This is a genomic window from Brucella rhizosphaerae (assembly GCF_002252475.1).
In the GTDB taxonomy this organism is placed as follows: Bacteria; Pseudomonadota; Alphaproteobacteria; order Rhizobiales; family Rhizobiaceae; genus Brucella; species Brucella rhizosphaerae.
In genome coordinates, this window is record NZ_NNRK01000034.1 from 918,077 (window position 1) to 975,747 (window position 57,671).

Below are 57,671 nucleotides of genomic sequence, written 5' to 3' on the forward strand. Positions count from 1 at the left end.
TCCACTTGCAGCACTGGAAATAAATGATGTTCCGTTTTCGCAGAATGCAGGGTTGTTGACGCAGAGCTTGCCGATTTCCAATGCCGTTTTGCCATTTGCAAGTAACTGATCAACGGAGCCGGGCTCCGCCTTGGCCTGCACCGTGGACGCATTTTTTGTCGATGTGTTCTCTGATTCCGCAGGAAAGAAGTGCGGCATTACCATGAATGCCAACGAGAGCCAGATTGCGGACTTGATGAGAAAACGGATCATTACGCTCGGGGTTTGTTGGCCGGAATTGTTCGGCTTATTCTGCTCTCAATTTGAAAAGATTCCGTAACCAAGGGATTTGAGCCTGTTCGGGCTGGTTTTGACGGCTGCAAGCCAAACGCCAACGCGTCGATATCCACCTTCTGTTTACCATAGTGGGAAAACTCGGGCTTCGAACTGTCAGATTTTGCACTGATACGTTCAACGTGGCTTCGTTTTATCGTTTCTTTAAAGCCTCACCTGCAATTCTAGCGTCAACAGGCAATCCCTGATGGATAAGCCGAGCGAGTATTGAGTGAGTAAGGCAAGTTGAACGCCATTCTTTTGAAAGCAGCACAGACCGTAGGCACGCAGGTGCAGGCGCTTGCGCGTTTTCATGAACGTTTTTGCCAGCGCTGGACTGAGCAGTCGGATGTTTCGGCGATTCATGTTGTCGGCTCGTTCATGCTTGTTCCTGTCCTCCTGTTTGCAGCCGTACTCGCGTCCGAAGTGACAACTGGTTTTGTAGCACTTGCAGTGCTCGCCGCCAGCTTTGCCGGTGTTGCTATGATTTTCTGCGCTTTGAGCCTCATGGGCTTAAGCGCTACTGTTCTTGGAACGCTGAACTTCGCGATCTATGGCGCGGGTCTTGCTGCGATTGGGATGTTTGTACATTCCAGCAATATCGCGCTTTGTATGATGGCAGTATGCTTGCCGCTGGAGGTCTGGTTCGTAAGCCGCAAGCCTTTCGCAACGATCGCAGGTGTGGCGGTAGCAGTCTGTGTTCTGAGTGTTTTTGCACTGACAAGTGGCATTGCAGTTGCTGGCGGATCATTGGCGTCACTCCTCGTCACGATAGTTTATATGGCGAGCCTTCTTGCTCGTAGCTTCACGATCAAAAGTGTCGCTGCAGAGAAGCCACTTGCGAAGCAAAAACCCGTCGTCGCTAAGGGCGATGTCCAGCTTTCTATGGATATTGAAGGTGTCATCTCCGAAATTGACGCACAGTCGGCAACACTTCTGGGTGTAGAGCCCAGAATGTTTGAGGGCGCTGCTTTGATCGACCGCGTGCATGTGGCTGATCGGGTGGAGTATCTGTCGCTTCTCGCAGATTTGCGTTCGGGTCACACAGCACGCACGGCAGATATACGCCTGCGAACGCTGGAAAGCGGCAATCCGGTTTTTCTTGCTTTCCGCATGGAAGGCGCGGCTGCCAATGGCGTGATTACACTGGTTGGACGCTCGCTTGAGGGTGAGCAAAAGCTGATCGAAGAGATCAATGCGCTGAAAGCGCAACTTGAAGCCGAGCGCATCGGTAAAGGTCGTCTGCTCGCGACTGTAAGCCATGAATTGCGCACACCGCTGAATTCGATCATCGGCTTCTCGGATATGCTGTCTCATGAAATGGGTTGTCAGCTTCAGAATGAAAAGCAGCGCGAATATGCGGGTCTCATTCATAAGTCGGGCCATTATCTGTTGGAGCTCGTGAATTCTGTACTCGATAATTCCCGGCTTGAAACCGGCACTTATCGCATTGAGCCGCAAAGCTTTAATTTCCGCGACGCGGCCGAAATGTGCGCCGCAGTTATGCTCCCTCAGGCTGAGAAAAAGGGTCTCGCTCTGTGTCACCGTGTGAATGCGACTGCGGGAGAAGTGGTGGCGGACCGTCGGGCAGTGCAGCAGATTTTGATCAACCTCTCGGCCAATGCGGTGAAGTTTACGGAGCCTGGCGGTTGCGTCACTATTGATGCGGCTCGCGTTATGGTCGATGGCCGGCTTCAGTTGGAAATCATCGTTTCGGATACTGGTATTGGTATCGAACCGGAAGATATGCAGCGCATCGGATCGCCATTTGTGCGCGCCGACAATAACTACGCGCGCGCGCAAGAGGGGAGTGGTCTTGGCCTGTCCGTGGTCAAGGGCTTGGTGGAACTGCACCAAGGCACAATGCAAATCAAAAGCTGCGTGGGTGAAGGAACGGTCGTAACCATCCACTTGCCAGTGGCAGGTCCGCAAGAACTGTTCGAACAGGATGTTTTGGGAGCAGAAGATCAACAGCAGCTTGGCACGGTGATTGATATGCACCGTCACCAGGGAGAACGAAATAATGAGTGGCAGAAAGACGAAACCCGGGAACAAAGCCCAGAGCGGATCGATGCGCAAGCCCGCAAAACAGCATAGTCTCGGTCGCCGCCTGCTCAAATTCTTTTTCAGCTCGGCTTCCGCGCTGGCGATTTTTGCCGGCAATTTCATTGTACGTAATCCGGTCTTAACGGGTGGAGCAACGGCATTTGCCGTGGTGCTGGGCTTCGTTTCGGCCAATGCACTCTGGTATCAGCCCGAAGCGCACAATGCCGTCTTCTTTAAAACCAGGGCAGATTTTGTCTTCAAGGCGACGCCACGTTCGGTTCTGCCCGGAACGGCTGCAGCAAACAAATCCGAAGAGTCACCAACAAAAACTACAAGTGCAGAAATGCCTGAGGCGACACCTTTGCAACCGCAGTCGGAAGTCGCCGCACTGTCTCCGGATCGGCTACAAGTCACGGGTTCTGTTGACGAAATGCTGCCAGCACTTGCGCCTAACGCTGATATTGAAATCGCACGGCTGCAACAAAGACTGGTGACGCTCGGCATCTATCAAGGTGCGGTTGACGGCTTTACCGGCCCGCAGACGCGTGAGGCTATCGAACGCTGGCAGGCACTACAGAAGAAGGTCGGCGTTCCAGCGCAAAATAGTGCGGCGCAGCCGACAAATGAAGATGACGTGGCCAAGGTGATCGACTTGGCGGTTCCGTCTCCTCGCCCAGAACCTGCCGTACTGAAAGTTGACGCGACAGCAAAACGCGCGCCTGATCTTGCCTCGTTGGAAAGCAAGCCAGCACAGGAAAAGAAGCAGCTGGCGATCCAGCCAGCCGTACAGCAGCAAGCGAAGGTTTCCTCACAGGACATCGTGCGCGTACAGGCTGGCCTTAAAGCCTTTGGCAATGAGATGGTGAGCGTAGACGGTGTGCCGGGTAAATCCACGCAGGATGCTATTCGCGAGTTCCAGAAGTTGTTCAATCTCCGTGTGACCGGCGAAGTCGATGCGGCGCTGATTTCCAAAATGCGTGAAATCGGGCTGATCAGCTGAGGCAGGTTGAACCATGCGTCTGACATCGGATTTCTGGGTTTCTGCATTGATCCGCAGAATACAGGGCGAGGGCGGATTCGCGTATCTTGCTCGCCGTGGGTCTAAAGAAGCGGGTGCAATCTTCATCAAAGTCAGTTCGCGCTTTGGTACTTGCGATCTCTATTCACCGGCCCCACAAACTTTTTATGAAGACAGTACCGATGGGGAACGCATGTTTTTGTGCATCCTCCGCGAAGCGGATGATACCAAAGCAGGCGAGCGGATGGAGCGTGAAGTCCGCTTCGATCCCGATCTGTGGCTTATTGAGCTGGAAGATGTGGCTGATCCGGCGAGTTTTTTTTCAATTTCACCGGATAGTCTATAGGCTGGAGCGGATCGTTGCAGGGTTTTCATCTGAAGCGGTTGCCATCTCGCGTAGCTTGCTGCGCAGCAGTTTCGACATGTCGTCGGCTTTCCAGCGACGCACAAGCATCATGGCTTTCTCGCGGTCGATGGAACGATAAATCTGAATGAATTCGCGTAAACTATGGCGGTCCGCTGCAACAGGACCCAAAACTGCCGACATCGTCATGAAGCATTCAGAAGCTGATAGCCCAAGCGCTCGCAATGCAATCGGCAGATGCGATTCCGGCCATTGACCGATGATGCTATCAGAACGCTCAAACGATACGTCCAGCGAGTCAGCCAGTGCTGTTCGGAAAATCTGATCGTCGATCAAAAGTGCCGTATCGATAAGATGTTCGGGGCCGGAAAGTGCACTTGTGCCAAAAAATGACGTGCCTTGAGATGACGCATCATTCGGGTTTTCATTGCTGCTTAAATCTGCCGATGCTTTGGGCCTGTCGGTTTCAAGACCGGCAAGATTTTCCTGCAATGTTAATAAGCGATCAATCGCCGGATCGGTAAAACTGCGCAGGACGCTTTTTAACATCGGGTCATCAGATTGCCTGCGAGCAATTGCGCGGGCGTGCACAAGACCGTTCTTACCGATAATGTCGACAAGATCTTCTGACCGCAGGACAGGCGAGCGCAGAAGAATCGGTGCGGAAATTTCCACAGGTTCGTTTGCGAGTGACAGCACGAGACGGCGCGGTGCGTCTTCTATCTGAGCAAGCGCATGTGCGGCTTGTCGTTTGCCGCGAATGGTGGCGCGTTCAAGAAGAGGGAATGTCAGGTCTTCGAGCTGATGAGTTTCCTGGCGTCCAGGGCGTGTGATCGAGGCAAACGCAGCTATTGCAGCGACCAGGAGGTCGTCTGCCTTGCTGCCATCAGCTCTTGATTTTGATTGGCTCCGATTACCTGAAATTTCTTCCAGGACGCGGAACTGATCGTTTGTCACGCAAGGTACTCCGGTAGGCTAAAACTATTAACGCGGCCTGCCGCATGTCGGCAGATTGGATAATAGGTATGAAGCCTTAGCAACTCATTAACCGTGAGTAAGAAAGCGTCTATTTTGCAGGTAGTTAACTTGCTTCATATGGCACGCAGCTGGCTTGCGTGAAGAAGTTCTTCACTTGCTGCTGCCAGCTCAGGTCCGGAACAAAGCTACGCAGGACAATGGCCGCTTCGCTGACGTCCTGTTCGATGATGATGGAACGACCATCATTCTGCACTCCCTCGGCACGAAGGGCAGCTATACCAATCGAGTCTGCAATGATCAGATCAAGCTGGCGGTCGTTCGATACATTGTCATTGAGACTGTAGAGATTATCGCCATTGGGGGCGTAAACAGACAGCGACCAGAAAGGCAAATTACCTTTCGCCATGATATGCACTGGTCCATCTGTAAGATCAAAGCGGCACGCAGCCTGTTCCATCAATGGGTCTTGATCGCTCACGAGCCCAGACTTCCCGGAAAGGTAATGAAAGCGATAGGCATCGCCCAAAGCCTCCAAATGTGACCAGGCATTCTTGCTGGAATAAAGCGGGACAAGCAACAGCACCGCAATGTGGACGATTGCGGCGCCAACCAGACCGAGAAGCAGCAGGCGGACGATTTTAACCACGACATGCCTCCACGTTTGCAACGGGAACAATGCGTGGCATGACCAGATCAGCCAGTCCGGAAGAACTTGCGGCAGGCGTATCATAGAGTGTCATCACCAGCACAAAATTGCCGCTGCCTTCGACAGGAAGCCAGTTATCGGGGCTGGCATTCGGTCCCACAGTTATTTGTACGCTGCCGTCATTTTCATAAAGCACTTCACGTGAATGAAGGGCTGGTTGGAGGCCTGAGCGGGGTGTGATTGGTATCTGATTGGAGTTCGCCGGATATAGCGTCCAGAAACGTGCCGACGGCGTGAAGCCGCTCAGACGGTAGCTGCATCCGCGTTTAAGTTCGCGTCCGTTGCTGTCACGGCGCGCATAAAATGGCAGTCCTTCTGCCGTGCCCAGTGCGAGATAGGCTTTGCGTGCGGCACGCGCCTTGGAGTACGGGTCGGCATCGATTGTGCCCGCAGCAGGATAGGCATTCCACGCCCCCAGCTGTAATTCGCCAAAGCCGTCAAAGTGATCGAGTGTGTAGTCGGTTGCCCATATGCCGCCGCCAAGTGCAATAGTGAGTACTATCAGGACTTTGAGGATTGTTTTTAGCATTCTACGCTCAAAGTACCGATACTTTGGTGCGTCCCGCGAGAGCCGGAACGGGTGGGGAATGGTGGAATTTGTCGTTAAGCTCCTTGAGCGCTTTTGTGGCGACCGGCGAGAGCACACGCGGTGGCGCTACCATCATTTGGTCTGACTTGTCGGTTGCAGCAACTTTGGGTGCGTTCGTTTTTGCTGGAGCCGGGAAGGCTGGTGTAATACCCGGTATCGGCTTCAACTCGATATTCTGATGGGCATAGCTCATCATTCGCTGCCATGCCATGGCAGGCAGGACGCCGCCTGTCAGATCTTTCATCGGTGTGAAATTGTCATTGCCAAACCAGACAGCGGCAGTGAAATTTCCGGTGAAGCCAACAAACCATGCATCGCGATAATTCTGCGTTGTGCCTGTCTTGCCGCCCACGCGTGTCATCGGCAGTGCTGCGCGACGTGCCGTGCCCCGTTCAGGAACCTGCACCAGCATGGAATTCATTTCAAACGCAGCCTTTTCGGAAAGGGCGCGATGGGGTTTGGGTGCATCGCGTGTGAAATCCCACAAAACCTTGCCATCCGACGAAACAATTTGCGTAAACGCGTGACGATTGCCAGCCATGCCGCCGTTCGGGAACACATTAAAACCCGTTGCCTGGTCCATCACCGTCATTTCAGACGTACCAAGTACCATTGTCTTGTGCGAAGAAATCGGCGATTCCACACCCATGGCCTTGGTCAGCGCCACGATAGGAGCCGTGGTCAGATGATCACGCGCAAGCCTGACAGGCACAGAGTTCAGTGAACGCACAAGTGCTGTTGTCAAATCAACGCGACCGGCAAAACTACGACCGTAATTGCGGGGAGACCAGTTGCCCCAACTAATCGGTGCATCGGAAACAATTGTATTGGGCGTCATGCCCTTTTCCATTGCTGCCGCATAAACATAGGGCTTGAAGGATGATCCTGCCTGCCGTAACGCCCTGGTTGCGCGATTGAACTGACTTTCGCCGTAATCACGGCCGCCGACAAGTGCGCGTACCGACCCGTCATTGGCAATAACAACAGTTGCAGCTTCGGAAACGTTATATTCTTTGCCGTGTTGCCGAAGGTGAAACTCAAGCGATTCTTCTGCAGCTTTCTGAATGTTGCGGTCGAGTGTTGTGCGCACAGTCAGCGTGTGTTGCGGCAGCTTTCCTGCAACCTTTTTCACCTCTTCAAAGGCCCAGTCGAGGAAATAGTCGGGGCTTTCATTTTTGGCGCGGTCGATCACGCTGGCCGGATTGCGGCGCGCAACAGCGACCTGACCGTCGCTCATGAAACCACTCTCAACCATATTGGAAAGAACGACATTGGCGCGAGCCCGGGCTGCGGGAAGATTGACGTGCGGCGCGAATTTTGCAGGCGCTTTGAACAAACCCGCCAGCATCGCCGCTTCGGCAAGGTTCACATCTTTGACGTTCTTACCAAAATAAAACTCCGATGCCGCCGCTATCCCGAAGGTGCCGCCACCCATATAGGCGCGGTCAAGATAAAGCTGCAGGATTTCCTTTTTGCTCAGGTTGCTTTCGAGCCAAATGGCCAGGAACGCTTCCTTGATCTTGCGTTCGAGGGTGCGCTCATTGGAAAGAAACAGATTTTTTGCCAATTGCTGCGTAAGTGTCGAGCCGCCCTGAACGACGCCATTGGCGCGCAGATTTTGGCTTAGCGCACGGCTAAGCCCCCAAAAATCAATACCATAATGGTCAAAAAAACGTCGGTCTTCTGTGCCAAGTACGGCCTTGATGACGTGATCGGGAAGTTCATCGATGGGTACAGCTTGCCGATGCAGAATCCCGCGCTGACCAAGCTCGTTACCGTAACGGTCGAGGAATGTAACGGCATAGTCGTCCTGCGCGCGCCAGTCCTTTTTTGTTTCCTCGAATGCAGGCAAGGCAAGCGCCAGCATAACGACAGACCCGATGACGCCAAGCGTAAAGCCTTCATCCAGAACTTCCACGACAAGGCGCCGGAAGCCGCGTACACGAAAGCGTCGCGAGAAGATGGTGATATTCTCCCACCATTCACGGGCATGAAAACGAAGATTATAGAGACCGGAATCGATCCAGGCATCGAACCCAATCAAACGCGAAACCTGGAATGGTTTGCGTTTTTGCTCTTCAGAATCTTTTTTCGCCGTTTTACGCATGAACTCTACTTCGGCACCGTGAGGATTGGGAGATGAGCAAAACCTGCCCATCAATCATAACAGATTAATAAGCGATAACTCACGTTAATTAGTAAACAGACTTCATAAATCTTTTGGGAAAATAATCTTTAATAGGAAAATAGTCCTTGACGGCGTAACGGTCATTTGCTATCCATTAGATACAGTCAAGAAAGTGTGACTGTTGCCGATAACTGCCTCGATACCCCCGGCTTTATCGGCAATGCAAAACCCCGGAAGCAAATTGCTTTCGGGGTTTTGCGTAAAAGGGGCAGGGCTGACTGGGTAGAGCTTTTTTGAGAACGCGAAATGAGGACGAGCGCCGCGAGGCGCGGGTCAGGCTGGCTTTTCGCCTGCAAACGAAACACGATATAGCATGGGCGGAAGTTGCGCAGTTGATGGGGCTTTCCGAGAAAACCTATCGTGATCGCATCCGTCGTCTTGGTCTGAAAGATCCAGGCCTCAACAGACCGTCGGGAGCGGAAAGCGCTCTTCAACGCTTACAAACGGAATTGAATAAGCTGATCGATGGCGAAGATCTGCCGGATAAGAGCAAGGCTGAAGCGCTGATGGCGCTGGCTAAAGCTGTTAAGACTGTCGGTGATCTTGCTTCTGAAGCAGCGCCATCTGATCAGGATCACAACAACGGTCCGGTGTTGAGCCTGAGTGAAGTCAGACAGGCTGTAGCACGTATAGACAGGAGAATTGAGGAACTTGCACAAAGACGCGCGCGGGAAACCCTGGGCGGCGGGCTTGACGCAACAACAGATAATGGCGGCGGAACGCGAATGGCTGATCCAGGCGCGTGATGCGCAATTGCCCCCATCGGGTGACTGGCGGGTCTGGCTAATCCTTGGCGGACGCGGTTCCGGCAAGACAAGGGCCGGTGCCGAGTGGGTCTCTGGTATGGCTCTGGGGTTTGCGCCTTTTGCTGCGCGAGCGTGTGGTCATATAGCACTTGTCGGCGAGACCTACGCCGATGCACGCGAGGTGATGGTAGATGGTCCGTCGGGCATTCTGTCCGTCTCACGTGCCAGTCGGCCACGCTATGAAACAACACGGCGGCGGCTTCTCTGGGATAATGGTGCCGTGGCGTCGCTCTATTCTTCCGAAGACCCGGACGGGTTGCGGGGTCCTCAGTTCGATGCTGCATGGTGTGATGAACTGGCGAAATGGAAAAACCCGCAAGCCACGTGGGACATGTTGCAGTTTGGACTCAGACTGGGAGATTTTCCGCGTCAGGTCGTGACGACGACGCCCCGAGCGGTGCCGTTGCTGAAAACGCTGATGACTGACAATTCAGTTGCCATGACACACATGCGAACATCAGAAAATGCTGGAAATCTAGCCGATGGCTTCATGCAGACCATCAATCAGCGTTATGCCGGAACGCGGCTTGGACGGCAGGAACTTGATGGCGAACTGATAGAAGAACGCGCGGGTGCTTTGTGGTCGCGGGCGCGGATCGAGCAATGTTTTGAGCCGGTCGCACCTGAGCTGGTACGTATTCTGGTGGCGATTGATCCGCCTGCTTCGTCCGGCAAGTCGTCTGATGCCTGCGGAATCGTCGTTGCTGGCATTGATGAACATGGCATTGGTCATGTGCTTGCTGATGAAAGCATGTCCATGGCCAAGCCGCATCAATGGGCGCGTCGTGCAATTGCGCTCTATCACACCTATGAGGCGGATGCGATTTTGGCCGAGGTCAATCAGGGGGGCGAGATGGTCGCAGCTGTTCTTGCGGCCGAAGATGCGTCTGTACCGGTTCTGATGCGGAGGGCATCTCGTGGCAAGTGGTTGCGCGCTGAACCCGTCGCGGCGCTCTATGAGCAAGACCGAGTGCGGCATGCCGGGCGATTTCCAGCACTTGAGGATGAGATGTGCGACTTCGCGCCGGAAGGATTATCGAGCGGGCGCTCGCCGGATCGTCTCGATGCGCTGGTCTGGGCTTTGGGCGAATTGATGCACCATACAGACCGAAAGCCGCGCATTCGCCGCTTTGGTTGAAAATTCAGATAAATTGGAGAGCCGATATATGGCGTGGAACTGGCCGTGGCGCAGAAGTGCCGCGAATGCGCCCTCGCATTCTTATGACGGGCGACAGACGAAAATGGCGAGCGGCTTTGTGGCCTTGCATATGGAACGTGGGCCTTCATGGATCGCGCGGGATTATACATCGCTCGCTCGCGAGGGTTTTATGCGCAATCCCGTGGCACACCGTTGCGTAAGGTTGATCGCGGAAGCTGCAAGCAACGTGCCCTGGTTGCTTTATGAAGGCACCACGGAACATGAGATACATCCATTGCTGGATCTCATAGCAAAGCCGCAGGGAGGATTGGATGGCAGTAGTTTCTTCGAGAGGCTTTACGGCCATCTGCTGATCTCCGGCAATGCCTATGTAGAACGTGTCGATCTGCCAAGCGGCCGAATGGAGTTGCATCTGTTGCGTCCAGAGAGGGTAACGCTTGAAACGTCGAGCGATGGCTGGCCACAGTCGCTGGTTTATCGTTCCGCGAATTCGAGCAGAACCGTCTCTCTTTTAGGATCAGCTCCTTCCGGGCTGCACCTCAAATTGTTCCATCCGCTGGATGATCATTACGGTTTTCCGCCACTGGAAGCAGCCCTTATGGCGCTCGATATTCACAACGCGGCTGGTGCTTGGAACAAGGCCCTGCTGGATAATTCCGCTCGCCCTTCCGGCGCACTTGTCTATGCGCCGAAAGACGGCGGAAATCTGACAGAAGAGCAATTCGAGCGGCTGAAGGTTGAACTGGAGGAAGGCTATACGGGTGCATCAGGCGCAGGACGACCGTTACTTCTCGAAGGCGGGCTCGACTGGAAAGCCATGGGCTACAGTCCGCAGGATATGGATTTCATGGAAGCAAAAAATGGTGCCGCCCGTGACATCACGCTTGCTTTTGGCGTGCCACCAATGCTGCTCGGCATACCGGGCGACAATACCTATGCCAATTATGCCGAAGCCAATCGGGCCTTCTATCGCCTGACTGTGTTGCCACTGATCAACCGCACGGCGAAAGCACTGGGCTGCTGGCTTGGGCCGCTGTTTGGCGATGATCTCAGGCTTGAACATGATGCTGATCGGGTTGAGGGGCTGTCACTTGAACGCGAGTCCTTGTGGCGGCGCGTCTCAGAGGCTTCGTTCCTGAGCGATGATGAAAAACGTGATGCGGTTGGCTATCAGCCGCGTGCAGAAAGGAGAACGCCATGAGCAATCTGAGCGAAACCGTTCTGACTTCTGATGCGACATTGGTGTGGTTCGCAAAAATTGCAGGGGCGGTAGCTGGGTCTGCAGTTTCGCTGGCTTACATGCTGCCGAACGGCAAGCGTGAGGCTGCAATCCGTTTCGCGGTGGGCATCATATGCGGCATGGTTTTTGGCGGCGCGGCTGGCGTGAAAATCGCCGAGACATTGTCGCTCGAGGCTCTGCTTGGACGCGCGGAACTGATGTTGATGGGATCGACAGCGGCCAGCCTTGCTGCGTGGTCTGCGCTGGGTATTCTCAAGCGCTTCGCTGAGCGTGCCAAGCAGGCATCGCTTCCCGGAATTCCATTTTCTGAGAGGAACAGGAATGGCAAATCCTGAATTCAGGCTTGAAACCAAGCGCGCCTCTCTTGCGCTGGAAGAGGTTGAACTTGACGGCAGCTTCTCAGGCTATGCCAGTGTCTTTGGTCTGGCCGATCTGGGCAATGACGTCATCGAAAAGGGTGCTTTTGCGAAGTCGCTGTCATCCCGAAAGTCTTCCGGGGTGCGGATGCTCTGGCAACACGATGCTGCGGAGCCGATAGGCGTTTGGACGGCTATCAGTGAAGATGCACGTGGGCTTTATGTCGAGGGCAGGCTTGCCAAAGGTGTCGCGCGGGCTCGCGAAGCACTGGAGCTGATGCGCGCTGGCGGGCTTGATGGGCTGTCCATCGGTTTTCGCACAGTCAAGGCGCGCAAGGATGCACGCACCGGCTTGCGCCACATTGTTGAAGCGGATCTCTGGGAAATCTCGGTGGTTACGTTTCCGATGCTCCCACAGGCGCGCATTAATAATCTGAAGGCGGATTTGCCAACTGTCAGACAGTTTGAACGCTGGCTCACGCGGGATGCGGGGCTGAGCCGTTCCGCTGCACGCACGGTGATAGCAAAAGGCTATGCCGCGCTTGCAGCTTTTCACGACAGGGGCGGGCGGGAAGCCATCCAGTCAGACGACGCAGGTCTCGCACAGCGTATGCGCGCCGCCTGCAACATGATGTCTCTTAATTAAACAGGATCCAAAATGAGAAATATTCATACAATCCCGCTCGAAACCAAGAGCGTGGAAACGAAGGCGCTTGGCTCTAACCTTGGCAATGACGGTGATGTGTCGGAAGCTTTCGACGAGTTCATGACAGCATTCTCGGCTTTTCGTGATGCAAACGATGAGCGTCTGAAGAAGGTCGAAAAAAGTGCTGATGTTGATGTGCTTTTGCGCGAGAAGGTTGATCGTATCAACCGTTCGCTTGATGAGCAGAAGCAGGCGCTTGATCAATATGTGCTGAAAAGTGCTCGCCCTGCGATGGGCAAGAATATGCCTTTGGCCAATGTCGAACATAAGCAGGCTTTCGATGGGTATGTTCGTCGCGGCGATGAACAGACGCTGCGTGGCATTGAACTGAAAGCGCATTCTTATGCTTTGGGTCCTGATGGCGGCTATCTTGTTCCGGCGGAACTCGAAACAGAAATCGGTCGCAGACTGGCAGTGCTTTCGCCGATCCGTGGCATATCCAGTGTACGTCAGGTCTCAGGCGCTATCCTGAAAAAGCCGTTCTCGGTGAGTGGCCCTGCAACGGGCTGGGTTGGTGAAACCGATGCGCGTCCACAAACGGCATCGGCAAAGCTTGCGGAACTCCAGTTCCCGACGATGGAAATCTACGCCATGCCAGCAGCAACTTCATCGCTGCTCGACGATGGGGCCATCAATGTCGAACAGTGGATTGCTGAAGAAGTAGAAGCAGCCTTTGCTGAACAGGAAAGCGCTGCTTTCATCACAGGAAATGGTGTGAACAAGCCGACGGGTTTCCTCAGCTACGATACTGTGGAAGATGCAAGCTGGGCGTGGGGCAAGATTGGTCATATCGCAACCGGCGTTGACGGCGCTCTTCCTACTTCCGATCCGTCCGATAAGCTCATTGAACTTATCTACGCGCTGAAGGCGGGTTATCGTCAGAACGCGAATTTTGTCATGAACCGCAAGACCCAGAGCGTGTTACGCAAGCTCAAAGATGCGGACGGAAATTATCTCTGGCAGCCGCCCGCAGCCGTTGGTGAAAAGGCATCGCTGATGGGCTTTGGTCTGGTCGAGGCCGAGCATATGCCGGACATTGTTGCCGGCAGCACACCAATTGCTTTCGGTGATTTCGAGCGTGGTTATCTGGTCGTGGACCGTATCGGTGTTCGTGTTTTACGCGACCCATATTCCGCCAAACCATATGTGCTGTTCTACACCACCAAACGTGTAGGCGGTGGCGTACAGGATTTCGATGCAATCAAGCTTCTGAAGTTCGCAGCCTAATTCGTATGACAGCGGGTTTGCTGTCATTTTTTACAGCGCATATCGGGAAAACCCTGCTGATTTTTGCAGCTAGATTCAGTTCGCGAACACGTTGAATCTTTTTCTGGGTTGTCATGCGTAACTGTCTGATTTGAGAGTTATTTTAAGGGGAAAATGAATGACAATGTTTCTTGTCACGCCACCGGCGCTCGAGCCAGTGACGATCGCCGACGCACGTGCATTTTTGCGGATTTCCACCGAGAGCGAAGACGACATTTTGCGTCGTCTGGTGAAAACGGCACGTGAGCTTGTGGAAGCCGATACGGGGCTGGCACTCATCGATCAGACTTGGCGTTTACGGGTGGATCGCTGGCCGCGTTCCGGGCGTCTGGCGTTGTTCAAGTATCCGGCTAAAGCGGTGACGGCGGTGGTTGCCTATCAGCCGGATGGTACCGCCATCAGCATGGAACCCGGGGAATTCATGCTACAACATGGTCGTCGCCCACAGCGCGTCTACATGGCACAATATCCTGACGCGCAATGTTTCTGTGGTCTTGAGGTGGATTTCATCGCTGGGTTCGGGGAAACAGGCGTCGAAGTGCCAGATGCGATCAAGCAGGCGATACTCACCTTGACCGCCCATCTTTATGAGAACCGCGCTGGCCTTGACAGCAAGCAGGCAGAACTTCCGCCGATGGTTGGCCAGATGGTGGATAGCTGGCGACACATATCCCTATGAACAATGTGCTGTTTATTGATCCAGGCCAGCTCTCAGTCGAGTTGGCCCTGGAGGCCATGCATCCGGTTGCAGATGGCATGGGTGGCTATAATCAAACATGGTCGGAAATCGCGACTGTATGGGGGCATATCGAACCCATATCGAGCAGTCAGAAAGATTTTGGCATTCGCCCACGTCCTGAGATAACGCATCGAATTCTGGTGCGCTATCGCGCGGACATTTCATCTGATCAGCGTTTGCGTAAAGGCGGACGCATCTTTGTGTTGCGATCAGTGCACGATCCCGATGAAAGCGAGCGCTATCTCATCTGCCTGGCGGTGGAGGAGGGGCGATGAACGTTGCCATGAAACTTACCTTTAATGGGCTGATACGCGCGCTCCGTTTCAAGCAGCTGGCAGTGCGTGAGGATATCGCGACGGCACGACCGGTTGTCCAACGTGAAACTGAAAAATCAAGCGGGGATCACAATGAAGAATGGCGCGAGCGCATTGCAGAAAGCCCTCTACAGAGCATTGAAGAACGACAACGAACTCGTTGAAACTCTTGGTGGCGAACACGTTTATGACCATGTGCCACCCAGAACACCATTTCCTTATGTCACGTTGGGTGAAACGCTGAGCAAGGACTGGAACACAGCAAGTGAGCCGGGTGGCGAACATTTTCTCAACATCCAGATATGGGCGCGCGAGGCGGGCCGCAAACATGTGCTCGATATTGCTGGCCGTATTGCCACACGGCTAGATGAGGAGCCACTCGAACTGGATGGTCATCGCGTCGTGAATCTCATGCTGACTGAAGTGTTAGCGCGCAATACCGATGGGTTCGGCGGTTATCTTGGCACCATGCGTTACCGCGCTGTGACTGAACCAGCAGACTGATGCAGAACCGCTCTGGTCGCACAGTCAACACGCATTTCCAGAAATAAGGTCGACCTTAACTCTGCTGGAAATACTCAAATCAAGGATCAATAAATGGCAGCTCAACGCGGCAAGGATATCTTGCTGAAAATCGCAGCCGGTGAAACTGCGTTTGAAACTTGCGCAGGCTTACGCACGAAGCGCATCGCCTTCAATGCCGAAACCGTTGATGTGACGGATGCCGATGCGGCTGGTCGATGGCGGCAACTACTGGCTGGAAGCGGTGTGCAGCGCGCTTCGGTCAGTGGATCAGGTATCTTCAAGGATGCAGCTTCGGATACACTGATCCGCAGTCTGTTCTTCAATGGAGAGATCCGCAACTGGCAGATTGTGCTGCCGGATTTTGGCACCATAACAGGGGCGTTTCAGATCGTAGCGCTCGAGTATGGCGGCAATCACGATGCTGAAGTCACCTTCGAGATCGCACTGGAATCGGCAGGACTGATTACTTTCGGAGAGGCGCTATGATGGTCAATCGCCATCGTGGTGAGGTTGCGGCGAAACTTGACGGCCGCGACTGGACGCTCTGTCTCACGCTAGGCGCACTTGCCGAGCTGGAAGCAGCTTTTGAAGCAGATAATCTCTCAGACCTCATCGCTCGCTTTTCGACGGGCCGACTTGCTGCTCATGATATGCAGCGCATCATTTGCGCAGGCCTGCACGGTGGTGGCCATAGTGTGAGTTACGATGATGTTGCAGAAATGCGGGCGGAAGGCGGCGCAGCCGGGTTCGCATATATCGTTTCAGCCCTTTTGACTGCAACATTCGGAAGCGCTGAAAAGCCGGAAAGCGATTCCACATCAAACCCTTGAGTGCCGCAGTTGAATCAGATCCTTCATTGAAGCCTTTTCCATGGGATGAGGTGATGCGGGCAGGGTTTGGTTTGCTGCGGCTTTCCTCAAAAGACTTCTGGGCAATGACCCCGCGTGAATTAGCAGCGGCCCTCGGTCCAGTATCGAGTAACGCATATGCCCCCTCGCGTGCGACGCTTGACGCGCTCATGCACGCATTTCCCGACAGGTAAATCACATGACAGATGAAACCGTAACCGTTTCCGTTGAGGCGGACACGAGCGCGTTCGATCGTGCTTTGACCGATCTTGAGAAGCGGTCGTCGAGCTTCGGCTCCAACCTTAGTACAGCACTCAAAAGCGCAATCGTATCCGGTAAGGGACTGGAAGATGTGCTGCGCGGTCTTGCGAGCAGTCTTGCAGGTTCGGCACTTTCTGCCGGGCTTCAGCCATTACAAAGTTTAGGCTCGTCATTGATGTCGGGTGTGATGACAGGCATCCGGGGCATTATGCCATTTGCCAAAGGTGGCGTGGTTTCTAGCCCGACTTATTTTGGCATGGGCAATGGTTCACTGGGGTTAACTGGTGAAGCCGGTGCAGAAGCCATTCTCCCACTCGCGCGTGGCGCTGACGGTCGGCTTGGAGTTGCCACGGGTGGTAACACGGGCAAACCTGTGCAGGTCGTCTTCAACATGTCCTCGCCTGATGCGTCGTCTTTCCGCAAATCTGAAGCGCAGCTTTCGACCATGCTGGCAGGTGCAGTACGTCGCGGCGCTCGGAGGTTATGAGATGAGCGCATTTCACGATGTTCGTTTTCCACTCAGCGTCTCCTTCGGTTCAACCGGAGGCCCGGAATGGCGCAATGAAATTGTCACGCTCACGTCGGGGATGGAAAAACGTAACGCGCGTTGGGCGCACTCTCGACGCCACTTCGATGCAGGAACGGGATTGCGTTCGCTTGACGATCTGAAAACTGTGCTTGCCTTCTTTGAAGCTCGACGCGGTTCGCTCCATTCATTTCGTTTCCGCGATCCGTTCGACTTCTCATCCGCTGCGGGCAGTGTGGCACCCTCGCCATTTGATCAACAGATTGGATCGGGTGACGGTATCCGCGCTCTTTTCCCGCTCATCAAACGCTATGAAACTTACGATCGTCCGATTACGCGACCCGTCAACGGATCGGTGTTGATGGGCGTCGATGGCGTGCGGCTTGCAGAAGGCGAAGCTTTTACGTTCGATAGTGCGACCGGCAACGTGACGTTTATGCCCGAATATATACCCACCGAGGGAGCCATCGTAATGGCAGGTTTTCTGTTCGATGTGCCGGTGCGCTTCGATACGGACAGGCTTATGGCCAGCATTGCGTCATTTCAGGCAGGTGAAATTCCTTCCATTCCGATCATTGAGGTCAAGGCATGATCCCTGTTCCGGCAGCGCTTGAATCACATTTGAAGGGCGAAGTCACAACCCATTGCTTTGCCTGGTTTATAAGGCGTTCAGACGGTGTTGTTCTGGGTTTCACAGACCATGATAGTACTCTGTTCCTGATGGGCATTGCCTGCGAACCACTGACCGGTCTGAACAGCAGCGAAGCTACGACCACGCTAGGGCTTTCTGTTGCGGGCGGCGAGGTCGAAGGCGCTCTGTCTTCAACACGCATCAGCGATATCGATGTTGAGCAGGGTCGCTACGACGGGGCGATCATCGAAAACTATCTGGTCAATTGGGCTAGCTCCGAACAGTACATGCTTTTGCGGCGCTGGACTGTTGGTGCGATCAGCCGATCGGGTGGTCGATTTGTCATGGAACTGAAAGGAGCTGCGGCTGCATTCGATGCCGTGTGTGGCCGCCGTGTATTGCGTCAGTGCAATGCCGTTCTGGGAGATAAACGCTGTGGTGTGAACCAAAGCGATCTTCGGTTCGCGGGTTTTGGATCAGTCATTGTTGCCGATGGAGCCGTACTGCATGTTGCAGGCCTTGAGGGATTTGCGAGTGGCTGGTTCACCGAAGGTCTTCTGACCTGGGCAAGTGGCAAAAGCCTGGGAAAGGCAATTCGTGTTCTGGGGCATAGCAGTAATAATCTACGCCTGATCGAGCCGCCTATTCTGCCGGTCGAAACCGGGGACACATTTCGCGTTGTGGCCGGCTGCGACAAGAGCTTTTCCACCTGCAAGGCTAAGTTCGGAAACGGCGCAAATTTTCGTGGCTTCCCGCATCTGCCCGGCAACGATGCAGCCTTCGCCTATGTCAATGGTGTGAACGAATATGATGGGAGTGCGCTGGTTCCATGATCATCGCAGATGCTATTTTGACAGAAGCCGAAGGTTGGATCGGCACGCCCTATCGCCATGGTGCTTCGACGCGTGGTGTGAGCTGCGATTGTCTCGGGCTGGTGCGCGGTATCTGGCGGACCCTTTACGGTAATGAACCAGAAAATTCCGGTATATACGCCCCGGACTGGGCAGAGGCTGCATCGGGTGATCCGCTTATGGAAGCAGCGAATAGGCACATGGGACTGCGTAATAGCAGTGATCCCCAGCCCGGCGACTTGTTGATCTTTCGTTGGCGCGCTGATGTTGCGGCAAAGCATCTTGGCATAATGGCGCGGGAGAACCGCTTTATCCATGCCTACGAAGGTCATCACGTGATGGCTTCTGCACTGGTGCCCCAATGGCGCAAGCGGATTGCCGGAGTTTTTATCTTCCCTGAACTGAAAGTGTAAGCAATGGCGACTATCGTTCTGCAAGCGGTCGGCGCTGCCGTCGGTGGCATTTTTGGCCCTGTCGGGGCGGCCATCGGTGCCGGACTTGGTGCAATGGGTGGCTACGCCGTCGATACGGCAATCATCAACTCGACCCGTCATATGGAGGGCGCGCGCCTCAATAGCGGCCGGATGGCGACAGCGGAAGAAGGCGCGGCACTTCCTTTCGTCTATGGCACGGCACGGCTTTCAGGCACGTTGATCTGGGCAACGCGGTTTGAGGAAAAGAAAACCACCGAACGTCAAGGCGGCAAGGGTGGTCCGAAGGTGACAACCTATAGCTATTTTGGCAATGCCGCTTATGCGGTTGCGGAAGGCGAGATTGCAGGCATACGCCGGGTCTGGGCAGACGGTCAGGAGCTTGATCTCACCGAAGTTGATATGCGTATCTATCTGGGCACGCAGGAACAACAGGCCGATCCGCTGATCGAAGCCAAGCAGGGAACAGGCAATGCGCCTGCTTATCGCGGCACCGCCTATGTCGTGTTTGAACGTATTCCGCTTGATGTGTACGGTAATCGTCTGCCGCAATTTCAGTTCGAGGTCATGCGACCAGTCGGTAAGCTCGCGCAGGGCGTTCGTGCTGTGGCGCTCATTCCGGGGTCCACCGAATTTGGCCTGTCGCCAGGCCCGGTCAGTGACCGGCCGTTTCCGGGTGAAAATCGCACACTCAATCGCAATGCAAAGCGCGGTCGCAGCGACTGGACGGTTGCCATGGATGAGTTGCAGATGCTTTGCCCGAGCCTCCGTCATGTGGCAATTGTCTTGCCGTGGTTTGGCAATGACCTGAGGGCCGGGACGTGCAGCATTCGCCCAGGCGTTACACATCAAAGTTCCTTATCGTCGAGCCAGACCTGGAAAGTTGAGAATGTCACGCGTGCCGATGCACATCTTATTTCGACCAGTGGTGAAGGCGCTGCTTATGGCGGCACACCTTCCGACCAAAGCGTAATCGATGCTATCCGAGATGCCAAAGCGCGCGGCCTTAAGGTAACGCTTTATCCGTTCATCATGATGGACGTGCCCGCCGATAATCAGTTGCCATCGCCTTATGGCGGTGTTGGGCAGTCCGTTTATCCATGGCGCGGGCGCATTACCTGCCATCCAGCAATTGGAATGGATAGCTCACCCGATAAGACGGTTGAGGCTGGAAATCAGGTCTCGGCTTTCATTAATGGAACATGGGGTTACAGGCGTTTCCTGAATCATTGTGCAAATCTGGCAAAGCAGGCCGGTGGCGTCGATGCCTTTTTGCTTGGTTCAGAACTTCGGGGTCTCACCAGTATCCGTGACAGCCGCGAAAACTTTCCATTTGTCACGCATCTCTGTTCGCTTGCCGCTGAAATGCGACAAAAGCTGGGAAGTGCCTGCCGCATAACCTACGGCGCCGACTGGACTGAATATTTTGGCTATCAGGCTCAGGATGGAACGGCTGATCTGTTTTTCAATCTCGATCCGCTGTGGTGCCATCCTGCGATAGATGCGATTGGCATCGACAATTATATGCCGCTTGCCGATTGGCGGGATAGCGATTTTGTTGGCGGTAATCCTGATGAGTTTGAATCGCCTTACGATCTTGAAGGCCTGACAGCCAGCATAGAAACAGGCGAGGGCTTCGATTGGTATTACGCGACGAATGAACATCGAGCCGCGCGCGTACGAACTCCGATCAGCGATGGGCTTGCAGGCAAGCCATGGGTCTATCGTTACAAGGACATTCGCGCGTGGTGAAGCAATCAGCATTATAATCGCATTAATGGGACGGAAGCACCGAGCCCCACTGCCTGGGCGCCCCAATCCAAGCCAATCTGGTTCACTGAACTTGGGTGCCCGGCGGTCGACAAAGGGCCTAACCAGCCCAATGTCTTCCCCGACCCGAAATCATCAGAAAATGCGACACCCTATTTTTCCAACGGTTCGCGCGCTGATATCGGCATGGACCGGTTCCTCCGGGCACATTTCAGACATTGGCCTGAAAATAATGCAGTCTCGTCTGTCTATGGCGGCTCGATGCTGGACATGGATCGCATTTATTTGTGGTCCTGGGATACGCGGCCATTTCCGGAGTTTCCGCTGAAAGGCGATGTGTGGGGAGATACGCCGAACTAGCGCCTCGGCCATTGGCTTAATGGGCGTATCAGCGGAGTTGCGCTTGATGAGTTGATAGCGGCCATACTGGCCGATTTTGGATTGCCTGAAGCGGATTGTAGCGCGGCGGATGGCTATATGACTGGCTTTGTGATTTCTGAACCATCAACGGCGCGTGGTGTGCTTGAGCCACTCATGAACGTGTTTGGCGTGCATGGGTTTGAGCAGGCGGGCCGTTTCGTGTTCCGGAGTATAGGGCGTGCTGCTTCGGCGATTGATGTGGCACATATACTGGTCGAGTCATCAGATGGCGACGCGTTGAGTTTCGTTCTCGAAGATCAGGGCGATCTGCCTTGTGTTGCCGAACTATACTGTAATGATCCGCTACGCGACTTTCAGGTGGTGGGTGCATCGGTGCGCCGCGATACAGGGCAGGGAACAGAAAGTCTGAGCATTTCCGGATCGATGGAAATGGGGCAGGCAACTGCCCTTGCAGAAAGCTGGATGGCACGCCGCTATGCTGAACGGCGAACAGCAAGTTTCTCGCTACCGTGGTCGGGCGCAGCACTGCATGTTGGTGATCGTGTCAGGCTTGATGCGCTGGGCGGCGGCCGTAACTACGTCGTGTCCTCTTTGGAAGACGGAGAAGTGCGGACCATTAAGGCCGTAGCACTTGCACCGAATATCGTGTTTGGAGACGATGGTGAAACACCGCGGCTTCCGCCTGGAACACCGGTCTCTGATATGAAGCCGCTGTTTCACCTCATTGATTTACCGCTCTGGCCGAGCGCGGAAGATCCAGCCGGTCAGTTACGCGTTGCATGTCATGCTAAACCATGGCGTGGCGTGGTGACCTGCGCGTCACCCTCTGAGGATGGCTTTGTAGAGCGCGGTTTAATCGGTGAACGCGCTGTTATGGGCGAGCTGACAACGCCTCTTAAGGGTGCTCCGAGTGGGCGTTTGATCAATCATGGCGTGATAGAGCTGGTGCTTTATTCGGGCGAATTAGGATCGAGATCATTGGCCCAAATTCTGAACGGGGCTAACACGGCAGTTTTGAAATCCCCTGATGGTCGCTGGGAAGTTTTGCAGTTTCTTGAGGCAGAGGAAATCGGACAAAACAGATGGCGATTGACGAGAATTTTGCGTGGACAACTTGGGACGGAAATATCAAGCCTGAGCGAGAAGGCGGTAGGGACCCCGTTTGTCTTGCTTGACGGTGGTGTGCAGAGCATTGGCCTGCAATCATCTGAAATCGGGCTTGAGCTCAACTGGCGCATAGGGGCCGCAGGCAAGTCATTCTCAGACGAGTTTTTTGACACGGTGAAAGCCGCAGGTGGCTTGCAGGCGCTGAGGCCTCTGAGCCCCGTACATCTCAAGAGCAAGCGGCTTGGCAATGGCGATCTGTCCGTTCATTGGGTCAGGCGCGGCCGGCTAGATGCCGATAGCTGGATGGGTGAGGATATTCCACTCGGTGAGGAGCGTGAGGCCTATCAGGTGGAGGTCTGGCAGTCCGATACGCTTGTACGGAGCGTAAGAGTTCAGACTGCATCGTGGATCTACCCGAACACAGAGCTCCTTGCTGAATTGGGCACCACAGACTTTCAAATCCGCGTTGCAATGTTGAGTGCCAAAACCGGCATGGGTGATTTCACCGTGCTCGATATGTCGAATGTTCTATAAACTTCAGAAGGGAAATTTCATGATCGAAGACAAGCCCTGGTATCTTTCTCGCACAGTCTGGGCAGGATTGGTCGCGCTGTTTTTATCGCTGGCGGGTGCATTTGGCCTGATCAGCGATACGGTCGATCCGGGGGCTCTGACTGATCTACTCCTGCAACTTGCGACCGCTATCGCTGGCCTTATTGCTGTTTTTGGTCGCATAGGGGCAACTTCGCGCATTTCATAATTTTACAAAGCGTGATAGCAAAGTTTTGAAAAGCGATATGATCTCGGAATGTTGACGGATGTTCCAGATAATATTATGCATGAAAACAACAGTTTAGAATGGCTTCGGTCTCGCAGGCGGGAGAGGGGCTATTTTATGAGCTTAATTTCCTTTGTGTCGAGAAGCAGGGCGTATTGTTCATGCATCGTTCAGCTGAGAGGCGCTATATAAGGGACATGATGAAACAGAACCCTGCTCTCAAAATTTTCGCGCTTCTGGCCGTTAGCATTGGTCTGTTGCCGGTCAGTGCCGGTGCCTTGCCACTTGCAACGCCCCAGAAGTCTAATCTTCTGATTGCCGCTGCTGGCGATTGTGCGGCGGTTGGCGAACAAGTTGCTGCCTCACAGGGCGGCCAGTTGGCGAAGGCGACACCGACCACACAGAATGGCCGTGCCATGTGTGTTGTCGTGGTGCTTGTACCTGGCCGTGATGGCGAACGCCCGCGCCGTGTAGAAGTAGCCGTCCCCGCACAGTAATGCGTCCCTGCGAGGAGCCTCAAACTTGCGTATCCTGATCGTTGAAGACGACAAGGACCTGAACAGGCAACTCTCGGATGCGATGGTTGCCACGGGTTATGTCGTCGATAGTGCTTTTGACGGCGAAGAAGGTCATCATCTGGGCGATACCGAGCCCTACGACGCTGTGATCCTCGATATTGGCCTTCCGCAAATGGACGGCATCAGTGTGGTCGAGCGCTGGCGAAGCAGCGGACGGACCATGCCGGTTCTGATGCTGACGGCCCGTGATCGCTGGAGTGACAAAGTTGCCGGTATCGATGCGGGTGCCGATGATTATGTCGCTAAGCCTTTTCATATCGAAGAAGTTCTGGCTCGTTTGCGCGCATTGATCCGCCGAGCTGCTGGCCATGCTTCGTCTGAACTGGTTTGTGGTTCGCTGCACCTTGATACCAAGACGTCAAAAGCCAGCGTTGATGGCGTTGCGTTGAAGCTGACTTCGCACGAATATCGTCTGCTCTCCTACCTCATGCATCACATGGACGAGGTTGTTTCACGGACAGAACTGGTTGAGCATCTCTACGATCAGGACTTTGACCGTGATTCTAACACGATCGAAGTTTTCGTTGGACGTCTGCGCAAGAAGATGGGCGTCGATCTCATCGAAACTGTGCGCGGCATGGGTTATCGCATTCGCTCGGAAGGGCAGGATGAGACGAAAGGGAGCGGGAACTGAAGCTTTTTAGCATTTTCCCCCCTTTGCGTTCTCTTGCGATACGCGTCGTCACTCTTTCGACGCTCTGGGTCATTCTGGCGCTTGTCGTTGTGGCGACTCTTATCAGCACCCTTTACGGCGATGCGGCACGCAACAATTTTGAGCGGCTTCTGACAGCGCATTTGTTCAGTCTTGTAGGTGCAGTCAGTATATCGCCGGACGGCACTCTTCAAGGGCGTCCTGAACTTGGAGAACTGCGCTATTCCAGTCCACTTTCCGGTTGGTACTGGTCTGTTGACCCCGTTTCGTCAAACATCAACGGCAAATTGCAATCGCTATCCACTGCGGGGCGGATTGTGCCTGATCTGCCGGTAAATCAAGCGCCGTTCGACAGTTCGTTCATGCGCAGCTATACGCTGCCGGGGTTGAATGGCGAAGAACTCTACATTGTCGAAACGGAAGTCGTTCTCGATAATGATAACCGCGTTGCGCGCTTCCGTGTGATGGGGAACCTGAGTGAAGTCATGAATGAAATCGATGCCTTCAGAAGCAAGCTTGCTCTTTATCTGGCGATTTTTGGACTTGGCAGTGTCTTCATCAATGCAGGCATTATTCTCTTTGGTTTGCGTCCACTCGATAAGGTCCGTCTGGCTTTGACTGATATTCGCGAAGGGCGATCAGCGAAACTCGACACATCGCTGCCTATTGAAATTGCACCACTTGCAAGTGAGATGAATGCGCTGATTGAAAACAACCGCCGCATTGTTGAGCGTTCACGCACACAGGTCGGCAATCTTGCCCACTCGTTGAAGACGCCTCTTTCAGTCTTGACCAATGAAGCACGGGCAATGGGCGGCGAGCAGGGCCGGGTTGTACTTGAACAGAGCGAAGCCATGCAAGTGCAGATACAGCATTATCTGCAACGAGCTCGCATCGCTGCGCAACGAGACAGCGTCGTATTCAGAACTCAGGTCACTCCAGTGCTTGAGCGGATGGAACGTGTGACTGTGAAGCTTAACCCTGCTTTCAGAATCACATTCAGGAATGTGCTCCCGGGCGCCGTTTTCGCAGGCGAAAAAGAAGATCTGGAAGAGATTGTCGGTAATCTGCTCGAAAACGCAGGTAAATGGGGGCGTAGACACATTGAGATCGTTTTGCGACCAGCCGCTGATGCACAGCGCCAGTTTGAGATTCTGATAGAGGATGACGGCCCGGGCCTTGCTCCTGATAAGATCGAACAAGCGTTAAAACGTGGTAATCGGGTCGATGAGACTAAGCCGGGCACTGGGCTTGGGTTGGCAATCGTACAGGACACGGTGCGTGAATATGGCGGCGCCTTGCATCTGGGCAAGAGTAACTTGGGCGGGCTTCAAGTGCGTGTTGTGTTGCCGCTGACTGAAGATTGATGGTTGTTTTTGCCACGGGGCGAACTAGAAGGTAAGACTTATTAGCTGCATCCTACGATAGTATGCATGCTCATTTTTTATGAAGGCCGGTTTGTTATGATAATGGTATCAAGGTTTTCTGCTCCTCTTCTGATCGCTTCAATGGCGTTCGTGCTTTCGGCCTGCGGGACATCCGGTGGTGGAAAAGGTTTGGGACTGACTTCGCTTGGTGGGTCATCGTCATCGGCAGAAACGCGTCCGAATCTCCTGGCACCGCTCGGCAACGGCCTTTTGGGCAGTTCGGCAGGGCAGTTGACTACCGGTGACCGTAAGAAGGCCCTGGAAGCAGAATACCGAGCGCTTGAATACTCGCCTGCTGGCAAAGCCGTCTCGTGGAGTGGCAGTGGGTCGACATCTGGCGATGTCACTGCGGCACAGCCCTATCAGGTGGGTTCGCAGAATTGTCGCCAATATACGCACACCTTCACCATCGCGGATTCACTGCAAACTGCACGCGGTACTGCGTGCCGTAATACGGATGGAAGCTGGACGCCGCTGAACTGATTGCTCCAGGCATTTGCGGCGAATTGCCCTAGTCTGTAACTTCCGGCAGGTTACTGTTGGTTTTTACCTCGGCTGAGACTAAGTCTCAGCCATGGAATTCTGGTTGACTGCCGCACTGCTGACCCTTGCAGCCACATTGACTGTTTTGTTGCCGCTGACACGGAACAAGCAGGAATTTTTGCCCCCTGAAAAGAACGATCTGGAAGTGTATCGCGACCAGTTGCGCGAGGTTGAGGCGGATGCCGCACGCGGTATGATCGACGCTCCCAGTGCTGAACAGGCTCGTATCGAAATTTCCCGCCGCATTCTTAATGCCGAAAAAGCCAGTGCGGAATCAGTAGCCAATATACGGAAAGCTCGATCCGGGCGCATGCTGGCTCTCGCAGCGGTGCTGGCCGTTCCGTTGATCGCTTGGGGCGTGTACCCACTTTTCGGCGCGCCTGACACACCGTCAATGCCACTGGCCGCGCGTCTGGCGAATAGTCCGCAGAATAGCTCAGTTGATGAACTGATTGCCCGTGCCGAAGCGCATCTTGCACAAAACCCCGGCGACGCTCGCGGGTGGGATGTATTGGCACCCATATATCTGCGGATTGGCCGTGGTGCTGATGCAGTCAATGCCTATCGTTCTGCAATTCGTCTTGAAGGTGAAAACTTCCAGCGTATTCTTGGCTTGGGCGAAGCCTTGATCGCGGTATCCGGTGGACCAATCACTGCCGAGGCGGAAGGCTTGTTTGAAAAAGCGGCCTTGCTGGAACCTGAAGACATCCGGCCGCAGTATTATCTCGCCCAGGGTGAGATGCAGGATGGCAATGCGGACGGCGCAATAAAGAGACTACAGACCGTCCTCGATAAAGCGCCTGATGATGCTCCATGGCGCAAACAGGTTGAAGAGACCATTGCACGTATTCGTGGAGTTGCTCCGCAAGCGCCAACGGCCGGTCCTACCACAGAGGATGTCGATGCTGCCGCTTCCATGAGCCCTGAAGATCGCCAAGCCATGGTTGAAGGTATGGTTCAACGTTTGGATGAAAGTCTTCGCGAAAATGGCGGGGATATCGATGGCTGGAAGCGTCTTGTGCGCTCCTATATGATCCTTAATCGCCGGGATGACGCACTTGATGCGTTAAAACGTGGGGTTGAGGCGCTGGATGGTGAAAAGCGGGCTGAGCTGACAGGCTTTGCCGCAGAACTGGGTCTGAAAGCAGGGAGCGCAACACAATGAGTGCGACTGCAGAAAACAATGGACGCAACGCGAAGCCGGTAGGCAGTTTTGCCCGTACGGTTAGTCAGCGAAAGCGTAAGCGCCTGATGTTGATCGGCGGTGCTTTGGCTGTTCTCGCTGTCGCGGTTGGCCTCATGCTCATGGCTTTTAATCAGGATATTCGATTTTTCCGAACACCTGCCGATTTGACCGAACAGGAAATCACCTCGGGTGCCCGGTTTCGTTTGGGTGGCCTTGTTGAAGAGGGTTCTGTGATGCGAGAGGGCAGCGAGTTACGCTTTACTGTCACCGACACAATCAAAACGGTCAATGTCGTCTTCGAAGGGATTGCGCCCGATCTGTTCCGTGAAGGACAGGGTGTTGTCGCGGAAGGGCGCTTTGGTCCTGACGGCGTGTTTCGTGCCGATAATGTGCTGGCCAAGCACGATGAAAACTATGTCCCTAAAGATCTCGCAGACAGCCTGAAAAAGAAGGGCGTGTGGGAAGGTAAATGATGGGAATCGGGCCAGTAATCGGAATTGGAACTGGAAAAAGCCTATGAATGTCGAGATTGGTCATTTCGCGCTTGTTCTGGCGCTGGCTCTGTCAGTTGTTCAGTCTATCGCGCCAGTCGTTGGTGCGCACCGTAGAGACATGCAATTGATGGGCGTTGCGGTGCCAACGGCGCTCGCAGTCTTCGCTTTGATTGCATTCTCTTTCATAGTGCTGACCTTGGCCTATGTCGTCTCTGACTTTTCTGTCCTTAACGTGGTTGAGAACTCGCATTCGCAGAAGCCGATGCTGTATAAGATCACCGGCGTTTGGGGCAATCATGAAGGCTCCATGTTGTTATGGGTGCTGATTCTCAGCTTCTTCAGTGCGCTGGTTGCAGCTTTTTCCGGAAATTTGCCGGAAACTCTCCGCGCGAATGTTTTAGGTGTTCAGGGTTGGATCGGAACGGCCTTTCTGGCTTTCATCATTTTCACATCCAATCCATTCACGCGCATTATTCCTGCACCGATTGAAGGCGGCGATCTGAACCCGATCCTTCAGGATATCGGTCTCGCGATCCATCCGCCGTTGCTTTATCTCGGTTATGTCGGCTTCTCTGTTTGCTTTTCCTTTGCCGTGGCGGCTCTGATTGAAGGGCGTCTCGATGCCGCCTGGGCGCGCTGGGTTCGCCCTTGGGCATTGGTGGCCTGGATGTTCCTGACCGGCGGCATCGCAATGGGCTCATACTGGGCTTACTATGAGCTCGGCTGGGGCGGCTGGTGGTTTTGGGATCCGGTCGAAAACGCATCTTTTATGCCATGGCTGGTCGGAACAGCGCTGTTGCATTCTGCAATTGTCATGGAAAAGCGTTCGGCTCTCAAAATCTGGACTGTACTACTTGCGATCCTGACCTTTTCACTCTCGCTGTTGGGCACCTTTTTGGTTCGCTCCGGCGTGCTGACATCTGTGCATAGTTTCGCGACCGATCCGGGACGCGGACTTTTTATTCTGGCTATTCTCGCCATCTTTATCGGTGGTTCGCTGTCGCTTTTCGCTCTGCGTGTTCAGAGCCTTTCGTCGGGTGGATTGTTTCAGCCGATTTCGCGCGAAGGTGCCCTGGTTTTCAACAATCTCTTCCTGACGACAGCCGCTGCGACCGTTCTTATCGGCACGCTTTATCCGTTGCTGTTGGAAGTCCTGACCGGTGACAAGATTTCGGTCGGGGCGCCATTTTTCAACATGACATTCGGGCCGCTGATGATTCCGCTGCTGTTCGCCGTACCTTTTGGTCCGCTGCTCGCCTGGAAGCGGGGGGATCTCTATGGTGTTGCACAAAGACTGATGACAGCATTCGCATTGTCATTGATTACCGTGGGTATTGTGATCTGGCGAAGCGAAGCGCACTCCGTGCTTGCAGCCCTCGGCATTGGTCTTGCTGTATGGTTGATCCTGGGTAGCCTGACCGACCTCTGGTTGAAGGCAGGTATTGGTAAGGTTCCCGCGAGCAAAGTGTTGCCGCGCTTTAAAGGGCTGCCACGTTCAGTCTTCGGGACAGCGCTTGCACATATGGGCGTTGGCGTAACGTTGCTCGGCATCATAAGCGTTACGACATATGGTACGGAAAGCGTGTTGCTGATGCGCCCGGGCGAGACGACAAAAGTCGCAGATTATTCGCTGCGCTTTGAAGGACTGCGTCCTTTGACCGGTTCCAACTTCACGGAAAATCGCGGCACGTTTACCCTTCTGGATTCGTCAAATCGCAACCTGGGTGTGATCGAGCCTTCCAAGCGATTTTTCCCGGCCCGTCAAATGCCGACGACTGAATCAGGCATCCGGACGCTTTGGTTCAGTCAGGTTTATGTGGCTCTGGGTGACGAACCTGGCAATGGTTCTATCGTTGTGCGTGTTTGGTGGAAACCAGACGTCACGCTCATCTGGTATGGCGCGCTGATCATGATGATAGGGGCGATCTTCTCTCTCGCGGACCGCCGCTTGCGTGTTGGCGCTCCATCAAAGGCACGCAAGGTCGCATCGAAAGAAGCAGAGGCGACGGCATGAGAATAGGCAAATGTCTTTCCATGCTTTTTCTCGGATTGTCGCTGGTGTTTAACGGTTCGGCCGCGCTGGCTGTCAATCCGGATGAAGTACTTTCCGATCCGCAGCTGGAAAGGCGCGCACGACAAATATCGGCGGAACTCCGATGCATGGTCTGCCAGAACGAATCGATTGACGATTCCAATGCGGAGCTTGCGCGCGACCTGCGTATTCTTGTGCGCGAGCGCCTGACTTCCGGCGATTCTGACAAGCAGGTGATGGATTTCGTCGTGGACCGGTATGGCGAATTCGTTTTGCTGAAGCCTCGGTTCAATGCGCAGACGGCACTTCTTTGGGGTTTCCCGGTGCTGATTCTTTTGATTGGCGGTATTGCTCTGGTCATTGCCTTCCGCAGGCGCAATACAGCGACTGAAGTCCAAAAACCGCTGTCGGAACGAGAAAAAGCCGAGCTTTCGAGGCTTCTCGACGATAAGTAAGCCATTATTCTGCTCTGATTTTCTTCTCAAACCTTACAAAACTTTCATCTTCCGGAAATTGAGCGGTAAGGTAGTCCGAACTATCTTGAGCTCTATAAAGGATTACAGGTCCAGATTTGCCTTGGTGGGAATTCTTGGTCCTGGATTGCTGCTCGTAAGGAGAGACAGATGTCGAAGAATATAACTTCAAAGTATCGCAAGGGTGTTGCAGCCGTAGCGCTGTCAGCCGCGCTTGCCGGTGCGTTCGTCGCAACCGGCCCGATGGGCGTGATGAACAATGCCCGCGCCGAAGCAGTTAGCGTCACTCCGGTTCAACAGGCTGGCTTTGCCGATCTGGTTGAAAAAGTGCGTCCGGCAGTCGTTAGCGTGCGCGTCAAGAAAGACGTGCAGGAAGCCGATAGCCGTGGCCAGCAAATGGGTACCCCTCCAGGCTTCGATCAGCTGCCTGATGGCCATCCTCTAAAGCGCTTCTTCCGTGATTTTGGAATGGAACCTCGTGGCGATGCGCGTCCGGATAACCGCCGTCCGGGCAATCGCGGCAAGCCACGTCCAGGTCATGAGCGTCCTGTGGCTCAGGGCTCCGGCTTCTTCATCTCTGAAGATGGTTATCTCGTCACCAACAATCACGTTGTTTCCGATGGCGATGCCTATAGCGTTGTTCTCGACGACGGTACAGAACTCGATGCGAAGCTGATCGGTACTGATCCGCGCACCGATCTTGCTGTGCTGAAAATTGATGATGCAAAGCGCAAGTTTACTTATGTGAAGCTCGGCGATGACAGCAAGATCCGCGTTGGTGATTGGGTCGTTGCAGTCGGCAATCCCTTCGGTCTTGGCGGTACAGTTACATCCGGTATCGTTTCGGCTCGTGGTCGTGATATCGGAGCAGGACCTTACGACGATTTCATCCAGATTGATGCTGCTGTTAACAAAGGCAACTCCGGTGGCCCCGCTTTCGATCTGTCGGGCGAAGTCATTGGCATCAACACTGCGATCTTCTCCCCTTCAGGTGGTAGCGTAGGTATTGCTTTTGCAATTCCTGCATCGACTGCAAAGCAGGTTGTTGACCAGCTTATTAAGAAGGGCTCGGTGGAGCGCGGTTGGATTGGTGTTCAGATCCAGCCAGTCAATAAGGATATTGCTGCATCGCTTGGTCTAGCGGAAGAGAAGGGAGCGCTCGTCGCTTCTCCTCAGGCGGATGGCCCTGCTGCAAAGGCGGGCATCAAGTCCGGCGATGTGATCACTGCGGTTAATGGTGAAACGGTTCAGGATCCCCGCGATCTGGCCCGTAAAGTTGCCAATATCATCCCTGGTGAGAAGGCTGCTCTGACCGTTTGGCGCAAGAACAAGGCCGAAGAAATCGATATTACGATTGCGGCCATGCCTCAGGATCTTGGCAAAGCGGACAGCCAGACTGGTGGTGGTGATACCGAACAGGGTGAATCGCTCGACTCCTATGGCCTGACGGTTACGCCATCAGAAGATGGCGACGGCGTGGTTGTCACCAATGTTGATCCTGATAGCGATGCGTCCGATCGTGGAATTCGTTCCGGTGACATCATTGTCTCGGTTAACAATCAGATTGTGAAAAGCGCCAAGGATATCGACAAGGCGATTGCCGAGGCTTCAAAGGCCGGACGTAAGGCTGTGCTGCTGCAGTTGCAGAGCAACGATCAGAGCCGCTTCGTCGCACTGCCGATCGATCAGGGATAATGATTGTATGACGCAGGCTATCTGAAATAAAATGCCAGACGGAGAACCCGTCTGGCATTCCTTCATTTTAACCAATGATCTGGTCTATAGTATCGCCATGAAGATTCTCGTTATCGAAGACGACCGCGAAGCGGCCCGCTATCTGGAGAAGGCCCTTACTGAGGCCGGACATTCAGCCGATATCGCCGGTGATGGCGAGATTGGTTATGCGCTGGCTGAAAACGGCAATTACGATGTGCTGGTCGTAGATCGCATGTTGCCCAAGCGCGACGGTCTTTCCGTTGTGGCCGGTCTGCGCGCCAAAGGCATGGAAACGCCAGTCCTTATCCTTTCTGCTCTTGGCGAAGTGGACGATCGGGTAACGGGGCTGCGTGCAGGTGGTGATGACTATCTGACCAAGCCTTATGCATTTTCTGAATTGCTTGCACGCGTGGAAGTTCTGCAACGCCGGTCAAGTCCGCGCGAGGCTGACACGATCTATCGCGTTGGAGATCTGGAACTCGACAGGCTGGCCCATACGGCGCGCAGACAAGATGTCGATATCACGCTCCAGCCACGAGAGTTTCGCCTGCTTGAATATCTGATGCGTCATGCGGGGCAGGTCGTTACGCGCACGATGTTGCTTGAAAATGTCTGGGATTATCACTTCGATCCTCAGACCAATGTAATTGACGTGCACATCTCGCGGCTTCGCAGCAAAATAGAAAAAGGCTTTGACGTTCCGTTGCTGCACACCGTGCGTGGCGCGGGCTATATGCTCAAAGCCGGGCGCACCAAAGCCTCTGTTGCGAGCGCCAAGGCGGAATGATGGGTCGTTTCTCTGCGCTCATGCGCACGACGGCGGCGCGCTTATCAACGCTCTATCTCCTGTTGTTTGCCGTTGGAGCGGTGGCATTGGTCTTCTACATGACCAACCTTTCTGCTTCCATTATCAATAGTCAGACTCAGGAAGCGCTCGGTGAGGAAGTCGCGAGTATCGGCAAGGCCTATTCGCGGGGTGGTATTCCGCAACTTGTGCGCACGATTGATTATCGTTCCCGGCAACCCGGCGCCTATCTCTATCTTGTGGCAGACCCAACTGGGCGCATCCTGTCTGGCAATGTTGAAGGTGTTGAACCGGGCGTGCTGGACACGGATGGTATTGTCGAACGCGCTTTTAAGTATCGCCGCTATGGCGAGCAGGGAACTGAGACTGAACACCGTGCGATAGCAGTCGTAATTGCACTGCCCAATGGCATGCGCTTGCTCGTTGGTCGTGATCTGGGCGAACCGGAACGCTTCCGTGATCTTGTACGCAGTTCACTCATGCTCGCTCTCGGTATCATGGGGGTCGGCGCACTTCTGATCTGGTTCTTCGTCGGACGTCGCGCACTCAAGCGTATCGATGAAGTCTCGCGCGCTTCGCAGCGCATTATGGATGGCGACCTAACCGGGCGACTGCCGGTCAATGGTTCCGGTGATGAGTTTGATCGTCTCTCCAGCAATCTCAATGTCATGCTTGGCCGCATTCTTGAACTCAATGAAGGTCTGAAGCAGGTTTCCGATAATATTGCGCACGACCTCAAGACGCCACTTACACGCCTGCGCAACCGGGCTGAAGAAGCGCTATCAGGCAAAAAGGCTGGTCCTGAATATCGGGAGGCGTTGGACGGCATCATCGGTGAATCCGATCAGCTGATCCGCACATTTAATGCGATTTTGATGATCTCTCGTCTTGAAGCAGGCTATTCCGCTGAGAACCTTGAGAATATGTCGGTGGCATCAATTGTCAGCGATGTAGCTGAAATGTACGAGCCAGTAGCCGAAGATGCGGGTGCTACATTGACCCTTGGTGCGCTCGATGATGCACCGCTGCATATAAATCGTGAACTCGTCGGTCAGACCGTCTCCAACCTCGTCGATAATGCCATCAAATATGCGCTCTCAGGCGAGAACCCAGCAGTCGTTACACTTTCCATGGAGCGTGATTCACAATGGGTGCGCATTGTGATCGCTGACAACGGCCCAGGCATTCCAGAAGATAAACGCGAGCAGGCAACCGAACGTTTTGTGCGGCTTGAGGAAAGCCGTACACAGCCGGGATCAGGGCTTGGTTTAAGCCTTGCCAAGGCGGTTATGAAATTGCACGGTGGCGCTCTGCGTCTGGAAGATAATGGACCCGGCCTGCGTGCAGTGCTTGAGTTTCCGTTGCCAAAGGACACACAATCTTAAAGTGACATGCTAGAGGGGATCATGGCGGCTGAAAATTCAAAGGAACTGCTTTTCGACCGTAACCTTTGTGGGCTGACACCGCTTGATTCTGAACGAGCACAATCCTTTCTGACCGATCTTGAAGAACGGGCAAAGGAAGAGGAGCTTGGTCACGTCACTCAGCTCTTAGGCAATAAGCAAGCCAGAAGCTTTCTCGCAGCGGTCCTTGATCTGTCACCTTTCATTCGCGAATCCCTGATCCGTCAACCGCGTATTCTCGATCGAATTGCGGTTTTGACGCCTGAAGAGGCGCTCGCCAATATTCTTTCCGAGATTACCGCATACGGCACGGAAGACGGCGTCACTGAAGCTTCTCTGATGAGCAATCTGCGCCAGCGAAAGCGTGAGGCGCATGTGCTGATAGCACTTTGCGATCTGGCACAAGTCTTTAACACGGAAGCAACGACGAGCTGGCTCACTGATCTTGCCGAGGCTTGCACCGGCGCTGCTATCCGTTTCCTCCTTCGCGATACCGACACTGCGGGTAAGATCAAACTGCCTGATCGTGAAAACCCGGACAAGGAATGCGGCTGGATCGTCCTTGGCATGGGTAAGTTCGGTGCGCGTGAGCTCAACTATTCTTCCGATATTGATCTGATCGTCTTTGTTGATGAAACGAGACCGGCAATCGGCGACCCCTATGAATGCGTCGATACGTTCTCGCGTATGACGCGTCGTTTGGTGCGCATTCTTCAAGATCGCACCGCAGACGGCTATGTCTTCCGCGTTGATCTGCGTTTACGTCCAGATCCGGGTTCGACGCCTCTGGCAATCCCCGTTGGTGCAGCTCTTCATTATTATGAAGGACGTGGTCAGAATTGGGAACGTGCGGCCATGATCAAGGCGCGTCCTGTGGCCGGTGATAGAGAGTCTGGCAAACAGGTGTTGGCCGAGCTCGCCCCATATGTCTGGCGTAAATATCTCGACTATGCAGCGATTGCCGACGTCCATTCCATCAAGCGGCAAATCCATGCCCATAAGGGGCACGGCGACATAGCCATTCGCGGTCACAACGTGAAGCTCGGTCGCGGCGGTATCCGCGAGATTGAGTTCTTTGTGCAAACGCAGCAATTGATTGCGGGTGGACGGTTCCCGGAACTGCGTGGCAATCAGACGGTTCCGATGCTGGGAAAACTTGCAGAGCGCGGCTGGATCAGTGAGAAAGCCCGAGATTGCCTTTCCAAGGAATATTACTTCCTGCGCGATGTCGAACATCGCATCCAGATGATTGCCGACGAACAGACCCATATTCTGCCGGAAGACGATGAGGGCTTCGCCCGCGTTTCGCATATGATGGGTTATGCCGATACGTTAGCGTTTTCCGAAGTGTTTCTGTCGGCACTGAAGGTTGTCGAAAAGCACTATGCAGCGCTGTTTGAACAAGCGCCAGATCTTGGTTCCTCCAGTGGCAATCTCGTTTTCACCGGCGATGTCGATGATCCGGGCACATTGGAAACCCTTACCTCTATGGGATATGAGCGCCCCAGCGATATCTGCCGTGTTATTCGTACCTGGCATTTCGGTCGCTATCGCGCCACGCAATCAGCCGAAGCAAGAGAACGCCTCACAGAGCTGACCCCGGCCTTGCTGCAAGCTTTTGCTGCAACCGAGCGTGCCGACGACTCACTCTTGCGGTTCGATGGGTTCTTGCAAGGTCTGCCTGCAGGCATTCAGCTTTTCAGTCTGCTGCAATCAAATCCGCGTCTTCTCAATCTCCTTGTGATGATCATGAGCGCGGCTCCTCGACTAGCTGAAATCATCACACGCAAGCCGCATGTTTTCGACGGCCTGCTCGATCCGGCGATTTTTTCTGAAGTGCCGACCCGGGTCTATCTTGAAGAACGGTTGCGCGCATTTCTGGGTGCTGCAACAGATTTCGAGGAAGTGCTGGACCGCCTGCGTATTTTTGCAGCCGAGCACCGTTTTCTTATCGGCATTCGTCTTCTGACAAGCGCAATTGATGGCGTCCGCGCCGGTCGCGCCTTTTCTGATCTTGCTGAATTGATGATCGGGAAAGCCTTTGAGGTCGTCGAAGCCGAATTACAAAGACGCCACGGCAAAATAAAAGGTGCCAAGGCTGCACTTCTCTCCATGGGTAAGCTCGGTAGTCGCGAACTGACAGCCGGCTCCGATGTCGATTTGATCCTGCTTTATGATCACGACAAGGATACTGAGGAATCGGACGGCGACAAGCCGCTGGCTCCATCGCAATATTATATCCGGCTCACACAGCGGCTCATCGCGGCACTCTCCGCTCCGACCGCTGAGGGCGTGCTTTACGAAGTCGATATGCGATTGCGCCCATCGGGCAACAAAGGCCCTGTCGCTACGCATATTGAATCATTCGGAAAGTATCAGCGCACAGAAGCCTGGACATGGGAGCATATGGCACTGACGCGCGCACGCCCAATTCATGGCGACGTTGCATTTATAGATTTCATCAAGGATGAAATTGACGAAGTGCTCTCTACCAAGCGCGATAGACAGAAGATCGCCAAGGATGTGCGTGAAATGCGCGATCTTATCTATCAGGAAAAGCCACCACGCGACGATTGGGATTTCAAACTGAAACCGGGTGGTATTGTCGATCTGGAGTTCATCGCTCAGTTCGCGGTTCTTGTTGGAAAGGTCGCAAAGAACCCGCGTCCTCTTGCAACTGAGGAAGTGCTCGCCGAACTTGATCCCTCATTCGCCGATCCGGCTACGATTGATACTCTGGTTGAAGCGCATCGCTTCTATACCAATCTCAGCCAGACGATTCGTCTTTGCCTTGGCAGCGACGCAACGCGCGAAGAGTTCATTCCCGGAATGATTGATATTCTCTGTCGCGCTGCCGAACTGCCAGACATCAAACGCGTTGAGCATCATCTGACGGAACTTGCCGCGCATGTTCGAGCCAGCTTTGATAAGCTCATAGTCTAATTAAGCTGCGTGAATCTCACTATGCTGACTGGAAGCGATAGCTTGCCTCCGGTCCGGAATGCAGACCGAGACCACAGTTCCAACGCCTTCGGTCGAACGGATACGCAGCCAGCCACCATGGAGTTCCGCGAGTGAGCGGGTAATCGCAAGACCCAGACCCGAACCGCTATGCGACTTGGTGAACTGGTTCTCGACCTGCTCAAATGGCTGACCGATTTTACGTAAAGCGGATTTCGGAATGCCGACGCCCGTATCCTGAATGGTCATGAACAGAGCCGATCCGGTTTTGCGTGCGCGCACCGTGATACGACCATTGTGGGATGTGAATTTCACCGCATTGGACAGAAGATTAATCAGCACCTGCTTGACTGCACGGCGGTCCGCATTGAGCTGCATGGCTTCTTCAATGCGGGTCTCAACCGTGATGTTCTTTTCATCCGCCTGAAGCGAGATCATGCGCACGGTTTCATTTATCAGCGGGCATAGATCGATTTCTTCACGGTCGAGTGAGAAATGGCCTGCTTCGATTTTCGACATATCGAGAATGTCATTGATAACGTTCAGCAGGAAGTTGCCGCTGGTGTGAATGTCGTTGATATATTCTTCATAGCGGTCCGAACCGAGTGGCCCGAAAGTGCCAGCCTGAATCATTTCGGAGAAGCCGATGATTGCATTGAGTGGCGTGCGCAGTTCGTGAGACATGTTGGCAAGGAATTCAGACTTGGCACGGTTTGCAGCTTCCGCGCGTTCCTTTTCCTGTCCGTACTTACGAGCAAGTTCGGATAGTTCACGCACGCGGTCGCGCTCACCCTTTCGGGCAATTGAGAGGTCGTGAATTGTTGCCATCAGACGACGTTCGCTATCGACAAGACGTTCCTGATGCTGCTTGATCTGGGTAATGTCGGTACCAATTGAAACCAGACCACCGTCCTGTGTGCGGCGTTCATTGACCTGTAGCCAGCGACCATCGCTCAATTGACGTTCAAAAGTCTGACCGCCAGCACGGTTATGCTCATTCGCCATGCGGCGTTCAAAGCTGAACGGGCGTGTATGGGCATCAACTTCGTTGCGTGGCACACCGGGCTTCAGTGTCCAGACCGGAAGACCTGCATATTCACTGAACTTGGAATTGGCCATCACCAGACGGTTATTGGAATCCCAGAGAACGAATGCCTCGGAAATATTTTCGATAGCTTCGCGGATACGCATGTCGGCCTCTGCCGTCTGCTGTGCAAAGCGATGCTGCTCACTGACGTCGAATGCAATGCCGACGAGGTGCAGATCATTCTCAGATGCGATTTCCGCACGAACCCGCATCCACACCCACGAACCATCGGCATGACGCATACGGAAGACGCGGTCCACATGCGAAATGTCGCCAGCCGCAGCCTGTTCGGCAATCGAATAAAGATCGCCGTCTTCTGGATTGATAATTGCCGATACATCACCAAAGGCGAGCACAGCATCCTGCGCCTCATAGCCGAGCATCTCATACATGGAACGTGACCAGTAGATACGTCCACGCGCCATATCCCAATCCCACAGACCACCACGACCGCGTGCCAGCGCCATATCAATACGACGCTGAATCTGACCGGATAAATCATCGGCTTCGCGAGCACGCGCTGCCTGACTGAAATATGCATAAAGGATCGCGAACATGACCCCGGTCGTGCCTGCAAAGAGTGTCACGTTGAGCGATACGGCGCGCTTCCATTCCGCAAAGATCGTTCTTTCCGGCTCAGCTGCAATAATCGCATAAGGCACGGTCATTGGTTTTGACACAGTACCATATGCAGCTTCACCGCTCATGACGACGGTCAGAACACCGGCGCGTTCTGCAAACATGAACAAAGGCTGGATATCGCTGAATACATCATCGGCCTGTTTTCCAACGATGTCTGTTGCAGGCCCGGAGGCCGTGACGATGACTGAATCGTCATTGACCAGAGCAATCGTCATGCCGCTGGAAGAAAGGCCGCGTGAACGAAATTCAGCAATCGTATTATCTAGATCTTTGGGCGCCATTTGTGCGCCAGCTTGTGTGCCGTTGGCAGCACGCTCGATCATTTGCGCCAGATTTGCCGTTGCTGCGGACAAGGCGGCTTTGTGCTGCAATTCAATATCTTCGCGCCATGACAACATCGAGAAAACGCGCGCCACGCCGAGTATGATCAGAAAGATGATAATGAGAGCCGGAACAAGACGGCGCAATACGGGCTCGACTGCCACGAACTTGCCGTAGGCAGGACCTGCAAGAAGCTTGGCATGCCCTGAGAGCCTGCCTTTCTTCCGCTTTCGTCCGGAGTCGCGATGCTTCCCCGCCGTCGCGTCGTACGCGTCGGTGCTCGCCATCTGTTGGTCCCTCTTGATTTGCCGTTACAGTTCCCAAGATGCGCCAGAAGCGCTGTCCGCCCGAAACTGCTTGAACTGAAATCTCTACTCAAAATGTTTCGGAATACGCCGTCTCCGAACAGCTTCAATGAATCAAAAGTGATTCGCGCTGTCCAGTGAATTCGTTAACGAGATGTAAAAAACACCACTGACGCAATCGGTTTTTCTTTTGAATCTCAATCTGTTAAGCGGAATCAGTTTCGGAAGCGGTCCATCTAACATCATGAAAAGACTCACGAAAGCCGTAAGTTTTTGCAGGCTATATCTGGCTTTGCTTGAATAACGATGGGACTGTTACACCCGGCCCATTTCTGGGCCGGGTGTAACAGATTAGCAAATCGCAATGTATGATTCGCGAATCAGGCCAGAGTTCTGTCCACGATGTCGCGAAGATCGGTTGAGAGCTTCGATGCTCCGGCAATGCGTGCCAGCGCAGCACGTGCATGCTCGCGACGGGTATCTTCCAGCGAACGCCATGACCGCAAAGCAGTAAGCAGGCGTGCCGCCAGCTGCGGGTTTTCAGGGTCGATAGACAGAATGATGTCGGCAAAGAAGGCGTAAGCTGCCCCATCTTTCCGATTGAAGCCGGTTGGATTGCTGGCTGAGAATGCGCCAATCAGCGCGCGCACACGGTTCGGATTGTCGAAAGAGAAAAGCTTGTGCTTGGTGAGTGCCCGAACGGCATCAAGCGCCTTTTCCCCGGGGCGAGTTGCTTGCACTATAAACCATTTGTCCATCACCAACCCATCGTCGCCGAACCGCTTCTCGAACGATGCAAGTGCTCCCTGCGCCTGGTGGCTGTCTCCGAAACGATGCACCAATACGCTCAGAGCGGCTGCGCGGTCGGTCATGTTATCGCCATCGGCAAACTGCTGAGCTGCCCGGGCAGGGCTGTTTTCGTATCGGCTGAGATAGTCGAGAAGCACGTTGCGCAAGGCGCGCTTGCCAGCCGGTATTGCGTCTGGTGAGAACGTTCCTTCCTGCTGCAAGCTTGCATAAAGCGATGCGAAATCGCGTGCATAAGCGGAAACGATCGCAGCGATGAGGTGGTCACGGCTTGCGCGAATTGCGTCGGGATCGACATTGTGTCCCATTTCGCGCGCGATATCGCCTTCGGTCGGCAAGGTGAGGCAAAGAGCACGGAACGCCGCATCAAGCGTCTCATCCGAGGCAACGCGTCCCGCAAGTTCAATGATTCTGTCGTCAGTCTCCGGCTCATATCCACCACGTACACGCTTGGCGCCGTCCAGCAGGGCCTGTGTGAAAATGCCGGTAAGAGCTTGCCAACGGGCGACCGGATCGCTGTCATTCAGCGCCAGGAATATGAGGTCTTCCGCCGTGAGGGGTGAAACCAGATTGATCGGTGCAGAGAAACCGCGCAGCAATGACGGGACGGGACGTTGCTTGATGCCATGAAAGACGATCGTTTCAGTAGAGCGACGAAGATGGATGATGCCATCATGCACTTCACCACCTGCAACCAACGAGGGCTCAATGTCTTTGCCGTCTGATCCGAGAAGACCAAAGGCAATCGGAATATGCATTGGCTTTTTTGTCGGCTGGCCCGGTGTGGGCGCGAGCGACTGTGTGAACTCAATAGTGAAAGTTTCTTTTGCGGCATTAAAGTCGAAGCTGGCTTCGACTTTCGGAGTTCCAGACTGATCATACCAGAGCGCGAATTGTGAGAAGTCCTGTCCTGATACATCGGCAAAGACTTTGATGAAATCTTCGATGGTTGCCGCTTCACCATCATGACGCTCAAAATAGAGGTCCATACCTTTGCGGAACATATCGGGCCCAATGATGGTGCGGATCATGCGCACCACTTCTGAACCTTTTTCGTAAACGGTAGCTGTGTAGAAATTGTTGATCTCGCTATACTCGCGAGGGCGTACCGGATGCGAAAGAGGACCGCTGTCTTCCGGGAATTGCTGCGCCTTGAGAATTTTCACTTCCGCGATGCGCTTCACAGGGCGCGAGCGCTCATCCGCAGAAAATTCATGATCGCGATAAACGGTCAGACCTTCTTTGAGGCAGAGCTGAAACCAGTCGCGACAAGTAATGCGGTTGCCGGTCCAGTTATGAAAATATTCATGCGCTATAACAGTTTCGATGCCTGCATAATCCACGTCTGTTGCGGTATCGGAGTCAGCGAGTACATACTTATCGTTGAAGACGTTGAGGCCCTTGTTTTCCATTGCCCCCATATTGAAGTCGGATACGGCAACGATATTGAAGACATCAAGATCATATTCCCGCCCGAATTTCTCCTCGTCCCAACGCATGGAGCGCTTGAGCGCATCCATGGCGTAAAGCGCGCGATCCTGCTTGCCATGTTCGACATAAATAGCGAGGTCGACCGGGCGACCTGATTGCGTGGTAAAGTGGTCCTTCACGACGTCAAGTGAACCTGCAACAAGGGCAAACAGATAAGACGGCTTCGGGTGCGGGTCGTGCCAGATGGCAAAATGTCGATCCACATCGCCTGATACAGTGCCATGTTCGACGGGATTGCCGTTTGCGAGCAAAATCGGCGCGGCTATCTTCTCAGCGTCAACACGTACGGTATAAACCGAAAGCACATCAGGGCGGTCATAATAATAGGTGATGCGTCGGAAGCCTTCCGCTTCGCACTGTGTGCAATAGACATCACTCGACCGATATAGCCCCGAGAGCTGGCGGTTCGTGGTCGGATTGACTTCTGTGATGATCTCCAGCGTGAAGCGGTCTGCATCGGGTAGATCGGTGATTTCGAGCTGATCGGGTGTCGCTGAATAAGCATTGTCACCCAGTGGTGTACCATTGAGGCTCAAGCCGATCAGTTTCAACTCATCTCCATCCAGAACAAGTGGCGTTCCTGGAGGCGTTTCAGCGCGCCGCTCGATGGTCAGCTGGGCTTTGACAATCGTCTTTTCCGGCTCAAGTATGAAGTCGAGTTTCGTTTCTGGAATGGCGTAAGGGGTAGGGCGATAATCTTCGAGGCGGAATGTATGGCCGGTTTCAGTACGCATTGCGAAACTCTTCTTTGGAGCGCAGCCCAAAATTCTGAAGCGATTTTTGGACGAGATACGCGTTAAAATAAATTACGAGAGCGCCTATACGATTTAATCAAATCAAACGGCGCCCCAAGCACTTCGATGCAAGAGTCGTATCCGGCTTTTTAGCAAACGACAAGAAAAGCGAAGTTGCTCAATATTTTTTACCTACTGATCTCTGCTTGGCTGGCACTTTATTGCGAACCGGCCTATGGATAGCGCAATAACTATAATTTCCCGCCTTGCACTTTATCTCCCGTTTAAGGAATTGCGTTGTGAAGTCCCTTCCGGACGCGGCCTCCGCAAATGTTCAGGTCAGCGAAACCAGCGAGCCTGATCTGCTTCAGAACAACCCCATGCTGGGGATCAGCCTTAAGGTCGCTTCGGTTGCTGTTTTTGTGGGAATGTCGACTTTGCTCAAGGCTGCTGAGGGCATTCCTCTTGGTCAGCTGATCTTCTTCCGTTCATTCTTCGCAGTGCTGGCGATCCTTGTCTATTTTGCTTTACGGGGACAACTGTCTGGCATTCTTCAAACGCGCCACGGCTTCAGCCACTTCTGGCGCGGGATGGTTGGTGTGGGTGCTATGTCGCTGAGCTTTTATGCGCTGACAAAGCTACCTTTGCCTGAAGCCATCGCCATCAATTACGCGTCACCGCTCATTGCTGTGGTGCTGGGCGCTCTTATCTTGCATGAAGTCGTCAGGCTTTATCGTTGGAGTGCGGTGATCATAGGTCTGCTTGGTGTCATGATCATTATCTGGCCACGCATGACGTTATTTGCGGAAGGCAATGTAGGGCACAACGAAGCCATGGGTGCGCTTGCGGCCCTCGGTGGGGCAGCAATGGCTGCTTTTGCAATGATGCTGGTGCGCCGTCTTGTGCAGACAGAGCGCACATCGACAATCGTTATCTATTTCTCGATTTCAGCCAGTGTCATTGCACTGGTCAGTGTTCCATTTGGCTGGGTCATGCCAAGCTGGCCTCAGCTCGCAATGCTGATAGGGGCGGGGATTGCCGGCGGCATCGCCCAGATATTGCTTACGGAATGCTATCGACACGCACCAATGAGCACGATTGCACCATTTGAATACACATCGATGCTGCTCGGCTTGGGTATCGGGTTTCTATTCTTTGGCGATATTCCGACCTTCGAGATGCTGTTAGGCAGTGCAATTGTGATGACAGCCGGTGGTTATATCATCTATCGCGAGCATCAGCTGGCGATAGAGCCGCACAAGGCGAACACACCGCAACAGTCACAGTAGTCTTTTATACCAGGACAAGATCACGCTTGCCCCGGCGTTCCTTCTGCGCGCGGGTCGAGCTGCATTGTTTCCGGCGTCGATTGACCATCGGGTGTATGGAACTTGAATTCTGTTTTCTGATCACTGATTGCAGGACGCTCGAACCGGCGGATACGCCAGAAAGCGTGGAGTCCGTAAACCGCATAAGCAACAGCCATGGTCACGAAGAAGCCGGACGCGCCGATGAGATCCATCATCGGGCCTGAAATTGCCGGTCCAAGCACGCTGCCGCAGCCGTAAATGATCAGAAGGCCGCCGGAGATTTTCACGAACTCATTGGTATCGGCATAGTCATTGGCGTGCGCTACATTGAGACTGTAGATAGGATAGAGCACAGAGCCGAACAGGAACATCATGATGTAAAGCGTGTAAGGTGATGTTGGATGGATTAACAGCATGATAGCCGACAGCACAAACCCAATAACACCTGCTATGACCATCACAATTCGACGGTCTACGAGGTCTGATGCACGGCCAATCGGGTACTGAAAAATTGCGCCACCGATCATGGCACAGGCAAGCATGGTCGCAATGCCAAAGGTCGTAAGCCCATTCATTTCGCCATAGATCGCGGCGAGAAAGCTCCATGTGCTAGCAACAATACCGGCAATGAATGAACCGATGGCTGCAGCCGGCGAGCGTCGATAAAGGCCTTTCAAATCGAGCGAAGCCTGAGTGAGCGGGTTTGGCGACTGCGCACTTGAAAGTGTGGTCGGAAGCAGGGCGCTTGCATAGATGATGGCGCAGACAATGAAGAGTGTAACGGTCGTCGCATCGCCAAAGGGCAAAATATATTGTCCGCACATCAGACCAAGCATCGTGATGATCATGTAGAACGAGAAAATCTTGCCACGCGTTTCGTTTGTAACGCGCTCATTCAGCCAGCTTTCGATAATCATGTAGGAACCGGCAAGCGAGAAGCCTGCGATGCCACGAAAGATCATCCACGCATAAGGGCTTATGATCAAAGAATGCAGGAGCAGTGCAATCGAGAGGAGTGTCAGCAGGGCTGAAAACACGCGCACATGACCGACGCGTCGCACCAGATGCGGGATCAGGATGCAGCCCATCGTGAAAGCGAGTGAATAGGACGTTCCCATCCAACCGATAGTCGTGGTTGACCAGCCTTCGATCCCGCCGCGGATGGGCAGGAGAATACCCGCAAGCCCGCCTGCAAGCAGCATGAGAAATGTGCTTGCCAACAAGGCGGCTATGGGCAGGAGCTGTCCAGCCATGATAAACTCCACGAAGGGCTATATTGTCCACGAGGACTATATTTAAAGAATACCTGTTACCGTCAGGCGTCGTTCAAAATGCGAACTACTGCATGTTTGCGGCATGTTGGTGACAGTCTTGCTGGCGATGCCACTGAAATGAAGGAATATCAATCGCCTAATTCGGCTAGCTTCATTTTAACCGCGAGAAAATCACGCCAGGCAAAGCGCTTTTGTGCAGGCGTGCGCAGCAGATAGGCGGGGTGCAATGTAGGCATGACAGGAATTTCCACGCCCGAAGCCGTGCGATGCACTTTCCAATTGCCACGCAGGCGCAGGATGCCTTCAGTCGCCCCCGTCAGAGCCTTGCCTGCCGGACCGCCCAGTGCGACCAGTATTTTGGGCGCTGCAAGCTCAATCTGACGTTCGATAAACGGACGGCACAATTCTGTTTCGACAGGTGTGGGGGTTCGATTGCCCGGTGGCCGCCATGGAATTGTGTTGGCGATATAAACATTCTCACGCTTGAGGCCGATGGCCTCGATCATCCGGTCGAGAAGTTGTCCGGATCTACCGACGAATGGCAGTCCTTCTATATCCTCATCACGGCCGGGAGCTTCACCAACGAACATGATGTCCGACGATGGGTCACCATCGGCAAAACAGAGGTTTTTGGCGGTGAACTTCAAATTGCAGCTGTCAAATGCCGCAAGCTTTTCATGCAGTTCTTCCAGTGTCGCTGCCTGGGAAGCAGCTTCACGAGCGAGCGCTATCTGTGTGCTGTCCGGAACATCAGCCGCAGCCTGAACAGGGCGGCTTGTAGGCGAGGGAACTGCTGCCGGGCGTGGTTGCTGTTGTTGCGCACGGTCGGCCTGTGGGACAGATCTGTTTTCCTGTGCCGCTGCTGGTTTTGCTGGCTGGCGTTGCGGCTCCGCGAAGCGATCGATAGGCGTGTCGGAAAGCGGCATGTCAACGCCCGCTTCCGCGTAAAAGCGGAGCAGACCTTCCATATCCAATGTTTCCCGGTCATCGATCATGTTTTTACCTCACAGATTGAGGTGGCGAATTTTGGTGTTAATTGCAAGTGTGTGGCGAATAATTCCGGTTCATAGAGTGATTAAAGCATGTCTCCCAAAAGTGGGAGCCGGTTTTGGGACAAAGGCATGCGTAAACCCTGCACGGCATGTCTCCCAAAAGTGGGAACCGATTTTGGGACAAACACAACATGTCTCGTAAAAGTGGGACTCGGGCTTGGATACCGATATTTGAAGTTGCGTCACAATAGCCCACAAGCACTCGCAGCATTGTTTAAAAATTGACGTTTACGTTAAAGTAAATATTGTGAAGGCGTCTGGCACGGTAATTTTGGACAATTGGACGCATATGCGACAGTCTTCAACTCTGCGAGAGGGTAAAGCCAAGGGTGTGCATCCCGAAAGTACCAAGCGGCTTTCGGACGCGATGCGCGTGAAAAAAATGTTAGAGCGCAATCTGGTCTATGCAGATTGAAAACCGTTCTACTGCATAAATTCTTAAACTTTAATCAGTTTAAAGTGAAATTATGCAGCAAATTTAGACTGTTAGAGTGACCTTTGTGCGTCCAATAGGGCGCAAGGCGCTCTGAGGGGAAACAAGGCCTGTCGGAATATGGTTTATCCCCATTCGCGATAGGTTCATGAGCAAAAACAATTGGATGCATAACCCGCGCTGAAATAGTGAGGGGGAAATGTAACCCTGACGGAGGCACGAATGTCTGAAGCCCCAGAAGTTGAAAGCCAGGAGCTTCCCGAACGCGAAAGCATGGAATTTGATATTGTGATTGTCGGCGCGGGCCCTGCTGGTCTTGCTGCGGCTATCCGTTTCAAACAAATCAATCCTGAGCTTTCAGTCGTCGTTCTTGAAAAGGGCGGTGAAGTCGGCGCACATATTCTGTCAGGCGCGGTTGTCGATCCAAGCGGTATCGATCAGTTGCTGCCGGGTTGGCGTGACGAAGAGGGGCATCCATTCAAGACGCCCGTGACTGCAGATCATTTCTTGCTGCTCGGTCCTGCGGGTTCTGTGCGTTTGCCGAATTTCGCCATGCCGCCACTGATGAGCAATCATGGCAATTACATTGTGTCGCTGGGTAATGTCTGCCGCTGGCTTGGTACCAAGGCAGAAGAACTCGGTGTCGAAATTTATCCGGGCTTTGCCGCCACCGAAGTCCTTTATAATGACGAAGGTGCTGTGATTGGTGTCGCCACTGGTGATATGGGTGTCGAGCGTGATGGCACACACGGTCCGAACTATACGCGTGGTATGGCGCTGCTTGGTAAATATGTACTGATCGGTGAAGGTGCGCGCGGTTCGCTTGCCAAGGAACTGATTGCCAGGTTCAAGCTTGACGAAGGTCGCGAGCCAGCAAAATTCGGTATTGGCCTCAAGGAACTCTGGCAGGTTGACCCGTCCAGGCATAAGCCGGGCTTGGTGCAGCATTCATTTGGGTGGCCGCTGGATATGAAGACCGGCGGCGGTTCATTCCTTTATCATCTTGAAGACAACATGGTTGCGGTCGGCTTTGTGCTGCATCTCAACTACAAGAATCCGTATCTGTCGCCGTTCGAGGAGTTTCAGCGCTTCAAGACGCATCCAGCAATCCGCGACACGTTCGAGGGTGGCAAGCGTCTTTCCTATGGCGCCCGCGCTATTACCGAAGGCGGCTTCCAGTCGGTGCCCAAGCTATCCTTCCCGGGTGGTGCGCTGATCGGTTGTTCTGCTGGTCTTGTGAACGTGCCACGCATCAAGGGCAGCCATAATGCTGTCCTGTCGGGCATTCTTGCTGCCGACAAGATCGCCGAAGCTCTTGCCGCCGGTCGTTCCAATGATGAGCCAATCGAGATTGAAAACAGCTGGCGAAGCAGTGCAATCGGCAAAGATCTCAAGAAGGTCCGTAACGTCAAGCCGTTGTGGTCGAAGTTGGGAACCGTTGTTGGTGTGACGCTTGGTGGTCTTGATATGTGGACCAACCAGCTTTTCGGCTTTTCGTTCTTTGGTACGCTCAAGCATGGCAAGACTGATGCACAGGCGCTGGAACCGGCAGCCAAGCACAAGAAGATTACCTATCCAAAGCCGGATGGCGTTCTGACTTTTGATCGTCTCTCATCGGTGTTCTTGTCGAACACAAACCATGATGAAAACGAGCCGGTGCATTTGCAGGTTGCAGACATGAAATTGCAACAGACTTCGGAACACGACGTTTTTGCAGGCCCATCGACGCGCTATTGCCCGGCAGGCGTTTATGAATGGGTCGATGCAGACGGCAATTCGGCCGCTGACCCGCAGGCCAAGGATGTTCGCTTCGTGATCAATGCGCAAAACTGTGTGCATTGCAAAACTTGCGACATCAAGGACCCGAACCAGAACATTAACTGGGTTCCGCCACAAGGAGGCGAAGGACCAGTTTACGTGAACATGTAATGTTTACGGAGACTGTGTCCGTCTCGACCGGTGTATAAAAATTGTGGCGAAGGACCGGTTTACGTGAACATGTAATGTTTGCAGCAATACGGAATAGAAAAAGGCGGTTTTGAACCGCCTTTTTTATTGCAGCATGACGGACTGGGTTTCCGGTTCGTCGTCATCTTGTCGTACTGGCAAGGGAACTGAAAATTCCAGTCTTACAGGCAGGTGGTCAGAGCCAACTTCTTCGCGGGAAACGGCGACGGGAGCTCCGATTTCATGGCTCACCAAAATCTGATCGATTGGCAGTCCGATAAAAGGCGCGAGTTTTGCGGGCAGGCTCTGCGGCATCCATGTGCCACCAATGCCTGTCATCGTTTTTGTGCCCGAGGCTTTTTCAATACGGTGGACTGCATTGCTCCAGGGTGTGGCGTTGAAGTCGCCCGCGATGATCGAAGGGCCGATGAACTTCTGTAATTCCGGCGCGAGCACATCAAGGATAGCTGCCTGACCAAAAGGCCATGGCAGGACCGAGTGGTATGCTGCAACATTTACACTTGTGCCGCTGAAATCGACGGTAGTCATGGCTAGGCGATCATCGCCGAGGCAGGTCTGTGTGCTGCCTTCGCTGAATGGGCGGCGTGACAGAATGCCGACCCCCATGTTGCTACTGTCTTTGCGACATTCAAAATGATAAGGATATGTACCCTTCAGAATGTTGATCCACATTGCCCAGTCTGAACCAGCTTCCTGATAGGTGATGACGTCAGGCTTTTCCTGCGCGATCATCTGTAAAACGCGCTTCGGTTCAGAATTGTTGTAGCGCAGATTTATTTGAACCAGACTGTAGCGTGCGCCCGTCGTTGGCTCATTCGCTTGTGCAGAGGATGATCCATCAAGCAGATTGCGCGTCGCTCCTAAGGTGGTGCTGAAAGCGAGGGTTGCGAACAACAGGATCATGACACCTTCGCGTCGCATCGTTGTGAACAAGAGCGGTAGCGCGAGCAGGGCCATCAGAATTGCGAGATGCGGCCGGAAATGCGCAAAAGAATCAAGCGCCGGATGCGCAGATCCGAGAAAACCGAGCACTAGCGGGACTGACACCAAAATAGCGATGATCAGCAGAATAAAAGAAAGGTTCTCGCGGCGTTTTGACATGATACGCACCCAGAGCATTTCCAACAAAAGTGCGAAACGATTTTGCGTAGGACAATGCGTGAAAATAAACAGTCAGACGCGGTTCAACGATCTGACGTAATTGAAACCGCTCTGGTGGATTGAATTTAACGTTTGAATCCCGACGGACATACACGATGTTTCAAACGTCAAATTCGAAAAATCCACCAGCTTCATAAGCTTGCTAGTGGTCATTTAGATTCCGACATTTGCTCAACGCCCGTCATCGAGGGATGCAAATGTCAGAATCAGATCACTAGCCGTTGAATACGGCGCGATGATGGTGCCGAAAGCAACGCCTTTGACACCATTTCACTTACTGGAACGCTGTCTCGTAGAAACTTCTGAGCTTGCGTGAATGCAGTCTCTCATCCGGCATGGCCGCGATCTTTTCCATTGCGCGAATACCGATCTGCAAATGCTGAGCGACCTGACGCTTATAAAACTCGGTCGCCATGCCCGGTAACTTCAGCTCGCCATGGAGCGGCTTATCGGAAACGCAGAGCAGCGTGCCATAAGGGACGCGGAAGCGGAACCCGTTGGCAGCAATCGTCGCCGATTCCATATCAAGTGCGACCGCACGCGCCTGCGAAAGACGCTGAACCGGACCGCGCTGGTCGCGGAGTTCCCAGTTACGGTTATCGATTGTAGCAACAGTGCCGGTGCGCATGATGCGCTTGAGATCATAGCCTTCAAGGCCGGTTATTTCCTCAACAGCTTCTTCCAGCGCCACTTGAATTTCAGCAAGCGCGGGGAGGGGCACCCAAGCAGGAAGATCGTCATCAAGAACGTGATCTTCACGCATATAGGCGTGTGCCAACACATAATCGCCGAGCTGCTGGCTGTTGCGCAGACCCGCACAATGGCCGAGCATCACCCATGCGTGTGGTCGCAGCACCGCGATGTGATCGGTGATGGTTTTGGCATTGGAAGGGCCGACGCCAATATTGACCATGGTGATACCCGAATGATCGGATCGTTGCAGGTGATAGGCTGGCATCTGCGGCATGCGTTGCAGTGGGATTCCGCTGCTTGGTGCGATTTCGCCTGCACGCGTTATCGCATTGCCGGGCTCGACAAAGCTTTCATACCCGCCACCACCTTCGGCCATAAGCCGCCGGGCATAATCACAGAACTCATCCATGTAGAACTGGTAGTTGGTGAACAGCACGAAATTCTGGAAGTGCTTTGGGCTGGTCGCCGTGTAATGCGCAAGCCGGTGCAGGGAATAGTCGACCCGCTGAGCCGTAAAGGGCGCGAGCGGCATAGGCTCGCCCGGAGTTGGGTCAAAATCTGCATTGACGATCTTGTCGTCGGTTGCAGCCAAATCGGGCACATCGAACAAATCGCGCAACGGATGTGTGAAGGCATTTGCAACCGATGCCTCGACATAGGTGCCTTCAATGAAAGCAAAGTGAATCGGAATAGGGGTTGCGGACTCCCGAACCGTCACCGACACACCATGATTGCGCATCAGGAGGCGGATTTGCTCATTGAGATAATGGTCAAAGAGATCGGGCCGGGTAATCGTGGCCGAGTAGTCACCGGGCGTGGTCACATGGCCAAAAGCGAGACGGGTATCCACATGAGCAAAGCTGGAGGTGGAAAGGCAGATTTCGGGATAAAATGCGCGATAGCGTTGCGGGCGGACTTCGCCACGTGCAAGCTGCTCAAAAGCTTTGCGCAGGAATTCGGTGTTGCGATCATAAAGCTTGCGGAGCGCGGCAACAGCCGCGCTTGCATCGGTGAAAACCGCCGGTTCCATGAAAGGAGGCGTTTTGATCTCTGTGAGAAAAGGTTGTTCGATTCGCTGTGTCATGACTTATTATAGCAAAGTCCGTGACACTCGTAGGTCAATTCCGACATGTGGATGAGCATCGAAGAACTTTGAGATAATGAGGGATTCGTGGGCTCTGTGGCCGCTTGCTGAATAGATATTTGTCTTTAAGCACTGCGTTGCAGAGTTACAAAAAGCACAAGCCCCGCGCCGCTCATATGTGCCTTCTGACCAATTTGCGTATAAGCGAATGTAGCAGCAGGCCCGGTGAATACAGCCGTGAAGAGCAGGACCCGGAGTGCGATGCCTGCAGAGAGACGGAAACGTGAGATCATAACTGTTTGTCGCCGCCCACATTCTTGAGATGCATTGCGGTAACAGGCCCCACGACCGGCTGATCCCGATACACGTCATATTTGCGATCCACGAAAAGGCTCGCGATGATCGCAATACCTGCAATCATGAGACAGACTATTGTAGCGCGCCACAGCAACATGGTTCCCCCCGGCTTTGGAATTCGTTCTTTTGGAGCGGGTTTCTTGTTCCAGACCGGAAAATCCGCCGCTATCTCTTTGTTTTGTGCAGTCGTGGACGAAAATCGGCACCCGCTTTCCCCGAAACTGCTTTAGATTTCTGAGTTTACGTGTTGCATCTGAACTGTCCCTGACGGCTGTGTTCATCCGGCGTTCAAAAATATTGAAGCTTCATTAACAAGCACGGTTCGCTCTTGTGCCTTGCTGCGCTGTCCCTATGTTAGCCAATATTGGAATTACGGACAAAGCCAAGAAAGCGGGAGAAAGATACCCATGGCCGAGCAGACAAAACCTATCGAGCTTTATTATTGGCCCACGCCGAACGGTTTCAAAATCAGCATCATGCTGGAGGAACTGGGTGTTCCCTATGAAGTAAAATATGTGAATATTGGCAAAGGCGATCAGTTCCAGCCGGATTTTCTCAAAATTGCGCCAAATAACCGTATGCCAGCGATTGTCGATCCCGAAGGTCCGGGTGGCGAGCCAATTTCGGTGTTTGAATCGGGTGCTATTCTGCAATATCTCGGCCGCAAGTTTGGCAAGTTCTATCCGACCGATGAACGCAAGCGCGTAGCCGTTGATGAATGGCTGATGTGGCAGATGGGCGGACTGGGGCCCATGTCAGGGCAGGCCGGTCACTTCCGCCTCTATGCGCCCGAAAAAGTGCAATATGGCATTGATCGCTATACCAATGAGGTCAATCGCCTCTACGGTGTGCTTAACCGTCAGCTTGAAGGCAAGGAATATATTGCAGGCGAATATTCCATTGCCGATATGGCGAGCATCGGCTGGGTTAACGCTTATAAGAATTATGAGCAGAAGCTGGAGGACTTCCCGAACCTCAAGCGCTGGCATGAAACGATGAACACACGCCCTGCGGTGCAGCGTGGTCTTGTCGTTGGCAAGGAAGAGCGAGAAAAGTCTAACCTTGCAAATGACAAGGAAGCTCAGAAAATTCTGTTCGGCCAGAAGGCTCGCTAGACATACGGTGACTTTTAGGGCCCATCCTGGATGATATCACCCGGTTTGAGGCGGCGATACGCGCCAAAGAAAACGTCAGAGCTCCTATCTGTTAAGTTCAGATCGGGGCTCTGACTTATTTCATGAATGACTTACTGGCGCGTCAGGCTTTCGCTTTTACAGATAAGTCCACCCATAACGCAGCCAGATAGCGATAGACTATTGCCTTTTACGCTGGCCTTGCCGGTATAAGTTTTGCCTTCATCCAGCTTATTGACTTCGCCCTTATAGGTGCCGTCTTTGCCGGACATCGACCCGATTGATTTGCCTTTATATTCGCCGGTCTGCACGGTGCCGCAATATTTGCCGCCGCCACATGCTGCATAGCTGATGATCGTGCCATTCGGACGTTTCCACGTGCCGACAATAGCCTCGTCGGCAAATGCTGGCGCAGACAGGCCCGCTGTCAATGCAACGGCTGCGGTCATTCCCATTATAAAATTGCGGATCATGCATTCCTCCCAAAATGCCGCAAAGCTCCCAGCCTTGCAGAATACTTACGCAAACGTAAACGTAATCGAGTTTTTGCCGAAGCGGAAGAGGGATAATTTGCTGGCTCGAATTCAGTGATAACAAAGTTTCCAGAGCGCATCCCCAAAACCATGAAGTGACTTTGAGATCAAAATGGGCGGTCACAACCGCTAATGCGTCGCTCTCTTCCACTCAGATATAAATGCCCTCTAACACATCAATCTCCGCCATGGTTATCATCTGGTTTCTAAGCAAGGATTGCGAAAACATGGCCATTTCGGAAAAACGCTGTAATTCGGATGGCTTGGATGTTTAACGAATTCCCAAATTTACTCCTTGTTGGGATTTCGTTGTCCCCTTGTTAAGCATCTGGTTTAACGAGCATTTTAATCCTGTCGCTTATCTTAAAGACCATGAACGGAACGACAGATCCGACGGTTCCGGGACGGTGAAAGCCAGTCTCGGAAACAAAGAGCGGACGGTTCTCGGGATTTAACAGGGACAAAGAAAAATGACACAGTTTCAGAGCGTTACACAGCACGACAATGCAGGCTCCCAGGATCGCATTCTGCTGGAGATGGGTTTGAAATACGCTATCGGACGCGACTGTGAAATCGACGTTGTTGAAGCTCACAAATGGCTCAACATTGCAGCCATCCGAGGCAATCAGAAAGCCGAGCGCATGCGCAATCAGGTGGCTGCGACGATGAGTAAAATCGAACTGGCCGCTGCTCTTCGCGGTGCGCGTGAATGGATGACTGCGCACTAAGACTACTTGGGCAGATATGAAAAAGCCGCCCAATCAGGCGGCCTTTTTGTCAGCTTATCCCGAGGTAACGCCCCGGCTTGTGGTTGATCGCGATGATCACATTCATTGCAATAGCTCCCACCAGCGAGAGCAACATGTTCTCCAATGGGATAAAAAACAGTGATCCAAACATGATGAGAATATCGAGCCCGAGCTGGAACCAGCCAGCGCGAATGCCATAGGCATCCTGCACATAAAGCGCGAGAATGTTGACACCACCGACACCGGAGCGGTGACGGAACAGCGCCAGTACGCCCATTCCCATCAGGCTTCCGCCCATCAACGCTGCGAAGAGCGGATTGATCGAACTGAAATCCACACACAGCGGAATGACTTTGGCAAAGAATGACATCAGCGCTACGGCGATGAATGTCCTGATAGTAAACGGCCAGCCCATACGCTTTGCAGCGAAATAATAGAATGGCAGATTGATCAGAAAGTAGAGCAGGCCGAATCCGATGCCGGTGGCATATTGGATCAGCAGTGCAATGCCAGCTGTGCTGCCTGTCATCAGGGTTGCGTGACTGTAAAGCGTAATACCCAAAGCGATGAATGAGGTGCCAATCAGCATGGCGACCGCGTCTTCGTAAAGATGGTGACGATCAACGCCGATTACGCTGGTCACATCGGCAAGCGGGGAGGCGCTATCTGCGATATCGGCCACGTTTAACTCCAGAGCTGCGAAAACCGGAAATCCGGACAAGATTACTCAAAGGCAGAACCAGAGTTCCGACGTTTGAGGTTACGTATATTCGCGCTGCACTGATGGGCTATCGCTCCACGCGCAAGCGTCAAGTCTTGGGAGACGTTGCAAATATAGCATTCGGAAAACGTGCCCGCACTGCTAGCAATATTGTTATTTTAAGCGTGGCTTTATGGATTTAACGCAATTTCGATATGTCAATTTTTTGGAATATTTCGTGCTCGGCTTGAGCGAGAAAACGGTTCACATTGCTCGGATTGCGTAAATGGTATTTTTTCAGGTGAAAAGGGGCTTCTTTCATAAAGGAAAGCGCTCGAACACGACCATATTTACGATAATTGACGACGAACTTGAGAAATTCCCAGTCGAAACGTTCTTCGCAACCTTCGGCCATATCCGGACGTGACTTGCCGTAGTGGCGAAAGGTTCGTCTGATGATTCGCCATAGCCGCCGCGGGGTCGATATATCGAGGAATATGAGCATATCTGCACGCGATGCGCGGTACGTCATGGTTTCGCTATGATTGCCTTCGAATATCCATTCCTCGTGATCGGCAACCTCATTGGTAAGGCTGGAAATCTCGTCACGGGGACGCATGGTCCAATTGGGTTCCCAGTAGATAGTATCGATGTGAACTACAGGTAGCCCGCTGATTTTTCCGAGCGCGCTTGCAAGCGTAGACTTTCCCGATCCTGCACCGCCAATGATCATGATCCTTTGTGTCATTGGGATGAACCTCAGATTTTAACTCTGTTCCAATAAAGGCAGGACAGGAGTATGGAACTACTATATATTTACTTTGTGTCATTCAAATTTACGTAACATCTAAAGAATGACGGTTAGAAATTTTGTATTGTATGCAGTGGTAATATTAATCAACTGATTGACAGTCAACTTGCTTGGCATCAGACTTGGCGGCGAATGCGAAATTTTAAAAGGTTAGAGACCGGCAAAGCAGACTGGATGTTTTGAATGATCGCGTTATGCGATCCTTAAATGAACCAAAGCATTCCCAGCAAAACTGCACGGCGGTTTTGCGCCGGGCAATGCGTTGAAACAAAAGTTTGATCAGTTCTGGCGATTTAATCTTAAATGAAACCGCTCAGGAACAAAGAATTCAATAGTCCGTATCCGACAGGGAGCGACGAGATGTCTATTCGTACCATCACAGCCTTGGCTGGCACTGCAATCATCATGGGCGCATCTGCCTTCGTTTTTTCATCACCGGCAAGCGCTCTGACGATGAAAGAATGCAGCACGAAATATCAGGCTGCGAAAGATGCTGGCACGCTGGGCGATGCCAAGTGGAATGATTTCCGCAAGACGCAATGTGGCGATGCTGCCGCCGCAGCACCAGCTGCTGCACCAGCCGCTCCTGCAAAAAAGGCGGCTGCACCGGCCAAAAGCGCAGCTGCACCTGCAGCTGATGACAGCGCGAAGAGCCTGACAATGAAGCAGTGCAGCACCAAGTATCAGGCAGCTAAAGATGCCGGTACCGATGGTGGTACTAAGTGGAACGATTTCCGTAAGTCGGAATGTGGCCCGGGTGCTGATCCTGTCGCGCTGACCACTGATGGCAATTCGGAACCTTCGGCACCCACCGTTGCTGCACCAAGTGGCGTGAAGTTCCCAACCGCTGTTTCCTCGAAGTTCTCAAGCGAATCTGCAGGCAAGGCGCGTATGCATACTTGCCTTGAGCAGTATCATGCAGCCAAGGATGCAAATGCACTGGGTGGTTTGAAATGGGTTCAGAAGGGCGGCGGCTATTACAGCCTTTGCAACGCACGCCTGAAGGGTAACTCGTAAACTTAGAGTGGTTCCCGTAAAGTGAACTTACGGGACCGGCCTTCGTTCAGAATGTTTCAAATCTGGGACGGCTTATAAGTCGGCTTGAACTTACACCGTTTTAGAGAGAAGGGGCCTTGCTGATCAGCAAGGCCCCTTTTTCTTTGAGCATTTCGATGGGGAGGGTTGGTTTCAGGTCTTCTTGAACCAGCTGCTGATCGCAACCACAAGCCAACCCAGGATCATCAAGCTTCCGCCTGTGGGTGCCGCCATTGGAAACAGCCTGTTCCCGGTCATGTCCCGCATAAACAGATCGCCGCAAAACAACGCCAGTCCGGCCACCAGCAGTGCACCGCCAATATTGGCTATGCGGCTGTTTGGAACGATCAGGGACAACACCAGAAGGGCAGGGGCATGACCGAGAAGGAGAGGTGCAATTGCACCCAAATGGTTCTCGCCACCATGCGCTGCGCCCGCATAAGCAGCGATTGCAAGGGCGCCGCATAGACCAGCAAGTGTGCCAAACAGAACGCTGGAAGGTTGGTTGCTATGTTGGATCGTCATATGGTGGTCTCCACAATCAGGCTATGTTCAGGGTCTTTCGGGCTTCTGTAAGTGCTTCAGGCAGCGCCGCTTCAAACAGATCCATCTGCTCTTTGACGCCAACACTCACGCGAATGCAGCGATTCAATACAGGGGCGGCGGGTTTGCGGACAAAGATATCACGCTCAATCAGCCCGTTGAGAATGGCCGTTGCGAAAGCTTCATCCCGTCCACAATCAATGGCGACAAAGTTCGTAGCTGAAGGAATAGGCTTTAATCCATGGCGTTCTGCAACGATGGCTATTCTATCCCGCCCTGCAT

The 57,671-nt window shown here is 53.5% G+C and carries 55 protein-coding genes and 1 pseudogene (2 of these 56 running past the window's edge); 38 read left to right on the forward strand and 18 right to left on the reverse strand.

Annotated features, from left to right (window positions below; all coding sequences use genetic code 11):
- Nucleotides 1-252, reverse strand: partial view of a hypothetical protein gene (locus tag CEV32_RS21480; RefSeq protein WP_094579096.1) — the 5' portion only. 219 nt of this gene lie to the left of the window's left edge; the window shows 252 of its 471 coding nt (coding positions 1-252); it begins with the start codon at nt 250-252; its stop codon lies beyond the left edge, outside the window.
- A 306-nt stretch (nt 253-558) separates the two neighbouring features.
- On the opposite strand from CEV32_RS21480, the gene CEV32_RS21485 reads away from it, so the two are divergent.
- Genes CEV32_RS21485 through CEV32_RS21495 form a run of 3 tightly spaced genes read left to right on the forward strand, consistent with a single transcriptional unit; the run spans nt 559 to nt 3,722 of the window.
- On the forward strand, nt 559-2,409 hold the full coding sequence (locus tag CEV32_RS21485) for an ATP-binding protein (RefSeq protein WP_094579097.1): 1,851 nt from the start codon (nt 559-561) through the stop codon (nt 2,407-2,409).
- Nucleotides 2,384-3,358, forward strand: a complete 975-nt coding sequence (locus tag CEV32_RS21490) for a peptidoglycan-binding domain-containing protein (protein ID WP_094579098.1) — start codon at nt 2,384-2,386, stop codon at nt 3,356-3,358. Before CEV32_RS21485 ends, CEV32_RS21490 begins: the two co-directional genes overlap by 26 nt.
- Before the next feature lie 13 nt (nt 3,359-3,371).
- Nucleotides 3,372-3,722, forward strand: a complete 351-nt coding sequence (locus CEV32_RS21495) for a DUF1491 family protein (protein WP_094579099.1) — start codon at nt 3,372-3,374, stop codon at nt 3,720-3,722.
- Here CEV32_RS21495 and CEV32_RS21500 read toward each other — a convergent pair.
- The 4 genes from CEV32_RS21500 to CEV32_RS21515 form a co-directional block, all read right to left on the reverse strand.
- Nucleotides 3,717-4,697 (reverse strand): DUF2336 domain-containing protein, encoded by a 981-nt coding sequence (locus CEV32_RS21500; protein ID WP_094579100.1) that lies wholly within the window; start codon nt 4,695-4,697, stop codon nt 3,717-3,719. The genes CEV32_RS21495 and CEV32_RS21500 overlap by 6 nt on opposite strands.
- A 124-nt stretch (nt 4,698-4,821) precedes the next feature.
- Nucleotides 4,822-5,364 carry a DUF1254 domain-containing protein gene (locus CEV32_RS21505; protein WP_094579101.1) on the reverse strand — a complete coding sequence of 181 codons (543 nt, stop codon included), beginning with the start codon at nt 5,362-5,364 and terminating at the stop codon, nt 4,822-4,824.
- Entirely contained in the window at nt 5,357-5,953 is a 597-nt protein-coding gene (locus CEV32_RS21510) for a DUF1214 domain-containing protein (protein WP_094579102.1), read from the reverse strand. Before CEV32_RS21510 ends, CEV32_RS21505 begins: the two co-directional genes overlap by 8 nt.
- 7 nt (nt 5,954-5,960) lie before the next feature.
- Nucleotides 5,961-8,120, reverse strand: coding sequence for a penicillin-binding protein 1A (locus CEV32_RS21515; RefSeq protein WP_094579103.1), 2,160 nt, complete (start codon nt 8,118-8,120; stop codon nt 5,961-5,963).
- Nucleotides 8,121-8,434: 314 nt separating this feature from the next.
- Between CEV32_RS21515 and CEV32_RS21520 the strand changes: the two genes are divergently transcribed.
- The 30 genes and pseudogenes from CEV32_RS21520 (at nt 8,435) to CEV32_RS21670 (ending at nt 37,148) form a co-directional block, all read left to right on the forward strand.
- Nucleotides 8,435-8,947, forward strand: coding sequence for a hypothetical protein (locus CEV32_RS21520; protein ID WP_094579104.1), 513 nt, complete (start codon nt 8,435-8,437; stop codon nt 8,945-8,947).
- Nucleotides 8,910-10,145: a DNA-packaging protein gene (locus tag CEV32_RS21525; protein ID WP_094579105.1), complete on the forward strand. Its 1,236-nt coding sequence runs from the start codon at nt 8,910-8,912 to the stop codon at nt 10,143-10,145. Before CEV32_RS21520 ends, CEV32_RS21525 begins: the two co-directional genes overlap by 38 nt.
- 28 nt (nt 10,146-10,173) lie before the next feature.
- Nucleotides 10,174-11,367: a phage portal protein gene (locus CEV32_RS21530; protein WP_094579106.1), complete on the forward strand. Its 1,194-nt coding sequence runs from the start codon at nt 10,174-10,176 to the stop codon at nt 11,365-11,367.
- The gene (locus CEV32_RS21535) at nt 11,364-11,741 is read left to right on the forward strand and encodes a DUF6107 family protein (protein ID WP_094579107.1); all 378 of its coding nucleotides are present in this window, start codon (nt 11,364-11,366) and stop codon (nt 11,739-11,741) included. The genes CEV32_RS21530 and CEV32_RS21535 overlap by 4 nt, the downstream gene beginning before the upstream one ends.
- Nucleotides 11,728-12,408 (forward strand): HK97 family phage prohead protease, encoded by a 681-nt coding sequence (locus CEV32_RS21540; RefSeq protein WP_094579108.1) that lies wholly within the window; start codon nt 11,728-11,730, stop codon nt 12,406-12,408. The genes CEV32_RS21535 and CEV32_RS21540 overlap by 14 nt, the downstream gene beginning before the upstream one ends.
- 12 nt (nt 12,409-12,420) lie before the next feature.
- Nucleotides 12,421-13,695 (forward strand): phage major capsid protein, encoded by a 1,275-nt coding sequence (locus tag CEV32_RS21545; protein WP_094579109.1) that lies wholly within the window; start codon nt 12,421-12,423, stop codon nt 13,693-13,695.
- A 157-nt stretch (nt 13,696-13,852) separates the two neighbouring features.
- On the forward strand, nt 13,853-14,413 hold the full coding sequence (locus tag CEV32_RS21550; RefSeq protein ID WP_094579110.1) for a head-tail connector protein: 561 nt from the start codon (nt 13,853-13,855) through the stop codon (nt 14,411-14,413).
- Nucleotides 14,410-14,748 (forward strand): phage head closure protein, encoded by a 339-nt coding sequence (locus tag CEV32_RS21555; protein WP_094579111.1) that lies wholly within the window; start codon nt 14,410-14,412, stop codon nt 14,746-14,748. The genes CEV32_RS21550 and CEV32_RS21555 overlap by 4 nt, the downstream gene beginning before the upstream one ends.
- A 132-nt stretch (nt 14,749-14,880) precedes the next feature.
- A complete protein-coding gene (locus tag CEV32_RS21565) occupies nt 14,881-15,291 on the forward strand; it encodes a DUF3168 domain-containing protein (protein ID WP_094579113.1) in 411 nt (136 codons plus the stop codon).
- Between the two features lie 93 nt (nt 15,292-15,384).
- Entirely contained in the window at nt 15,385-15,798 is a 414-nt protein-coding gene (locus CEV32_RS21570) for a phage major tail protein, TP901-1 family (protein ID WP_094579114.1), read from the forward strand.
- Nucleotides 15,795-16,142, forward strand: coding sequence for a gene transfer agent family protein (locus tag CEV32_RS21575; RefSeq protein ID WP_235818856.1), 348 nt, complete (start codon nt 15,795-15,797; stop codon nt 16,140-16,142). Before CEV32_RS21570 ends, CEV32_RS21575 begins: the two co-directional genes overlap by 4 nt.
- Nucleotides 16,143-16,168: 26 nt before the next feature.
- Nucleotides 16,169-16,354 carry a rcc01693 family protein gene (locus CEV32_RS21580; protein ID WP_094579213.1) on the forward strand — a complete coding sequence of 62 codons (186 nt, stop codon included), beginning with the start codon at nt 16,169-16,171 and terminating at the stop codon, nt 16,352-16,354.
- Between the two features lie 5 nt (nt 16,355-16,359).
- The gene (locus tag CEV32_RS21585; RefSeq protein WP_094579115.1) at nt 16,360-16,908 is read left to right on the forward strand and encodes a phage tail tape measure protein; all 549 of its coding nucleotides are present in this window, start codon (nt 16,360-16,362) and stop codon (nt 16,906-16,908) included.
- Between the two features lies 1 nt (nt 16,909).
- Nucleotides 16,910-17,539 (forward strand): TIGR02217 family protein, encoded by a 630-nt coding sequence (locus CEV32_RS21590; RefSeq protein ID WP_094579116.1) that lies wholly within the window; start codon nt 16,910-16,912, stop codon nt 17,537-17,539.
- Nucleotides 17,536-18,411, forward strand: coding sequence for a DUF2163 domain-containing protein (locus CEV32_RS21595; RefSeq protein WP_094579117.1), 876 nt, complete (start codon nt 17,536-17,538; stop codon nt 18,409-18,411). The genes CEV32_RS21590 and CEV32_RS21595 overlap by 4 nt, the downstream gene beginning before the upstream one ends.
- Nucleotides 18,408-18,842 (forward strand): C40 family peptidase, encoded by a 435-nt coding sequence (locus tag CEV32_RS21600; RefSeq protein ID WP_094579118.1) that lies wholly within the window; start codon nt 18,408-18,410, stop codon nt 18,840-18,842. The genes CEV32_RS21595 and CEV32_RS21600 overlap by 4 nt, the downstream gene beginning before the upstream one ends.
- A gap of 3 nt (nt 18,843-18,845) precedes the next feature.
- A pseudogene (locus CEV32_RS21605) lies at nt 18,846-22,652 on the forward strand (baseplate multidomain protein megatron).
- A 19-nt stretch (nt 22,653-22,671) separates the two neighbouring features.
- Nucleotides 22,672-22,878 carry a hypothetical protein gene (locus CEV32_RS21610; RefSeq protein WP_094579119.1) on the forward strand — a complete coding sequence of 69 codons (207 nt, stop codon included), beginning with the start codon at nt 22,672-22,674 and terminating at the stop codon, nt 22,876-22,878.
- A 218-nt stretch (nt 22,879-23,096) separates the two neighbouring features.
- Nucleotides 23,097-23,393 (forward strand): hypothetical protein, encoded by a 297-nt coding sequence (locus CEV32_RS21615; RefSeq protein WP_094579214.1) that lies wholly within the window; start codon nt 23,097-23,099, stop codon nt 23,391-23,393.
- 25 nt (nt 23,394-23,418) lie between these two features.
- Nucleotides 23,419-24,108 carry a response regulator transcription factor gene (locus CEV32_RS21620; RefSeq protein WP_094579120.1) on the forward strand — a complete coding sequence of 230 codons (690 nt, stop codon included), beginning with the start codon at nt 23,419-23,421 and terminating at the stop codon, nt 24,106-24,108.
- Nucleotides 24,109-24,182: 74 nt separating this feature from the next.
- Complete coding sequence (locus tag CEV32_RS21625) at nt 24,183-25,493, forward strand: ATP-binding protein (protein WP_094579215.1); 1,311 nt, start codon at nt 24,183-24,185, stop codon at nt 25,491-25,493.
- Nucleotides 25,494-25,589: 96 nt separating this feature from the next.
- Nucleotides 25,590-26,036: a hypothetical protein gene (locus tag CEV32_RS21630; protein ID WP_094579216.1), complete on the forward strand. Its 447-nt coding sequence runs from the start codon at nt 25,590-25,592 to the stop codon at nt 26,034-26,036.
- Nucleotides 26,037-26,127: 91 nt separating this feature from the next.
- Entirely contained in the window at nt 26,128-27,261 is a 1,134-nt protein-coding gene (gene ccmI / locus CEV32_RS21635) for a c-type cytochrome biogenesis protein CcmI (RefSeq protein ID WP_094579121.1), read from the forward strand.
- A complete protein-coding gene (gene ccmE, locus CEV32_RS21640) occupies nt 27,258-27,755 on the forward strand; it encodes a cytochrome c maturation protein CcmE (protein WP_094579122.1) in 498 nt (165 codons plus the stop codon). Before ccmI ends, ccmE begins: the two co-directional genes overlap by 4 nt.
- Before the next feature lie 43 nt (nt 27,756-27,798).
- The gene (locus CEV32_RS21645; protein WP_094579123.1) at nt 27,799-29,790 is read left to right on the forward strand and encodes a heme lyase CcmF/NrfE family subunit; all 1,992 of its coding nucleotides are present in this window, start codon (nt 27,799-27,801) and stop codon (nt 29,788-29,790) included.
- Entirely contained in the window at nt 29,787-30,263 is a 477-nt protein-coding gene (locus CEV32_RS21650; RefSeq protein WP_094579124.1) for a cytochrome c-type biogenesis protein, read from the forward strand. Before CEV32_RS21645 ends, CEV32_RS21650 begins: the two co-directional genes overlap by 4 nt.
- Before the next feature lie 168 nt (nt 30,264-30,431).
- Nucleotides 30,432-31,976, forward strand: a complete 1,545-nt coding sequence (locus CEV32_RS21655) for a Do family serine endopeptidase (RefSeq protein WP_094579125.1) — start codon at nt 30,432-30,434, stop codon at nt 31,974-31,976.
- Between the two features lie 97 nt (nt 31,977-32,073).
- The gene (locus CEV32_RS21660) at nt 32,074-32,784 is read left to right on the forward strand and encodes a response regulator transcription factor (protein WP_094579217.1); all 711 of its coding nucleotides are present in this window, start codon (nt 32,074-32,076) and stop codon (nt 32,782-32,784) included.
- On the forward strand, nt 32,781-34,187 hold the full coding sequence (locus CEV32_RS21665) for a sensor histidine kinase (RefSeq protein WP_094579126.1): 1,407 nt from the start codon (nt 32,781-32,783) through the stop codon (nt 34,185-34,187). Before CEV32_RS21660 ends, CEV32_RS21665 begins: the two co-directional genes overlap by 4 nt.
- A 21-nt stretch (nt 34,188-34,208) precedes the next feature.
- Complete coding sequence (locus CEV32_RS21670) at nt 34,209-37,148, forward strand: bifunctional [glutamine synthetase] adenylyltransferase/[glutamine synthetase]-adenylyl-L-tyrosine phosphorylase (protein ID WP_094579127.1); 2,940 nt, start codon at nt 34,209-34,211, stop codon at nt 37,146-37,148.
- Here the strand turns inward: CEV32_RS21670 and CEV32_RS21675 are convergent, their stop codons facing one another.
- On the reverse strand, nt 37,149-39,503 hold the full coding sequence (locus CEV32_RS21675) for a PAS domain-containing sensor histidine kinase (protein ID WP_094579128.1): 2,355 nt from the start codon (nt 39,501-39,503) through the stop codon (nt 37,149-37,151). It lies immediately after the preceding gene.
- Between the two features lie 398 nt (nt 39,504-39,901).
- Complete coding sequence (gene pepN, locus CEV32_RS21680; protein WP_094579129.1) at nt 39,902-42,553, reverse strand: aminopeptidase N; 2,652 nt, start codon at nt 42,551-42,553, stop codon at nt 39,902-39,904.
- A 380-nt stretch (nt 42,554-42,933) separates the two neighbouring features.
- Between pepN and CEV32_RS21685 the strand changes: the two genes are divergently transcribed.
- Nucleotides 42,934-43,842 (forward strand): DMT family transporter, encoded by a 909-nt coding sequence (locus CEV32_RS21685; RefSeq protein ID WP_094579218.1) that lies wholly within the window; start codon nt 42,934-42,936, stop codon nt 43,840-43,842.
- A 20-nt stretch (nt 43,843-43,862) separates the two neighbouring features.
- On the opposite strand, the gene CEV32_RS21690 is transcribed toward CEV32_RS21685, so the two are convergent.
- Nucleotides 43,863-45,116 carry an MFS transporter gene (locus CEV32_RS21690; protein ID WP_094579130.1) on the reverse strand — a complete coding sequence of 418 codons (1,254 nt, stop codon included), beginning with the start codon at nt 45,114-45,116 and terminating at the stop codon, nt 43,863-43,865.
- 149 nt (nt 45,117-45,265) lie between these two features.
- Entirely contained in the window at nt 45,266-46,132 is an 867-nt protein-coding gene (locus CEV32_RS21695; protein WP_094579131.1) for a uracil-DNA glycosylase family protein, read from the reverse strand.
- Between the two features lie 712 nt (nt 46,133-46,844).
- Between CEV32_RS21695 and CEV32_RS21700 the strand changes: the two genes are divergently transcribed.
- Entirely contained in the window at nt 46,845-48,551 is a 1,707-nt protein-coding gene (locus CEV32_RS21700; RefSeq protein WP_094579132.1) for an electron transfer flavoprotein-ubiquinone oxidoreductase, read from the forward strand.
- A 123-nt stretch (nt 48,552-48,674) separates the two neighbouring features.
- On the opposite strand, the gene CEV32_RS21705 is transcribed toward CEV32_RS21700, so the two are convergent.
- From CEV32_RS21705 to CEV32_RS23780, 4 genes are all read right to left on the reverse strand, one after another.
- Entirely contained in the window at nt 48,675-49,691 is a 1,017-nt protein-coding gene (locus CEV32_RS21705) for an endonuclease/exonuclease/phosphatase family protein (protein WP_094579219.1), read from the reverse strand.
- A gap of 334 nt (nt 49,692-50,025) precedes the next feature.
- A complete protein-coding gene (locus tag CEV32_RS21710) occupies nt 50,026-51,528 on the reverse strand; it encodes an AMP nucleosidase (RefSeq protein WP_094579133.1) in 1,503 nt (500 codons plus the stop codon).
- A gap of 125 nt (nt 51,529-51,653) precedes the next feature.
- Entirely contained in the window at nt 51,654-51,821 is a 168-nt protein-coding gene (locus CEV32_RS23775) for a hypothetical protein (protein WP_167382832.1), read from the reverse strand.
- A complete protein-coding gene (locus CEV32_RS23780) occupies nt 51,818-51,982 on the reverse strand; it encodes a hypothetical protein (protein WP_167382833.1) in 165 nt (54 codons plus the stop codon). Before CEV32_RS23780 ends, CEV32_RS23775 begins: the two co-directional genes overlap by 4 nt.
- A 310-nt stretch (nt 51,983-52,292) precedes the next feature.
- On the opposite strand from CEV32_RS23780, the gene CEV32_RS21715 reads away from it, so the two are divergent.
- Complete coding sequence (locus CEV32_RS21715; RefSeq protein WP_094579134.1) at nt 52,293-53,000, forward strand: glutathione S-transferase N-terminal domain-containing protein; 708 nt, start codon at nt 52,293-52,295, stop codon at nt 52,998-53,000.
- Nucleotides 53,001-53,131: 131 nt separating this feature from the next.
- On the opposite strand, the gene CEV32_RS21720 is transcribed toward CEV32_RS21715, so the two are convergent.
- Nucleotides 53,132-53,491, reverse strand: a complete 360-nt coding sequence (locus CEV32_RS21720; protein ID WP_094579135.1) for a DUF2147 domain-containing protein — start codon at nt 53,489-53,491, stop codon at nt 53,132-53,134.
- 530 nt (nt 53,492-54,021) lie between these two features.
- Between CEV32_RS21720 and CEV32_RS21725 the strand changes: the two genes are divergently transcribed.
- The gene (locus CEV32_RS21725; protein WP_094579136.1) at nt 54,022-54,279 is read left to right on the forward strand and encodes a sel1 repeat family protein; all 258 of its coding nucleotides are present in this window, start codon (nt 54,022-54,024) and stop codon (nt 54,277-54,279) included.
- Nucleotides 54,280-54,328: 49 nt separating this feature from the next.
- Here CEV32_RS21725 and CEV32_RS21730 read toward each other — a convergent pair whose 3' ends face one another.
- Nucleotides 54,329-54,982, reverse strand: coding sequence for a YitT family protein (locus CEV32_RS21730; protein ID WP_094579220.1), 654 nt, complete (start codon nt 54,980-54,982; stop codon nt 54,329-54,331).
- A 217-nt stretch (nt 54,983-55,199) separates the two neighbouring features.
- A complete protein-coding gene (locus CEV32_RS21735; RefSeq protein WP_235818858.1) occupies nt 55,200-55,733 on the reverse strand; it encodes a P-loop NTPase family protein in 534 nt (177 codons plus the stop codon).
- Nucleotides 55,734-56,171: 438 nt separating this feature from the next.
- On the opposite strand from CEV32_RS21735, the gene CEV32_RS21740 reads away from it, so the two are divergent.
- The gene (locus CEV32_RS21740) at nt 56,172-56,828 is read left to right on the forward strand and encodes an antifreeze protein (RefSeq protein ID WP_094579138.1); all 657 of its coding nucleotides are present in this window, start codon (nt 56,172-56,174) and stop codon (nt 56,826-56,828) included.
- A gap of 171 nt (nt 56,829-56,999) precedes the next feature.
- On the opposite strand, the gene CEV32_RS21745 is transcribed toward CEV32_RS21740, so the two are convergent.
- Nucleotides 57,000-57,371 (reverse strand): DUF423 domain-containing protein, encoded by a 372-nt coding sequence (locus CEV32_RS21745; protein ID WP_094579139.1) that lies wholly within the window; start codon nt 57,369-57,371, stop codon nt 57,000-57,002.
- Nucleotides 57,372-57,387: 16 nt separating this feature from the next.
- Nucleotides 57,388-57,671, reverse strand: the final stretch of a protein-coding gene (locus CEV32_RS21750; RefSeq protein WP_094579140.1) for a pyridoxal phosphate-dependent aminotransferase. 838 nt of this gene lie beyond the right edge of the window; 284 of the gene's 1,122 nt are visible here — the last part of the coding sequence; its start codon lies beyond the right edge, outside the window — the gene reads right to left on this strand; the stop codon is at nt 57,388-57,390.

Bases quoted from the DNA above. Each gene is read 5' to 3' on its own strand.
- CEV32_RS21490 (WP_094579098.1), top strand. From the start codon at position 2,384: ATGCGCAAGCCCGCAAAACAGCATAGTCTCGGTCGCCGCCTGCTCAAA.
- CEV32_RS21495 (WP_094579099.1), top strand. From the start codon at position 3,372: ATGCGTCTGACATCGGATTTCTGGGTTTCTGCATTGATCCGCAGAATA.
- CEV32_RS21510 (WP_094579102.1), bottom strand. From the start codon at position 5,953: ATGCTAAAAACAATCCTCAAAGTCCTGATAGTACTCACTATTGCACTT.
- CEV32_RS21515 (WP_094579103.1), bottom strand. From the start codon at position 8,120: ATGCGTAAAACGGCGAAAAAAGATTCTGAAGAGCAAAAACGCAAACCA.
- CEV32_RS21525 (WP_094579105.1), top strand. From the start codon at position 8,910: ATGGCGGCGGAACGCGAATGGCTGATCCAGGCGCGTGATGCGCAATTG.
- CEV32_RS21530 (WP_094579106.1), top strand. From the start codon at position 10,174: ATGGCGTGGAACTGGCCGTGGCGCAGAAGTGCCGCGAATGCGCCCTCG.
- CEV32_RS21535 (WP_094579107.1), top strand. From the start codon at position 11,364: ATGAGCAATCTGAGCGAAACCGTTCTGACTTCTGATGCGACATTGGTG.
- CEV32_RS21540 (WP_094579108.1), top strand. From the start codon at position 11,728: ATGGCAAATCCTGAATTCAGGCTTGAAACCAAGCGCGCCTCTCTTGCG.
- CEV32_RS21545 (WP_094579109.1), top strand. From the start codon at position 12,421: ATGAGAAATATTCATACAATCCCGCTCGAAACCAAGAGCGTGGAAACG.
- CEV32_RS21550 (WP_094579110.1), top strand. From the start codon at position 13,853: ATGACAATGTTTCTTGTCACGCCACCGGCGCTCGAGCCAGTGACGATC.
- CEV32_RS21555 (WP_094579111.1), top strand. From the start codon at position 14,410: ATGAACAATGTGCTGTTTATTGATCCAGGCCAGCTCTCAGTCGAGTTG.
- CEV32_RS21565 (WP_094579113.1), top strand. From the start codon at position 14,881: ATGAAGAATGGCGCGAGCGCATTGCAGAAAGCCCTCTACAGAGCATTG.
- CEV32_RS21570 (WP_094579114.1), top strand. From the start codon at position 15,385: ATGGCAGCTCAACGCGGCAAGGATATCTTGCTGAAAATCGCAGCCGGT.
- CEV32_RS21575 (WP_235818856.1), top strand. From the start codon at position 15,795: ATGATGGTCAATCGCCATCGTGGTGAGGTTGCGGCGAAACTTGACGGC.
- CEV32_RS21585 (WP_094579115.1), top strand. From the start codon at position 16,360: ATGACAGATGAAACCGTAACCGTTTCCGTTGAGGCGGACACGAGCGCG.
- CEV32_RS21590 (WP_094579116.1), top strand. From the start codon at position 16,910: ATGAGCGCATTTCACGATGTTCGTTTTCCACTCAGCGTCTCCTTCGGT.
- CEV32_RS21595 (WP_094579117.1), top strand. From the start codon at position 17,536: ATGATCCCTGTTCCGGCAGCGCTTGAATCACATTTGAAGGGCGAAGTC.
- CEV32_RS21600 (WP_094579118.1), top strand. From the start codon at position 18,408: ATGATCATCGCAGATGCTATTTTGACAGAAGCCGAAGGTTGGATCGGC.
- CEV32_RS21610 (WP_094579119.1), top strand. From the start codon at position 22,672: ATGATCGAAGACAAGCCCTGGTATCTTTCTCGCACAGTCTGGGCAGGA.
- CEV32_RS21615 (WP_094579214.1), top strand. From the start codon at position 23,097: ATGAAACAGAACCCTGCTCTCAAAATTTTCGCGCTTCTGGCCGTTAGC.
- CEV32_RS21630 (WP_094579216.1), top strand. From the start codon at position 25,590: ATGATAATGGTATCAAGGTTTTCTGCTCCTCTTCTGATCGCTTCAATG.
- ccmI (WP_094579121.1), top strand. From the start codon at position 26,128: ATGGAATTCTGGTTGACTGCCGCACTGCTGACCCTTGCAGCCACATTG.
- ccmE (WP_094579122.1), top strand. From the start codon at position 27,258: ATGAGTGCGACTGCAGAAAACAATGGACGCAACGCGAAGCCGGTAGGC.
- CEV32_RS21645 (WP_094579123.1), top strand. From the start codon at position 27,799: ATGAATGTCGAGATTGGTCATTTCGCGCTTGTTCTGGCGCTGGCTCTG.
- CEV32_RS21650 (WP_094579124.1), top strand. From the start codon at position 29,787: ATGAGAATAGGCAAATGTCTTTCCATGCTTTTTCTCGGATTGTCGCTG.
- CEV32_RS21655 (WP_094579125.1), top strand. From the start codon at position 30,432: ATGTCGAAGAATATAACTTCAAAGTATCGCAAGGGTGTTGCAGCCGTA.
- CEV32_RS21660 (WP_094579217.1), top strand. From the start codon at position 32,074: ATGAAGATTCTCGTTATCGAAGACGACCGCGAAGCGGCCCGCTATCTG.
- CEV32_RS21665 (WP_094579126.1), top strand. From the start codon at position 32,781: ATGATGGGTCGTTTCTCTGCGCTCATGCGCACGACGGCGGCGCGCTTA.
- CEV32_RS21670 (WP_094579127.1), top strand. From the start codon at position 34,209: ATGGCGGCTGAAAATTCAAAGGAACTGCTTTTCGACCGTAACCTTTGT.
- CEV32_RS21675 (WP_094579128.1), bottom strand. From the start codon at position 39,503: ATGGCGAGCACCGACGCGTACGACGCGACGGCGGGGAAGCATCGCGAC.
- pepN (WP_094579129.1), bottom strand. From the start codon at position 42,553: ATGCGTACTGAAACCGGCCATACATTCCGCCTCGAAGATTATCGCCCT.
- CEV32_RS21685 (WP_094579218.1), top strand. From the start codon at position 42,934: ATGCTGGGGATCAGCCTTAAGGTCGCTTCGGTTGCTGTTTTTGTGGGA.
- CEV32_RS21690 (WP_094579130.1), bottom strand. From the start codon at position 45,116: ATGGCTGGACAGCTCCTGCCCATAGCCGCCTTGTTGGCAAGCACATTT.
- CEV32_RS21695 (WP_094579131.1), bottom strand. From the start codon at position 46,132: ATGATCGATGACCGGGAAACATTGGATATGGAAGGTCTGCTCCGCTTT.
- CEV32_RS21700 (WP_094579132.1), top strand. From the start codon at position 46,845: ATGTCTGAAGCCCCAGAAGTTGAAAGCCAGGAGCTTCCCGAACGCGAA.
- CEV32_RS21705 (WP_094579219.1), bottom strand. From the start codon at position 49,691: ATGTCAAAACGCCGCGAGAACCTTTCTTTTATTCTGCTGATCATCGCT.
- CEV32_RS21710 (WP_094579133.1), bottom strand. From the start codon at position 51,528: ATGACACAGCGAATCGAACAACCTTTTCTCACAGAGATCAAAACGCCT.
- CEV32_RS23775 (WP_167382832.1), bottom strand. From the start codon at position 51,821: ATGATCTCACGTTTCCGTCTCTCTGCAGGCATCGCACTCCGGGTCCTG.
- CEV32_RS23780 (WP_167382833.1), bottom strand. From the start codon at position 51,982: ATGTTGCTGTGGCGCGCTACAATAGTCTGTCTCATGATTGCAGGTATT.
- CEV32_RS21715 (WP_094579134.1), top strand. From the start codon at position 52,293: ATGGCCGAGCAGACAAAACCTATCGAGCTTTATTATTGGCCCACGCCG.
- CEV32_RS21720 (WP_094579135.1), bottom strand. From the start codon at position 53,491: ATGATCCGCAATTTTATAATGGGAATGACCGCAGCCGTTGCATTGACA.
- CEV32_RS21725 (WP_094579136.1), top strand. From the start codon at position 54,022: ATGACACAGTTTCAGAGCGTTACACAGCACGACAATGCAGGCTCCCAG.
- CEV32_RS21735 (WP_235818858.1), bottom strand. From the start codon at position 55,733: ATGATCATTGGCGGTGCAGGATCGGGAAAGTCTACGCTTGCAAGCGCG.
- CEV32_RS21740 (WP_094579138.1), top strand. From the start codon at position 56,172: ATGTCTATTCGTACCATCACAGCCTTGGCTGGCACTGCAATCATCATG.
- CEV32_RS21745 (WP_094579139.1), bottom strand. From the start codon at position 57,371: ATGACGATCCAACATAGCAACCAACCTTCCAGCGTTCTGTTTGGCACA.